63 protein-coding genes and 4 pseudogenes (2 of these 67 cut by a window edge) are annotated in these 54,430 nt (G+C 68.5%); 31 read left to right on the top strand and 36 right to left on the bottom strand.

Annotated elements, in window-relative coordinates; genetic code table 11:
• From EDD27_RS17560 to EDD27_RS17540, 5 genes are all read left to right on the top strand, one after another.
• On the top strand, window positions 1–33 hold the final stretch of the coding sequence (locus EDD27_RS17560; protein WP_127933392.1) for a cytochrome P450 family protein. The gene continues 1,242 nt to the left of window position 1, outside the view; the window shows 33 of its 1,275 coding nt (coding positions 1,243–1,275); the start codon falls outside the window, past its left edge; the stop codon is at window positions 31–33.
• Between the two features lie 194 nt (window positions 34–227).
• Window positions 228–416, top strand: a complete 189-nt coding sequence (locus EDD27_RS17555; protein WP_127933391.1) for a hypothetical protein — start codon at window positions 228–230, stop codon at window positions 414–416.
• Between the two features lie 207 nt (window positions 417–623).
• Window positions 624–1,163, top strand: a complete 540-nt coding sequence (locus EDD27_RS17550; protein ID WP_127933390.1) for a GNAT family N-acetyltransferase — start codon at window positions 624–626, stop codon at window positions 1,161–1,163.
• 142 nt (window positions 1,164–1,305) lie between these two features.
• On the top strand, window positions 1,306–1,665 hold the full coding sequence (locus EDD27_RS17545) for a DUF4158 domain-containing protein (RefSeq protein WP_127933389.1): 360 nt from the start codon (window positions 1,306–1,308) through the stop codon (window positions 1,663–1,665).
• Window positions 1,666–1,675: 10 nt separating this feature from the next.
• Window positions 1,676–2,239, top strand: coding sequence for a DUF4158 domain-containing protein (locus tag EDD27_RS17540; RefSeq protein WP_338324647.1), 564 nt, complete (start codon window positions 1,676–1,678; stop codon window positions 2,237–2,239).
• On the opposite strand, the gene EDD27_RS17535 is transcribed toward EDD27_RS17540, so the two are convergent.
• The 3 genes from EDD27_RS17535 to EDD27_RS17525 form a co-directional block, all read right to left on the bottom strand.
• Complete coding sequence (locus EDD27_RS17535) at window positions 2,221–3,531, bottom strand: FAD-binding oxidoreductase (RefSeq protein ID WP_127933387.1); 1,311 nt, start codon at window positions 3,529–3,531, stop codon at window positions 2,221–2,223. The genes EDD27_RS17540 and EDD27_RS17535 overlap by 19 nt on opposite strands.
• Before the next feature lie 73 nt (window positions 3,532–3,604).
• A complete protein-coding gene (locus tag EDD27_RS17530) occupies window positions 3,605–4,024 on the bottom strand; it encodes a DUF4267 domain-containing protein (protein WP_127933386.1) in 420 nt (139 codons plus the stop codon).
• 35 nt (window positions 4,025–4,059) lie between these two features.
• Window positions 4,060–4,698: a hemerythrin domain-containing protein gene (locus EDD27_RS17525; RefSeq protein ID WP_127933385.1), complete on the bottom strand. Its 639-nt coding sequence runs from the start codon at window positions 4,696–4,698 to the stop codon at window positions 4,060–4,062.
• Window positions 4,699–4,798: 100 nt separating this feature from the next.
• On the opposite strand from EDD27_RS17525, the gene EDD27_RS17520 reads away from it, so the two are divergent.
• Window positions 4,799–8,035 carry an ATP-binding protein gene (locus EDD27_RS17520; protein WP_127933384.1) on the top strand — a complete coding sequence of 1,079 codons (3,237 nt, stop codon included), beginning with the start codon at window positions 4,799–4,801 and terminating at the stop codon, window positions 8,033–8,035.
• Window positions 8,036–8,395: 360 nt separating this feature from the next.
• On the opposite strand, the gene EDD27_RS17515 is transcribed toward EDD27_RS17520, so the two are convergent.
• From EDD27_RS17515 to EDD27_RS17505, 4 genes are all read right to left on the bottom strand, one after another.
• Entirely contained in the window at window positions 8,396–8,632 is a 237-nt protein-coding gene (locus tag EDD27_RS17515; protein WP_127933383.1) for a hypothetical protein, read from the bottom strand.
• Between the two features lie 246 nt (window positions 8,633–8,878).
• Window positions 8,879–9,061: a hypothetical protein gene (locus tag EDD27_RS54270; RefSeq protein WP_164903657.1), complete on the bottom strand. Its 183-nt coding sequence runs from the start codon at window positions 9,059–9,061 to the stop codon at window positions 8,879–8,881.
• Window positions 9,062–9,348: 287 nt separating this feature from the next.
• Entirely contained in the window at window positions 9,349–10,395 is a 1,047-nt protein-coding gene (locus EDD27_RS54265; RefSeq protein WP_164903656.1) for a CU044_5270 family protein, read from the bottom strand.
• The gene (locus EDD27_RS17505) at window positions 10,392–10,904 is read right to left on the bottom strand and encodes an RNA polymerase sigma factor (protein ID WP_127933381.1); all 513 of its coding nucleotides are present in this window, start codon (window positions 10,902–10,904) and stop codon (window positions 10,392–10,394) included. The genes EDD27_RS54265 and EDD27_RS17505 overlap by 4 nt, the downstream gene beginning before the upstream one ends.
• Window positions 10,905–11,260: 356 nt before the next feature.
• On the opposite strand from EDD27_RS17505, the pseudogene EDD27_RS58675 reads away from it, so the two are divergent.
• Both EDD27_RS58675 and EDD27_RS57795 read left to right on the top strand, forming a co-directional pair.
• Window positions 11,261–11,849, top strand: a pseudogene (locus EDD27_RS58675) (Tn3 family transposase).
• 36 nt (window positions 11,850–11,885) lie between these two features.
• A complete protein-coding gene (locus EDD27_RS57795; RefSeq protein ID WP_277750726.1) occupies window positions 11,886–12,008 on the top strand; it encodes a hypothetical protein in 123 nt (40 codons plus the stop codon).
• A gap of 82 nt (window positions 12,009–12,090) precedes the next feature.
• Here the strand turns inward: EDD27_RS57795 and EDD27_RS17490 are convergent, their stop codons facing one another.
• Window positions 12,091–12,606, bottom strand: coding sequence for an AAA family ATPase (locus EDD27_RS17490; RefSeq protein WP_127933378.1), 516 nt, complete (start codon window positions 12,604–12,606; stop codon window positions 12,091–12,093).
• Between the two features lie 121 nt (window positions 12,607–12,727).
• On the opposite strand from EDD27_RS17490, the gene EDD27_RS17485 reads away from it, so the two are divergent.
• From EDD27_RS17485 to EDD27_RS17480, 3 genes are all read left to right on the top strand, one after another.
• On the top strand, window positions 12,728–13,780 hold the full coding sequence (locus EDD27_RS17485) for a protein kinase family protein (protein WP_164903654.1): 1,053 nt from the start codon (window positions 12,728–12,730) through the stop codon (window positions 13,778–13,780).
• A 55-nt stretch (window positions 13,781–13,835) separates the two neighbouring features.
• The gene (locus tag EDD27_RS54260) at window positions 13,836–13,985 is read left to right on the top strand and encodes a hypothetical protein (RefSeq protein ID WP_164903653.1); all 150 of its coding nucleotides are present in this window, start codon (window positions 13,836–13,838) and stop codon (window positions 13,983–13,985) included.
• Window positions 13,986–14,049: 64 nt separating this feature from the next.
• Window positions 14,050–14,229: a hypothetical protein gene (locus EDD27_RS17480; protein WP_127933376.1), complete on the top strand. Its 180-nt coding sequence runs from the start codon at window positions 14,050–14,052 to the stop codon at window positions 14,227–14,229.
• On the opposite strand, the gene EDD27_RS54255 is transcribed toward EDD27_RS17480, so the two are convergent.
• Window positions 14,192–14,506 carry a hypothetical protein gene (locus EDD27_RS54255; RefSeq protein ID WP_164903380.1) on the bottom strand — a complete coding sequence of 105 codons (315 nt, stop codon included), beginning with the start codon at window positions 14,504–14,506 and terminating at the stop codon, window positions 14,192–14,194. The two genes, EDD27_RS17480 and EDD27_RS54255, sit on opposite strands and share 38 nt — an antisense overlap.
• 155 nt (window positions 14,507–14,661) lie before the next feature.
• Between EDD27_RS54255 and EDD27_RS17475 the strand changes: the two genes are divergently transcribed.
• Window positions 14,662–15,474, top strand: a complete 813-nt coding sequence (locus EDD27_RS17475) for a hypothetical protein (protein WP_206641475.1) — start codon at window positions 14,662–14,664, stop codon at window positions 15,472–15,474.
• A gap of 241 nt (window positions 15,475–15,715) precedes the next feature.
• Here EDD27_RS17475 and EDD27_RS17470 read toward each other — a convergent pair whose 3' ends face one another.
• Window positions 15,716–17,002: an alpha/beta hydrolase family protein gene (locus EDD27_RS17470; protein ID WP_164903652.1), complete on the bottom strand. Its 1,287-nt coding sequence runs from the start codon at window positions 17,000–17,002 to the stop codon at window positions 15,716–15,718.
• 698 nt (window positions 17,003–17,700) lie between these two features.
• Between EDD27_RS17470 and EDD27_RS17465 the strand changes: the two genes are divergently transcribed.
• Together EDD27_RS17465 and EDD27_RS58670 are read left to right on the top strand one after the other, a co-directional pair.
• Window positions 17,701–18,711: a phosphotransferase enzyme family protein gene (locus EDD27_RS17465; protein WP_127933375.1), complete on the top strand. Its 1,011-nt coding sequence runs from the start codon at window positions 17,701–17,703 to the stop codon at window positions 18,709–18,711.
• A 48-nt stretch (window positions 18,712–18,759) separates the two neighbouring features.
• Entirely contained in the window at window positions 18,760–19,098 is a 339-nt protein-coding gene (locus EDD27_RS58670) for a pyridoxal-dependent decarboxylase (RefSeq protein WP_206642153.1), read from the top strand.
• Here EDD27_RS58670 and EDD27_RS17455 read toward each other — a convergent pair.
• Window positions 19,085–20,557 carry an FGGY-family carbohydrate kinase gene (locus EDD27_RS17455; protein ID WP_127940758.1) on the bottom strand — a complete coding sequence of 491 codons (1,473 nt, stop codon included), beginning with the start codon at window positions 20,555–20,557 and terminating at the stop codon, window positions 19,085–19,087. The genes EDD27_RS58670 and EDD27_RS17455 overlap by 14 nt on opposite strands.
• 16 nt (window positions 20,558–20,573) lie before the next feature.
• Window positions 20,574–20,714, bottom strand: a complete 141-nt coding sequence (locus EDD27_RS54250) for a hypothetical protein (RefSeq protein WP_164903651.1) — start codon at window positions 20,712–20,714, stop codon at window positions 20,574–20,576.
• A 385-nt stretch (window positions 20,715–21,099) separates the two neighbouring features.
• Here EDD27_RS54250 and EDD27_RS57790 point away from each other — a divergent pair, with 385 nt between their 5' ends.
• Window positions 21,100–21,231 (top strand): hypothetical protein, encoded by a 132-nt coding sequence (locus EDD27_RS57790; protein ID WP_277750725.1) that lies wholly within the window; start codon window positions 21,100–21,102, stop codon window positions 21,229–21,231.
• 28 nt (window positions 21,232–21,259) lie between these two features.
• On the opposite strand, the gene EDD27_RS17450 is transcribed toward EDD27_RS57790, so the two are convergent.
• The 11 genes from EDD27_RS17450 to EDD27_RS17400 form a co-directional block, all read right to left on the bottom strand.
• On the bottom strand, window positions 21,260–21,997 hold the full coding sequence (locus EDD27_RS17450) for an HAD family hydrolase (protein WP_127933374.1): 738 nt from the start codon (window positions 21,995–21,997) through the stop codon (window positions 21,260–21,262).
• Entirely contained in the window at window positions 21,994–22,800 is an 807-nt protein-coding gene (locus EDD27_RS17445) for a DeoR/GlpR family DNA-binding transcription regulator (RefSeq protein ID WP_127933373.1), read from the bottom strand. The genes EDD27_RS17450 and EDD27_RS17445 overlap by 4 nt, the downstream gene beginning before the upstream one ends.
• 167 nt (window positions 22,801–22,967) lie before the next feature.
• Window positions 22,968–24,002 (bottom strand): zinc-dependent alcohol dehydrogenase, encoded by a 1,035-nt coding sequence (locus EDD27_RS17440; protein ID WP_127933372.1) that lies wholly within the window; start codon window positions 24,000–24,002, stop codon window positions 22,968–22,970.
• Between the two features lie 29 nt (window positions 24,003–24,031).
• A complete protein-coding gene (locus tag EDD27_RS17435) occupies window positions 24,032–25,039 on the bottom strand; it encodes a zinc-dependent alcohol dehydrogenase family protein (protein ID WP_127933371.1) in 1,008 nt (335 codons plus the stop codon).
• Entirely contained in the window at window positions 25,036–25,920 is an 885-nt protein-coding gene (locus EDD27_RS17430; RefSeq protein ID WP_206641473.1) for a carbohydrate ABC transporter permease, read from the bottom strand. Before EDD27_RS17430 ends, EDD27_RS17435 begins: the two co-directional genes overlap by 4 nt.
• The gene (locus EDD27_RS17425; RefSeq protein ID WP_127933370.1) at window positions 25,917–26,876 is read right to left on the bottom strand and encodes a carbohydrate ABC transporter permease; all 960 of its coding nucleotides are present in this window, start codon (window positions 26,874–26,876) and stop codon (window positions 25,917–25,919) included. The genes EDD27_RS17430 and EDD27_RS17425 overlap by 4 nt, the downstream gene beginning before the upstream one ends.
• A gap of 76 nt (window positions 26,877–26,952) precedes the next feature.
• On the bottom strand, window positions 26,953–28,311 hold the full coding sequence (locus EDD27_RS17420; RefSeq protein ID WP_127933369.1) for an ABC transporter substrate-binding protein: 1,359 nt from the start codon (window positions 28,309–28,311) through the stop codon (window positions 26,953–26,955).
• 526 nt (window positions 28,312–28,837) lie between these two features.
• Complete coding sequence (locus tag EDD27_RS17415) at window positions 28,838–29,038, bottom strand: hypothetical protein (protein ID WP_127933368.1); 201 nt, start codon at window positions 29,036–29,038, stop codon at window positions 28,838–28,840.
• Between the two features lie 138 nt (window positions 29,039–29,176).
• Complete coding sequence (locus tag EDD27_RS17410; protein WP_127933367.1) at window positions 29,177–29,431, bottom strand: hypothetical protein; 255 nt, start codon at window positions 29,429–29,431, stop codon at window positions 29,177–29,179.
• A gap of 202 nt (window positions 29,432–29,633) precedes the next feature.
• Window positions 29,634–30,314 (bottom strand): SDR family NAD(P)-dependent oxidoreductase, encoded by a 681-nt coding sequence (locus EDD27_RS17405; protein ID WP_127933366.1) that lies wholly within the window; start codon window positions 30,312–30,314, stop codon window positions 29,634–29,636.
• An 81-nt stretch (window positions 30,315–30,395) separates the two neighbouring features.
• Complete coding sequence (locus EDD27_RS17400; protein ID WP_206641472.1) at window positions 30,396–30,698, bottom strand: hypothetical protein; 303 nt, start codon at window positions 30,696–30,698, stop codon at window positions 30,396–30,398.
• Window positions 30,699–30,840: 142 nt separating this feature from the next.
• Here EDD27_RS17400 and EDD27_RS17395 point away from each other — a divergent pair, with 142 nt between their 5' ends.
• Window positions 30,841–31,257, top strand: coding sequence for a winged helix-turn-helix transcriptional regulator (locus tag EDD27_RS17395; RefSeq protein ID WP_206641471.1), 417 nt, complete (start codon window positions 30,841–30,843; stop codon window positions 31,255–31,257).
• On the opposite strand, the gene EDD27_RS17390 is transcribed toward EDD27_RS17395, so the two are convergent.
• From EDD27_RS17390 to EDD27_RS17380, 3 genes are all read right to left on the bottom strand, one after another.
• Window positions 31,244–32,131: an IS5 family transposase gene (locus EDD27_RS17390; RefSeq protein WP_206642146.1), complete on the bottom strand. Its 888-nt coding sequence runs from the start codon at window positions 32,129–32,131 to the stop codon at window positions 31,244–31,246. The genes EDD27_RS17395 and EDD27_RS17390 overlap by 14 nt on opposite strands.
• 126 nt (window positions 32,132–32,257) lie before the next feature.
• A complete protein-coding gene (locus EDD27_RS17385; protein WP_127933364.1) occupies window positions 32,258–32,476 on the bottom strand; it encodes a hypothetical protein in 219 nt (72 codons plus the stop codon).
• A 325-nt stretch (window positions 32,477–32,801) separates the two neighbouring features.
• Window positions 32,802–33,485 (bottom strand): helix-turn-helix domain-containing protein, encoded by a 684-nt coding sequence (locus EDD27_RS17380; protein WP_164903650.1) that lies wholly within the window; start codon window positions 33,483–33,485, stop codon window positions 32,802–32,804.
• Window positions 33,486–33,634: 149 nt separating this feature from the next.
• On the opposite strand from EDD27_RS17380, the gene EDD27_RS17375 reads away from it, so the two are divergent.
• The 5 genes from EDD27_RS17375 to EDD27_RS17355 are packed head-to-tail and all read left to right on the top strand — an operon-like array spanning window position 33,635 to window position 37,873.
• Window positions 33,635–34,840 carry a cytochrome P450 gene (locus tag EDD27_RS17375; protein WP_127933363.1) on the top strand — a complete coding sequence of 402 codons (1,206 nt, stop codon included), beginning with the start codon at window positions 33,635–33,637 and terminating at the stop codon, window positions 34,838–34,840.
• Window positions 34,841–34,845: 5 nt separating this feature from the next.
• Entirely contained in the window at window positions 34,846–35,790 is a 945-nt protein-coding gene (locus EDD27_RS17370; protein ID WP_127933362.1) for an ATP-binding cassette domain-containing protein, read from the top strand.
• Window positions 35,787–36,545, top strand: a complete 759-nt coding sequence (locus EDD27_RS17365; protein WP_127933361.1) for an ABC transporter permease — start codon at window positions 35,787–35,789, stop codon at window positions 36,543–36,545. The genes EDD27_RS17370 and EDD27_RS17365 overlap by 4 nt, the downstream gene beginning before the upstream one ends.
• Before the next feature lie 8 nt (window positions 36,546–36,553).
• Entirely contained in the window at window positions 36,554–37,528 is a 975-nt protein-coding gene (locus EDD27_RS17360) for a hypothetical protein (RefSeq protein WP_206641470.1), read from the top strand.
• A 9-nt stretch (window positions 37,529–37,537) separates the two neighbouring features.
• Window positions 37,538–37,873 (top strand): MDR/zinc-dependent alcohol dehydrogenase-like family protein, encoded by a 336-nt coding sequence (locus tag EDD27_RS17355; protein WP_206641469.1) that lies wholly within the window; start codon window positions 37,538–37,540, stop codon window positions 37,871–37,873.
• A 448-nt stretch (window positions 37,874–38,321) separates the two neighbouring features.
• Here the strand turns inward: EDD27_RS17355 and EDD27_RS17350 are convergent, their stop codons facing one another.
• Window positions 38,322–39,644 (bottom strand): IS256 family transposase, encoded by a 1,323-nt coding sequence (locus tag EDD27_RS17350; RefSeq protein ID WP_421917293.1) that lies wholly within the window; start codon window positions 39,642–39,644, stop codon window positions 38,322–38,324.
• Window positions 39,645–40,022: 378 nt separating this feature from the next.
• On the opposite strand from EDD27_RS17350, the gene EDD27_RS17345 reads away from it, so the two are divergent.
• From EDD27_RS17345 to EDD27_RS17330, 3 genes are all read left to right on the top strand, one after another.
• Entirely contained in the window at window positions 40,023–40,550 is a 528-nt protein-coding gene (locus EDD27_RS17345) for a GNAT family N-acetyltransferase (RefSeq protein WP_127933359.1), read from the top strand.
• A gap of 149 nt (window positions 40,551–40,699) precedes the next feature.
• Window positions 40,700–40,948, top strand: coding sequence for a recombinase (locus EDD27_RS17340; RefSeq protein ID WP_206641468.1), 249 nt, complete (start codon window positions 40,700–40,702; stop codon window positions 40,946–40,948).
• A 425-nt stretch (window positions 40,949–41,373) separates the two neighbouring features.
• Entirely contained in the window at window positions 41,374–41,727 is a 354-nt protein-coding gene (locus EDD27_RS17330; RefSeq protein WP_206060996.1) for a VOC family protein, read from the top strand.
• Between the two features lie 142 nt (window positions 41,728–41,869).
• Here EDD27_RS17330 and EDD27_RS56575 read toward each other — a convergent pair.
• The 3 genes and pseudogenes from EDD27_RS56575 to EDD27_RS17315 all read right to left on the bottom strand — a co-directional run.
• Window positions 41,870–42,019: pseudogene (locus tag EDD27_RS56575) on the bottom strand (aminoglycoside phosphotransferase); the annotation flags it as partial.
• Between the two features lie 363 nt (window positions 42,020–42,382).
• Window positions 42,383–42,781 carry a beta/gamma crystallin domain-containing protein gene (locus EDD27_RS17320; RefSeq protein WP_127933357.1) on the bottom strand — a complete coding sequence of 133 codons (399 nt, stop codon included), beginning with the start codon at window positions 42,779–42,781 and terminating at the stop codon, window positions 42,383–42,385.
• 262 nt (window positions 42,782–43,043) lie between these two features.
• Window positions 43,044–43,742 (bottom strand): SDR family oxidoreductase, encoded by a 699-nt coding sequence (locus EDD27_RS17315; RefSeq protein ID WP_164903648.1) that lies wholly within the window; start codon window positions 43,740–43,742, stop codon window positions 43,044–43,046.
• Between the two features lie 248 nt (window positions 43,743–43,990).
• On the opposite strand from EDD27_RS17315, the gene EDD27_RS17310 reads away from it, so the two are divergent.
• Window positions 43,991–44,890 (top strand): helix-turn-helix transcriptional regulator, encoded by a 900-nt coding sequence (locus tag EDD27_RS17310; protein WP_127933355.1) that lies wholly within the window; start codon window positions 43,991–43,993, stop codon window positions 44,888–44,890.
• 167 nt (window positions 44,891–45,057) lie between these two features.
• Here EDD27_RS17310 and EDD27_RS17305 read toward each other — a convergent pair whose 3' ends face one another.
• Window positions 45,058–45,465 (bottom strand): M55 family metallopeptidase, encoded by a 408-nt coding sequence (locus EDD27_RS17305; protein ID WP_206641466.1) that lies wholly within the window; start codon window positions 45,463–45,465, stop codon window positions 45,058–45,060.
• Window positions 45,466–45,969: 504 nt separating this feature from the next.
• Between EDD27_RS17305 and EDD27_RS17300 the strand changes: the two genes are divergently transcribed.
• From EDD27_RS17300 to EDD27_RS58660, 4 genes and pseudogenes are all read left to right on the top strand, one after another.
• Window positions 45,970–47,649 (top strand): Mu transposase C-terminal domain-containing protein, encoded by a 1,680-nt coding sequence (locus EDD27_RS17300; protein WP_127933353.1) that lies wholly within the window; start codon window positions 45,970–45,972, stop codon window positions 47,647–47,649.
• The gene (locus tag EDD27_RS59195) at window positions 47,646–47,846 is read left to right on the top strand and encodes a TniB family NTP-binding protein (RefSeq protein WP_241564091.1); all 201 of its coding nucleotides are present in this window, start codon (window positions 47,646–47,648) and stop codon (window positions 47,844–47,846) included. The genes EDD27_RS17300 and EDD27_RS59195 overlap by 4 nt, the downstream gene beginning before the upstream one ends.
• Window positions 47,847–47,858: 12 nt before the next feature.
• A pseudogene (locus EDD27_RS59190) lies at window positions 47,859–48,311 on the top strand (TniB family NTP-binding protein); the annotation flags it as partial.
• Window positions 48,312–48,587: 276 nt separating this feature from the next.
• Window positions 48,588–49,577 carry a TniQ family protein gene (locus tag EDD27_RS58660; RefSeq protein WP_127933352.1) on the top strand — a complete coding sequence of 330 codons (990 nt, stop codon included), beginning with the start codon at window positions 48,588–48,590 and terminating at the stop codon, window positions 49,575–49,577.
• A 125-nt stretch (window positions 49,578–49,702) separates the two neighbouring features.
• On the opposite strand, the gene EDD27_RS17285 is transcribed toward EDD27_RS58660, so the two are convergent.
• A complete protein-coding gene (locus EDD27_RS17285; protein WP_127933351.1) occupies window positions 49,703–49,900 on the bottom strand; it encodes a tyrosine-type recombinase/integrase in 198 nt (65 codons plus the stop codon).
• Window positions 49,901–50,878 carry a tyrosine-type recombinase/integrase gene (locus EDD27_RS17280; RefSeq protein WP_127933350.1) on the bottom strand — a complete coding sequence of 326 codons (978 nt, stop codon included), beginning with the start codon at window positions 50,876–50,878 and terminating at the stop codon, window positions 49,901–49,903.
• A 337-nt stretch (window positions 50,879–51,215) separates the two neighbouring features.
• Here EDD27_RS17280 and EDD27_RS17275 point away from each other — a divergent pair, with 337 nt between their 5' ends.
• Window positions 51,216–51,704 (top strand): RNA polymerase sigma factor, encoded by a 489-nt coding sequence (locus tag EDD27_RS17275; protein WP_421917291.1) that lies wholly within the window; start codon window positions 51,216–51,218, stop codon window positions 51,702–51,704.
• Window positions 51,701–52,867 carry a hypothetical protein gene (locus EDD27_RS17270; RefSeq protein WP_127933349.1) on the top strand — a complete coding sequence of 389 codons (1,167 nt, stop codon included), beginning with the start codon at window positions 51,701–51,703 and terminating at the stop codon, window positions 52,865–52,867. Before EDD27_RS17275 ends, EDD27_RS17270 begins: the two co-directional genes overlap by 4 nt.
• Before the next feature lie 94 nt (window positions 52,868–52,961).
• Here EDD27_RS17270 and EDD27_RS17265 read toward each other — a convergent pair whose 3' ends face one another.
• The 3 genes and pseudogenes from EDD27_RS17265 to EDD27_RS57780 all read right to left on the bottom strand — a co-directional run.
• Complete coding sequence (locus EDD27_RS17265) at window positions 52,962–53,651, bottom strand: hypothetical protein (protein WP_127933348.1); 690 nt, start codon at window positions 53,649–53,651, stop codon at window positions 52,962–52,964.
• A gap of 150 nt (window positions 53,652–53,801) precedes the next feature.
• Complete coding sequence (locus EDD27_RS57785) at window positions 53,802–54,335, bottom strand: Tn3 family transposase (protein WP_277750724.1); 534 nt, start codon at window positions 54,333–54,335, stop codon at window positions 53,802–53,804.
• A 64-nt stretch (window positions 54,336–54,399) separates the two neighbouring features.
• Window positions 54,400–54,430: pseudogene (locus tag EDD27_RS57780) on the bottom strand (Tn3 family transposase) (its annotated part continues 659 nt past the right edge of the window); the annotation flags it as partial.

Genomic DNA, 54,430 nt, shown 5'->3' with positions numbered 1-54,430 from the left:
TGCAGCTCGGCGTCGGCCCACGATTTCACGTAGGCAGGCGGAGTGACGCGACGGGCGGCAGCGAGCAGTGTCTCCTGCCGCCTACGCCCCCCGCTCGACGTCCGCGTCCGTCCAACGGCCTGCCTCATCGGCAGGGAAGAAGGCCGCTCGGGCCAGTTCGTCTCGAAGTGGATCGGGAACTGGCAGCCTTCACGAGCCTCTACCGCTGGGCCGTCAAAACCGGGGTCATGACGCGGAACCCGGTGGCGACCAAGCAGGTGACGGGTCGCTACGGCGAGGTGCTGACGGTCGCTGAGGCCCGGGCGAAGCACGCACGGCCGAGCAACGTGCACTGGCTGACGCCGCGGACCTGGCGGCGGTGGTTGGATGTCGGGCTGCGGGGCCACACGAAGAAGGGGGTCTGGTTTTGTCGGTGATACGTGACAGCGTTTGCCGGTCTGCTGCGACAGCGATCGTTCCCGCCCGAAGGTGATGTCGCCGAGAAGCAACAGCGCCCGAGGGCTTGCGGTGGGAGCATTGATGTGCTCCGTGCTCGACACAGCGTCGAGGAAGAGCACGGCGATGAACCGCCAGGCATTGGCCCCGCTGAACGGGTCCCAGAGCAATGCCCTTACGATCGCCGCATGCTTGACCGAAGCCATCGCAGCGAAGCACTGCTGACCGCACGACTGTCGCTGCGGCGCCCGGTGCCGGATGACATCGACGCGATCTTCGCCATCCACAGTGATCCCACGACTTGCCTGCACAACCCCTCCGACGCCCTGTCCAAGCGTGAGGAGACGGTGGAGCTCTTCCAGCGTTGGGATGATCACTGGCGGCGCTTCGGCTACGGCTACTGGGTGGTGCGACGCCGCGGCTCGGACCGGACGCTGGGCTTCTGCGGGACCAAGGTCATGGACCTCAACGGCATGAGCGTGCTCAATCTCTTCTACCGCTTCGAGGCCTCATCCTGGGGCCAAGGAGTGGCCAGCGAGGCCGCGACCGCGGTGGTCGAGTGGGTGACGGAACGCGTTCCCGATCTGCCCGTCATCGCCCGCGTGCGCCCGGCCAACACCGCCTCTCAGCGCGTGGCGGTGCGCGCCGGCCTGGTACGGGCTGAACACCTCGACACCGCCGGCGAGGACGGCCCGGACTGGATCTTCGCGAAGAACCTGCTTGCCTGAGCCGCGTCGTCACGGCCTCACTGTAGACCTGGGGAAATTTCCAACGGATTTGCCTACCTGCACTGATGCGGGCCTGTTCCGATTGTTGATCACTTCCGCTACGGTTCGTACGGTCCTGACCGGTGCGGTGTCGGGGTGGTCGATGTCGACCCGGATGTTCTCCGACGATCAGCTGGAGCGGTTGCGCTCGTTCCCGGACACCGGCCGGGACGATCTGATCAGGTACTTCACCCTGACGCCCGCCGACGTCGCCTTCATCGATCCGTGCCGTGGCCGAGGCGCTGGGGATCGCCCCGGGCTTGCCGTCCAGCTCGCCACTTTGCCCTTGCTGGGGTTCGTGCCGGATAAGGTGAGCTCGGCGCCACCGGTGGCGGTGCGGCGGCTGGCCGAGCGCCTGGGCCTGGATCCGACCGTTCTCGCGGAGTACGGCCAGCGGGAGCAGACACGCAGCGATCATCTGCGGTTGTGTCCGGCTATCTGGTTGGAAGAGCGCCCCGGCTGAGAGCACGGCGATGAAGGAGCTGGAGCAGTTCCTGTTGGACCGGGCGATGGAACACGACTCGCCGACGCTGCTGTTCAACCTGGCCACCGAGTACCTGATGGCGGCCAAGACGATCCGGCCGGGCGTGACCACGCTGGCCAAGATGGTGGCCACCGCCCGGACCAGCGCCACCGCGCTGGCCTGGGAGAAGGTGGCGCACCTGCTGACCGGCCAGCTGCGCTCGGATCTGGACCGGTTGCTGGTGTCTGACGCCGGGCTGAAGATGACCCGGCTGGCCTGGCTGATCAAGGCGGCCACCGACGCCGGCTCGACCTCGGTGAAGACCTCCATCGACAAACTCACCTACCTGCGCAGCATGGACGCCCACACCCTGGGAGGTCACCGATGCGCTGGCGGATCTGCTGATCGCCACGAAGCACCGGAAACCCCTCATTGTGCGAGGCCTTCCTGTGTGGGTGTGCCCTTCACCGTGCTCGCGGCGGCATCTGTCACGCGGGTTCGGTGCGGCCCCGCCGCCCCGGTGGGCGGAGGGGCCGTGACCTGCTGGGAACCGATCTATCCGAGCACCGGGTAGTTCGCGCGGAACACGTTGTGCGGGTCACGGGCCCGCTTGATCCCCCGCAGCCGCGCGAGCACGCTGCCGGAGAAGGACTTCGCCGCCGTGTCACCGGGGGACAGCAGGGTGTACGGCTTGCGGCCGCTGATGTAGGCCTCCAGGTCGGCCACGACCTCGGCCTGCTTGGCGCGCGTCGCATCGGCCGCGTGCGGCAGGCCGAGACCCAGCAGGCCGAGCAGGTAAGGCTCAGCCACCGCGCCGCTCGCACCGGCCCCGCCGCCCGGCTCGGCGAGCGCCCCGCCCAGGTGCCTGATCTGCACGTTGATGAGCGGTTCGACCGGCTTGGCCAGCAGGAGCTCCACCGCGTCCGCGTCCAGACCGGTGAGCAGCTCCGCACGAGCGATGGACGGGGCCGGATCGGTGGGCTCGGCGGCGATGCTACCCAGGTCGGCAACCGGGACGACGCCGCGGCTGTCGGAGATCGCGCCCTCGATCTTGTCGATGCGCGCCAGCAGGTCCTCCCCCTGAGCCGCCTCACCCAGGTAGGCCAGATCCAGCGTCACCATCGGCGGCGCGCCGGGGGGCTGGAGCCGGTTGATCCAGACACTGAGTTCACGCGGCGCCTCGGCGGTGATCTCCAGGAACGCGTCGTACACCTCCCTGGTCCGGTGCTCCGGCCAGATCACGCGCCCGCCGTACAGGACTGGCGCGGGATACAGCTCGAGTTCGAGGGCGGTCACCACCGCGAAGTCCCCGCCACCACCGCGCAGCGCCCAGAACAGCTCGGGATCGGACTCGGCGGTCACCCGGCCCGGCTCGCCATCGGCGTCCACGATGTCGATAGCCCGCACGCTGTCGGAGGCGAAGCCATACTTGCGGCTGAACCAGCCGACCCCACCGCCCAGGGTGTAGCCGGTCACGCTGACCCCCGGCGCGCTGCCGGACAGGCCAGTCAGACCCAGCGGACCGGCCGCCGCCAGCACCTGCCCCCACTTCACACCCGCGCCCACCCGGACCACGCGCTCATCCGCGCGTACCTCCACCTCGTTCAGCAGGCCGGTACGCAACAGGATCAGGCCCTCCACATCACCGGAGGCGCCATGCCCGCTCGGCTGCGCGGTCACCGTCATACCCGCCCGCCCCGCGTAACGCACGAGCGCCGCCACGTCATCGGCATCCGCGGCCTCCGCCACGGCCGCCGCCGGCTGCCTGACGGTCAGATTCCACGCGGTGGCCGCCTGTTCAAAGCCGTCGTCATCGGGCAGGAGCACGCGCCCCTTGAGGACACCGCGCAGATCGTTGATCGTCATTGTCGTCTCCCTTTTTCGAGTTCTCAGAAAATGCGAAGGAATACCCCGTGCACCCCTTCGGGGCGTGCAGACGTCAGGCGGGCTGCGCGGTGGGTGCTGGGGCGGTGGCCTTGCGGGCCTTGCTGGTCTCGCGGAGGATCAGCAGGCCGGTGGCCGCGATCAGTGCCGAGGTCAGGCCGTGGATGCCGAACGCGGCGGCCATGGAGCCGTCGTGGGCCAGGACGTTGACCATGTCGCCGAACGGGGCGACGGCCACCATCAGCAGGACCCAGCCCAGAGCGAGGCGGTGACCCGTCATCAGCAGGGCGCCCATGGCCAGGCCCATCGCGATTTCGCGGCTGCCCTTCACGACAGGGAAGCCGCTGTCGCCAGAGGGCCAGTTCGGCAGGCCCGGGAAGGATGCCTCGAGGGGCAGGACGAAGGACAACCCGAGGTAGAGGGTGAACAGGACGACGGCGGTGGCCAGGACGGTGTTGAGCTTCTTCAGCGACATGGTTGTTCTCCTTTGATGTTCAGACCGGGCAGGGTTCAGCCGCGGACACGGCGGATGTGGCGGGCGTAGCGGGGGCGGCCGATGACGTGCCAGATGACGCGGACCGGGGTGGCGAGGCCGTTGAGGACGATGGCGCGCTCGGCCGGGTTCGCGTCTTCCAGGACGGCGCCGAAGAGCGTGAGCAGGGTGAGCTTGGGAGTGTTGTTCACCAGGTGGTCGCCCAGGGAGGCCCACTCCTGTTGTGTGATGTGCTTGGCCGCGAGCGGGAGGCGGGTGGCCTCCTCGTCGTCGAGGTGTTCCAGCAGGACCGCGCGGTGCTCGGAGAGGGCGGCCACGAGGGTGTCGCGTTCGTCGGCGCCCGCGGTGGCCTCCCAGGCGGGGACCGTGGCGTCCAGCCTGGTCAGGGTGGCCGCGATGCGTTCGTGCTGGGCCTGCATGCGCAGGACGATGTCGGCCTCCAGGTCCACCCGGGAAAGCAGCGGCGGCCACAGCAGCTCGTCCTCGCCCTCGTGATGGTTGTGCAGGCCCAGCCGGTAGACGCGGAAGTGGTCGGCGATCACCTTGGCGCGAGCGGTGTCACCCGGGGTGACGGCCGCGACGAGCTCCATCAGCAGCCGTGACTCACGGCGGAGCACGCGGTGGACGATCTCCATGTCCTGGGTGTTGACGCTCATCTGTCCTGCCCTCGGTCGGTTGCGATGTGTTCAGGCTGCTCCCAGGTATTTGGAGGGGGCTTGGAGCCGATTTGGAACGCCCACATACGATGTGCAGATCATGGTCTTCATCCGGGTGCTGGGCGCGTTCGCAGCGGAGGTAGACGGTGCGGCCGTTCACCTCGGCGGGCCGCGGCAGCGGGGCGTGCTGGCGTTGCTGGTGGCGGCGCGTGGGCAGGTCGTGCCGGTCGACCGGATGATCGAGGATCTGTGGCGCGGGGAGCCGCCCGCGCGGGCGCTGATGTCCCTGCAGGCGTATGTGTCCAACCTGCGTCGGTTGCTGGAGCCCGGACGTCCGCCGCGCACGCCGGCCCGGCTGCTGGTGAGCGCGGCGCCGGGTTATGCGCTGCGGCTCCCACCGGAGGCGGTGGACGCGTGGCGGTTCGAGGGCCTGCTGGGCCAAGCGCGTACGGACACCGACCTACGCGCCGCGCAGGCTCGGCTCGCCGAGGCGCTGGGGCTGTGGCAGGGACCGGCGTTCGCCGAGGTCGCCGACGAGCCGTGGGCCGCCGCCGAGACGGCCCGGCTGAACGAGCTACGCCTGGTCGCCACCGAGCTGCACATCGCGGCGGGTCTGCGCATCGGCGACCCCGCCGCGGTGGTTCCCGAGGCCGAGCGGCTCACCCGCGACGAGCCCCTGCGCGAGGAAGGCTGGCGGCTGCACGCCTTGGCACTATGGAGCAGCGGCCGCCAAGCGGACGCGCTGGCGACGCTCCGCCGCGCCCGCGGCATCCTCGCCGAGGAGCTCGGGCTCGACCCTGGCCCGGACCTGACGGCGTTGGAGGAGGCGATCCTCACCCAGCGCACGGACGTCCTGCGCGCGACCGTGCCCCCGCCCCCGCCCCCGCTGACTGCCCCGCTGCCGCAGGTGGCCCCTCTCCCGGGGACGGCTCCGATCGTCGAGGCGCCGTTCGTCGGACGCGAGGCACAGCTGTCGGCCCTGGTCACGGCCGCCACCGGGGCCGCCGCCGACGGAGCCCGTATCGCCCTTGTCACCGGCGAGGCCGGGCTCGGCAAGTCGACGCTGCTGGAACACCTCGGCAGGCGGCTCGAACGTGACGGGTGGCTGGTCGCCGTCGGCCGCTGCCCCGAGGTCGACAGTGCGCCGCCCGCGTGGGCCTGGACGGAGGCGCTGAGAGCCGTCGCCGCGACCACGTCCCCGGGCGAGTTCGCGGACGACCTCGCGCCGCTGCTCACCGACACCGGGCCGGTGAACGCCGACGCCACCGCTGGACGGTTCCGCCTGCGCCAAGCCGTGTGGAAGTGGCTCGCGGCGGTCGCCACGGAACGCCCGGTCGCCGTCGTGCTGGACGACCTGCACTGGGCGGACGCCACCACGCTGGAACTGCTCGGCGGCGGCCTCGGCATGCGGGCCCCGATCCTGGTCGTCGCCGCGTACCGCGCGGACGAGAGCGGGCACCTCACCGAAACCCTGGCCTCCCTCGCGCGCGCCACGCCCCTTCGCCTAGCGCTGCCAGGGCTGAACGACGAGGCCGTCGCGGAGCTCGTACGGGCCGAATGCGAGGCCGACGAGGAGACCATCGCAGGGATCGCCGAGCGCACCGGCGGCAACCCGTTCTACGTGCGCGAAAGCGCCCGGCTGCTGAACGGCGAAGGCGCGCTGGTCGCCCTCTCCGAGGTCCCCGAAGGCGTACGGGACGTCCTGCGCCGTCGGCTCGCGCGCCTGCCTGAGGGAGGCGTGTCCGTCCTCCGGCTCGCCGCGGTCGCAGGCCGGGAAAGCTCGGTGGACGTCCTCGTCAAGGCCGCCGACACCGACGAGGACGGCGTGATGGACGCCTTGGACGCGGGCGTCATCGCCGGGCTCCTCGACGAGCCCGGCCCAGGCCTCATCCGCTTCGTCCACGCCCTCGTCAGGGACACGCTCATCGCCGACGTCAGCAGATTGCGTGCTACCCGGATGCACGCCCGGATCGCCGCCGCTCTTGAAGGCACCGACGACATCGCGGCGCTGGCCCACCACTACGCGCGCGCCGGCTCACCGAAGGCCGTCGGCTACTGCGTCCAGGCCGCCGAGCTTGCCGAGGCCCGCTACGCCCACGACGTGGCGGCCGACCTCCTCGCCGATGCCGTCACCAACTCGACCGGACCGGACGAACGCGTCGAATTGCTCGGCAGGCTGCTGCGCGCGCAGATCCGGGCGGGGGCCGTCGCAGCCGCCCGCGAGACACGCCGTGAAGCCGTGGAGTACGCAGAGTCCCTGGGCCGCGACGACCTGATGATCGCCGCATTCACCGCGTGGACAGAGCCGACCCCCTGGCAGGCCCGTACGTACGGCACAGTGGACCGGCCCATCGTCGACCGCCTGAGCCGCCTGCTGAAGCGCGAACTGACCCCTTCGGTGCGGTCCCGGCTTCTGACGGCGTACGCGCACGAACTGGTCGGCGAAGACGACCCGACGGTTGTAGAGGCAGCGCAGGAGGCACTCGACCTCGCCACCGGACCCCGGTTGCGGGCCGCGGCACTCGAGATCCTGGCCGGAGTCCACGGCGACGCCGAGCTCTGCCGGGAGCTCGTGGAGATCGGGACCGAGCACGACCTGCCGGTCTACCGCGTCACCGGGCTGCTCAACCATGCCGCCGTCGCCGCCGCCGCCAACGACCCGGTGACCATGCACCAGGTGACCACCGAGGCCCTGGAACTCGCGCGCACCTACCGAATGCGCGAGGCGATCGCCGTCACCGAGATCACGCTGGCGAGCCTGGCGCTCATCGAAGGCCGATTCGCCGACGCCGAACTCCTCTACATCAAGGCCGACGAGGGCATGCGGCGCATCGGATCGGTGCACGCCACGGGCTTTCTCCAACTCGCCCTGGCTACGATCTGGCTGAACGACGGCACGCTCGGTGCGCACCTGGACGACGTGCGCGCCCTCCACGCCGCGCTCGGCCCCATGACCTCCGACCTGCTCGCGCTCGCCCTCCACGCCAACGGCCTGGACGCCGAAGCCCGCGAGGTCCGCGCGTCACCCAGCCCGATCCGCCCGGACTTCTTCTTCACCTTCCTCACCACGTTGCGCGCGATGGCCATCATCGCCTTGAACGACCGCGACGCCGCCGAGGAGATCTACGCGACGCTGCTTCCGCACCGCAACGGCCCCCCAGCGGGCGCCGCGAGCCTGTCGGTGGCGCTGCGCCCGGTCGCCCACACCCTCGGTGAACTGGCCGTCCTCCTAGGCCGCACCGAGGCCGCCGCCCACTTCACCCAGGCCGCCACCATCGCCGACCGGTGGAACGCACCCCACTGGGCCGCCGAGGCCCGGTCGCGAACAACCACCTAGCCCACATCTGTCACACAGAACTTGAATTATCTGTGACCCTGCCGGGGCCGCGGACGCCCAGCTCACCGCTCGAGGCCGTCGGAGCGACTCGGCAACGTTATGTGTCACATCGACGAAAGAGGCCGTCCGTGTCCGTCGTGGCCTTCCCCAGCCAGCCCGAACTCGGCCACCACCCCAGGCACGGCCGGCCCGACTCGGCACCACCCCAGGCACGGCCGGTCCGACGACCGCGGCCGCCGTCGAGCGCTGCCTCGACTCCTTGACCGCGGCTACCACCCGCGCCGGTTACACCGAGACCCTCACCCGCCTGACCGCCGTCACCGGCCCCAACCATCCGGCCGCCGCCCTGACCCCCGAGCACTACGCCGCCGTCATCGACCGCTGGCACACCGCGGCGGCCGCCACCTGGAACCGGCACCTATCCGCGCTCGCCTCCTTCACCACCTGGGCCCAGCGCCAGGAGATCTTGGCCACCAACCCCGCCCGGTGGCTGGAGCGCCGCAAATCCGCCCGCCGCGGCGACCGCTCCATCCCGCGCACCCGGCTGGAGACGTTGCCCGCGTCGTCTCCAAGGGCGGCGCCATCGAGTACGTGCACTGGGCCACCCCCACCGCCAGGCTGCTGCCCCGGCTGCTGGCCGGCCGGACGTCCGGGCCGGTGTTCCTGGCCGATCGGCGCGCCGCCACGTCCGGACGCCGATCACCGGCGGCAGCCGATATTGACCCCAGCACCAAGCGGGCCCGGCTGTCCTACCCTCGCGCCGAATACCTGTTCAAGACCGCATCCGCCGAGCTCGACCCGCACGGCCAGGGATGGACCTTGCATCAACTCCGTCATTCGGCGCTACAGCATCTGGCCCAAGCTGGTCGCACCGCGGCCGAACTGCAGGACAAGAGCCGCCACCAGCACCTGGCCAGCCTCGGCCGCTACGTACGCCTGGGGGAGGAGACCTCCGCGCGCATCACCGCCGAAGCCGACCCGCCCAGCGCCGCCGTCCCCGCTGACCTCCACCCCGCGCGCTGGCACGGATGCGAATCAGACAGCCTCCCCCACCAGCAGCACCTCATCATCGTCAGGGTCGGGCTCAACGCGATAGCCGACCTTACCCCGCCATCGCTTTTGACCTGCCTGGCAGCGGTTGTGTCCCTTCCAAGTGATGTTGTCGGAGCGGACAACCCTGACCGCCCCGTGCCGCACTGGGCGTCGCCGTCAGGCCAGCGCTCACATCACGGCCTCACCCCAGGACGGCCACAATGCGCTCCAACCGGGGCTGGCCGGCGGGCTCGCGCCGCGCCGGGCCAGCCCGGCGGCCTTCACTCGGCGGAGGGCGGGGATGGGCGGGTGTCGGTCCAGCCGGACTCCAGCACCATGTTGACCCGGTCTTTCACCTGCGGCATGCCGCCGGTGACTTCGAAGGTCAGCACCTTGGAGGTGTCGGGGTCAATGATCAGTCTGCCCTGGGTGGGTTGGCCCTGCTGGATCGGGAAGGTCAGGGCGACGCCCGGCCGCCCCTGCGGATCGGTGGTCCGGCCTTCGACCCGCACTGCGGGCAGCGTCGCCAGCGCCTGGTAGGCGGCGCTGCGCACCTGTGGGGAGGTGGGTAGCTCGTACAGGAGTGATGCCAAGGTGGGCGCCAGGCCGTCTTCCACCGAACCGGCGAAGTCCTGATCGCTACGGATCGCCTCAGCGGCCCGCTTCTTCAGCGCTTCGGGGGCGGCGGGCAGCGCCTCGATCTCCTTCAGGGTCATGGGCATGGCACTCCAGTAGAGCTTCTGCTCCCCTTTGAGCCGGGTGAGCGTGCCCTCGCCGGGCGAGGTGGAGTAGACGCCGCCGTCCTTCCCCATCTCCCATTCGGTCGGCGAGCCGTCCCGGCGCCATGCCTCCAGGTCCAGGGGGCGTGCGGCCAGCTGCCTGCGGCCGATCCAGCCTCGGCCATCCTTGGCCACCCACGTCTCCGAGAGGTATGAGATTCCCAGACGGTAGGTGTTGCCGTTCTGGCCGTACGGTCCCGCCGAGCCCACGTACAGCTCCTTGAGATGCCAGTAGGCGCCTTCTGGGGCGGCTTGGGCCTTGGCGGCGGCGGCCAGCAAGATCGAGGTGCCCGACAGGGAGGTGTTGCCGGGTGTGACCGTGGGCGAGGGCGATGCGGTGGGGGTGACCTGGCCGAGGAAGACCGCCGTCGCGGCCGCGGCCGCTGCGAGGCCGATGGCTCCGGCCTGCCACGGCAGACGCCGGACCGTCCGGTGCGGACGCGCCTGGGTCGCCATGATCGCCTCACGCAGTTCGCGCGCGCCGGGCCCCTGATCCGGCGCGTGTGGTGCCGGGTCGATGGCCCTTACCAGGTTGTCGATGTCGCTCATGCTTCCCCCATCGCGTTTGTCAAGGACGCCTGCCGCTCCAGCGCCGCCGCCATCCGTTTGCGCGCCCGATGCAGCCGGGTCCGGGCGGCAATAGCCGTACATCCCAAAACTTTGGCGATCCGCTGGCTGGTCAGGCCCTCCCAGCAGGCCAGCGCCAAGACCTCGCGGTCACGTTCGGGCAACTTGTCGAAGGCGGCGCGAACATGGTCCAGATCGACCGGTCTGACCGGCCGGTCGGCGGCCAACTCCGCACGCAGCCGTTCGGTGAGCACGGCCCTGCGCAAATCGCCGCGCTGCTGGTTGGCCAGCACGCGGCGGGCCACCCCGTACAGCCACAGCAGCGCCTCCTCACCCTCGGGCACATCGCCGATGCGCCGCCAGGCAGTGAGGAACGTCTCGGAGATGACATCGGCCGTGTCGTCGGGGGAACCGGTACGGCGGGCGGCGTACTGATGGATCGCCGGGTAGTACGCGTCATAGACCGCTTCGAAGCGATCTCGGTATGTCACAAAGTCTCCTTGCCGAAAGGTGCCGGACACCTGGTAAATGTCCGGCACCCCTCGGAATGTGGCAGCTCCCTATGAGGGGTCCCGGTAGTTATCGCGGAAAGTCCAACGGATATAGGTCTGAGTGCATGGATAGATCTTGGCTCGCCATCCAGTGATCGTGTTTCTCAAGAAGTCTCAGCAGGTCAGGCGCGCGGGTCGGCCCACCGCAGCGACGGCGTGGCGAACACGTCCCGCACCTGCAGCGCCAGAAACAGACTTTCCAGGACACAGACCACATACGCGTCGCGGTCCACCGCACCTTTCGGCAGTTCGGGGTCGTGACCGACACGGGCAGCTACAGCGACCTGGTCTATGGCATGTTCGCCATGTGCGGCTACCAGCTCGCGCCCCGGCACGCCGACATCTCCGACACCCAGCTGTGGTGGATCGACACGGCGATGCTGGAGGGCGGCCTGACCACCGGGACGCGCGCTACCACCGGGTGGGCCGCCTTCAACAGCCTGGGGCTGCCCCGGGTGTCGATTCCCGCGATCGTCCAGCACTGGGACGATATGGCCCGGGTGGCCGCATCTTCAAGTCGCTCCATCTGCTGCAGGTTCTGCATGTGGAGGACTGCCGCAGGATGATCGGGGCGCAGTTGAACGCCGGCGAGTCCCGGCACACGCTGGCCCGGCGGTGTTCTTCGGCAACCTGGGCCGGTTGGTGCGCAGTTATGAAGGTGGTATGGAGGACCAGGTGGGCGCGCTCGGCTTGGGCCTCAACGCCATCACCTGGTGGAATTCACTGTATATCGACGCGGCGGTGAAGCGTCTGGAGGCCGGTGGGCTGGGCGTCGGCCCGGAGATCCGTGCCCGGCTCTCACCTCTGCTGTTCGAGCACATCAACTTCCACGGGTTCTACCCCTTCAATCGCCCGGAGTTGGGCGGCGGGTTGCGCGCTGCGTGATCCGAACGCTGGCCCTGATGAGGAGGAGTGAGGCCGATGGGTGCGCCGCGCGAGGGCCTGGGCACGATGGCCGATCCGGCGGGACTGGCGGCGGCGCTGGTGGCCATCGGGCTGCTGAAGAGGTCCTTCACCACCGCCGAGCCGGCGGCCGAGGTGTAGGGTCCGCGTGATCTGTCGAGAGCGTTTGTCTACGCGGGAGTGTCGAATCCTCTCGTCATGCCGATCCGGCCGAGACCTTGAGTTAAGAAGGTCCGGGTTGGAGGACTCCGGTCACTTCGGTCACGCGCCGAGCCACCTCGAAGGGGGTGAGGCCGTCGGTGTCAACTACGTGATCAACCACGGTTGTTTGGGCCTGTATGTACCTGCTCCTGTAGAAGTCGGTCAGGCCCGGACGCTCAGGGTCCGACTCGAAGCGTTGGTGCCACGTCTCACGGCTGGCGTGCAGTTGAACGGAAATGGCCGGGGTACCGGATGGAAGCAGCCCGGCGACCAGTCGGTGCATCTCTGTGGACTGGAACACCCAGTTGATCACGAGGATGTCCACTTCGGCCGTTGCGGCGTGCTCGGCCACGGCACGCGGATTCGCGCGCACCATGGTCGTCATCCGCTCATTGACGCGCCAGGGCTGGTGCTGCCACAGGCTGTCGACGTCGAGCCACTGGACCAGTTGCTGCCCGGCCTGTACCAGGTCCAGGAGTCTCCTGGCCACAGTCGTCTTGCCGACGCCAGGAGCGCCGCCCAACATCACCGCTCGCACCGAGGCACTGTAGTCGCCGCGTGATCACCATCGCCACCGCTTTCCGCAGCACATCGGCAAGCAGTGCGGCAGGGTGGCCGCCAGGCAAGAGTGGCCGTCATCGGCCAGTAAAGTGATCACGATGATGGACACGCGGCTGACCACCCACTGTGACGTTTCCACGGCCATGGCCCGCTACGACGACCGGGAACTGGCCGAGCTGCTGGAGCGCGAGGCCGTGCCCCTCGGCACCGGCATCGGCGGGGCGTCCGCGCGGCTCGAGGTCGGCGGCACCTCGGTCTTCGTCAAACGCGTGCCCCTCACCGAGCTCGAACTGCGCCACCCGCACTCTACGGCCGACCTGTTCGGGCTGCCGCCTTTCTGCCAGTACGGCATCGGCTCGCCCGGCTTCGGCGCCTGGCGCGAGCTGGCCGCGCACACGATGACCACCGAGTGGGTGCTGACCGGCCAATTCCCCGGCTTCCCGCTGCTGTATCACTGGCGGGTGCTACCCAACGCCGAGCCCGCGCCGCTGTACGCAGAGCTGGCCGACATCGATCGTGCGGTCACTTTCTGGGAGGGTGCGCCCGGCGTGCGCCGCCGCCTCGAGGCGCTGGCAGGGGCTCCGGCGAGCCTGACGCTCTTCCTGGAGTATTTTCCACACAACCTGCACCAGTGGCTGGACGAGCGGGTGCGCGCGGGCGACGCCGACCGCGCTTGCGCCCTGGCGGACCAGGGGCTGCGCGAGGCCGTGTCCTTCATGAACGCGGGCGGCCTACTGCACTTCGACGCGCATTTCGAGAACATCCTCACCGACGGGCGCCGCTTCTACCTGACCGACTTCGGGCTGGCCGTGTCGACCCGGTTCGACCTGTCAGAGGAGGAACAGGTCTTTTATGGCCGGCACCTCACCTTTGACCGCACTTACACGCTGACGTTCTTGGTGAACTGGCTGGCCGGCGCCTTCCACGGCGCCGACTGGCCGCGGCGTCGCGAACTGGTGCGGGGATGGGCGGCGGGAGAGCGGCCAGCCGGCGTGCCCGGCGGGGTCGCGGCCCTGTTGTCGCGGCATAGCCCGCTGGCCACCGTGCTGAACGACTTCTACCACGATCTGCAGAGTGAGAGCAGGAAGACGCCGTACCCGCTGGAGGAGATCCGCCAGGTTGCCGGACAGCACGCCCTGCCGCTCGAGTAAAGGTCACCCACGCTTGAGGGAGGTGCACGCCGATCGGGGAGGACGCTCGGCTCGGGTGAGGCTCACTCGCCGCGATGGTCCCCGCCTCAACGTCCAGGACCTTGACCTGGCCAACCGGCGCGCTCCCATCCGCGATCGCCGGGCCCAATCGGCCGCGGGCATGAACGAGGATCGGGAGGAGGATGAGCAACGCGAGGCCGACTGAGCGTCCGTCGCACGCCAGGCTGATGTGACAGGGAAGAGACCATTCCGTGTCACATAGGAGCCCGGTGGTCCCCGAACCCGCACCAGGCCCCACCCCCGACCGGCAGCGCGCCGCGGGCGAACTCGCCCACCACCGCCTGGAGGCCGCGCTGTATGCGCAGGCGCCACTGACCGTCGCGGCGATGAACGCGCTGGCGGACGCGGAGTTCATCCTCCGCAACGCCGAGAACTTGGGATCCCCGTGACGATGGCCAGGGTCCTGCCGCTCACCGGCGGCCCGACGCTGGCCGACCCCGCCACCGCGTTCCTGGACGACGGCACCGGCCGCATCCGCCCGGAGCTGACCCCCTTGTTCGACTTGCTCGTGGCGATGGAACGGCCCGTCAGCGGGCTGGCCTGGCTGGCGATGCGGCCCAACCACCCGGGCAACGCGTCGACCTTCTGCAGCGGCTCGCTTGCGGGCAGATCCCGCTCACCCACGACGCCTTCCACGAGCTCCAGCCCTGGCGGACCATCGCTCACTTGGAAGGACTCCTTGCGGCCAGCGCGGCATCCTGCCCGCCGCCGACAAATACGTCTGCTCCTTTCAGCGCCGGCTCCCCGGCCACCTAGCCAGCATCGCCCACCTGGAGCACGTCAAGACGATCCGGCTGTTCGCGTCCTGGCGCGTTCTTCCCTTGCTTCGGGCCTGCGCCGAACGGAGTAACATCACGCCGAGCGTCCGCCGCAACGCAGCCGATCAGATCAAGTATGCGACGGCATTCCTCATCTGGCTCAATACGCGCGACCGCACCCTTGCCTCCTGCCGCCAGAGCGACATCGACGCGTGGTATGCCGAGAACCCCGTACACGCCCGTGCCCAGGTGCGGACTTTCCTCGCCTGGGCCATGCAGAGCCGTCAGGGCTCACGATCGCTGTCCCTGCCTGCGGGGAAGACTTCGCGTCAGGCTCCCATGACCGAGGAGCAGCGCCTGGCTGCCCTACGCCGCCTATTGATCGATGCCGACGTTCCCCCACTTCTACGTGTCGCCGGCATCATCGTGCTTCTCTACGCGCAACCCCTCACCCGGGTCGTCCAACTCACTGTCGACGACCTGTTCCGCGACGGAGAAGACGTCTTCCTACGCCTCGGCAATCCGCCGTCACCCGTCCCCGAGCCGGTCGCATCCCTGCTGCTGGACTACATCGCGGCTCGCGACAACATGAACACCGCCACCAACCGCGACTCTCGCTGGCTGTTCCACGGCCGCCGAGCGGGCCAGCCCTGTCGCCCCGATCATCTGTCCGCGCTCCTGAGAAAGATCGGCGTCCCCGCGGCCGCCGCCCGCGGCCGCCGCCATCCGGCAGCAGCTCCTCGAGATGCCTGCCCCCGTCGTCGCCGACGCACATGGCTACCACGATGGGACCACTGCCCGTCTCCTCAGAGAAGGCGGTGGAATGTGGAGCCGCTACGCCGCCGGGAAACACGGAAGATCACCGTGAGGGCCTAAGAGAACGACAACTCGCGATGGTTGAATAGCGATCACACGCACAGAAGCGGGTGGTGGAGTCGGATTTTTGCCTGCAGGCGGAACGACACCGGGGCCAGGTTCGTCCTGACCGCGCACCGCACTCGACGAGCAGGCGCGACTGCGGGCCGAGCGGCGCATCAGCTGCGCCGCCGGGTTGCCCACCGTGCCGCGGCGAAAGCGCCCTTCACCCGATCACATGCGGAGAAGTCCCCTTCAGCCCCTAGTCGATGAAGTCGATGTTCGGGTGCCGCGGGGATTCGCCGTCGAACAGGTGCAGGTCCCGTCCGCGAAGGTGCAGATCGAAGAACGCGCCGATGTAGTCCCGTTGCGCGGCCAGTGAACGACGGGGATCGATGGTGCCGATGACCGCCTCACGCTTCTCCGGCGCCACGCGCGCGCCGAGTTGCGGCACGATGATCTGCAGATCGCTGTAGGCCATGTGCGTGCTGCCGCCGCGCAGCAGCAGATCCCGCTTCCAGCCTTTCTGGCTGGCCCAGAAGTCCGCCCAGCTGCGGTCGAATTCGGGATGCCGGTGCGTGTGCTCGAGCGGTTTCCCGTTCTCGTCGACGCCCTCGGCGCCCATCAGGAGGAACGGCCTGTCCAGGCCGCGTTTGGTGACTTCGCCCGGCACGTATGGACTTCCCGGGGGATAGCCGACCGCGGTCGCCATCGCGCCGTCCAGGTTGATCCCGGCGTCCACACGGCGGTCGTGGACCATCGTCTCGCCCGCGGTGAACCCGCCGGAGGAGTGCCCGTAGGCGCCGACCCGGGACAGGTCGAGCGATCGGCCGAGCCCGCGGGGGAGCGGCCGCTTCCCCGTGTCGGGGTTCTCGCCTCGGGTGATCTTCGTAAGCTGGTCGAGGACGAACCGGCTGTCGGCGACCCGGGCGTCGAGCGCCTTGTTCTCGAATTCGGGGCCTTCACCCTCGGACACCGCGAGTTCGAGCCGCCCGCCAGGAAACTCGACCGCCACGCTCTCGTAGGTGTGCGAGAGCGAGACGACCACGTAGCCGCGGCTCGCCAGGTCGTCGACGATCGCCGAGTACGTCTCGCGTGGGACGCCGAAGCCAGGGGAGAAGAGCGCGACCGGCTTCGGCGCGCCGTGCGCCACGGAGACGCCGGTCTCGGCCCTTCGCTTCGCCGACGCCCAGTCGATGGAGCCGGCCGGGAGATCGAGGTAGTCCTCGCCCGCCAGCGCCTGGTCGATGACGGTGCTCATGCCGGGCGTGAGCCACGGTGCCCGCGGGCCCTTGGCGAACCGGTCCGCCGGGTAGGTGACGGTGACCATGAGTTCCCGGCGCCGTTCCGGTTTCCACGGATCGGGGCGGGACGGGTCGACGAGGTGGAGGTCGATGGTGCCGACGTCGTACTGGCCGGTGAGGGTCGGCGCGGTGAGCCTGGCCTGCTCCGCCGCCACGGCGGGAGCGGTTGCGGTGAGCCCGCACGCGAGCGCGAGGCCCGCGATCAGCGCCGAACCCCGCACCACCCTGGTGTGTCTCGATAACACTGCTGGAGTCCTTCCGGATCGGGCGGCCCAGCGGCCGCCTGCTTTCGACCCTGGCAGCGCCCCGGTACTATGCGCATCCTCCCTTCGGAGGGAGCCGTGCTCATCCGTGAAGGGGACAGTAGGCCGACGCGGCTCGGGGTGCAGCGCCTCCTTGCCCGTGCCGATCAGTGTCCGGACGTCGAGGAACTGCGTCCCCACCGCAGGCGCCAGCACGAGATCGGTGGCGTGGCCGACCAGGACGCGCCACGGCGGCCGCGACGTCGTCGGGCAGGGGTGTCGCAGCCAATCGACACACTCGCCCCCGCTTCCTGAAGGAGGTCGCGAAACTCCTCAACCAGCCCGCTTTTGAGGCCAAGTTCAAGGACCGTCTAAGCGAATGGATAAGAAACCTCGCCACCCACGCCTCATCTTCGGGTTCGCCCGAGACAACAGGAATTCCGACCATGAGCGGGGCTTGAATTCTCTGACCTGCGAAAATATGAGCTACCGAGCTCCGTCGCGGGGCTCACGCCAGCCGTACTTCCTAGATTACGAACATGATCGACTGATGGCCGCTTCTGGTCATACCTTGACTCGACCCGAGTAGGAAAGCGCGGCCCCGGCTGGTTGACCAGAATTAGAACCCTTTGCCGACTCTTGCTCTGAGGGCGCCTATAACCGGTTGCGCGCCGGCCTGGGCATGCCGCCAGAATTGGCGCGTGACCACGCCCACCGACCTGGAGTTCCTGGCCCGGCTGCCGGCAGCGTGGGGTTTCCCCCCGGGCACGACGATCATCCCAGCCGAGCAGGGGACCAACAACCAGACGTTCATGCTCCGCCAGGGGGGCCTCCGATTCGTGCTCCGGGTCAGCCAGACCCTGTCCGCCGCGCAGGTCGGCGCCGAGCACCGGATCCTGCGGTGGCTACGGCAGGCCGGACTTCCCTTCCAGGTGCCCGAACCAGTCGCCGCGCCCAGCGGAGACACGGTGATCGAGACCGCGGCCGGGCCCGCCACGGTCTGCCGGTGGATCCCCGGCGTGCGGCCCGACCTCACGGGCCAGACGGCACTCGAGCGCTTCGGCCGGGCGGCCGGGCTGCTCGGCGAGGCGATGCGGGGCGTGCCACCAGAAGACGGGCTGGGGGACTGGCGCGGTGACCCTCTCCTGGCGCACCCCGCCGTGCCGCACGTCGGCGCCCTTTGCCGTCAGCTGCGCGCCGCCGGGATCAGTGCGGAGCGGGCCGCCCGTCTCGACGCCGTGGCACGCCGCGTCGGGCAGGAGTGGTCTGCGGGCGGCGGCGCGCTGCCGACCCAGGTCATCCACGGTGACCTCGCGGCCTGGAACGTGCTGGTCGACGAGGACACCGGGGAGGTGAGCGGGCTGCTTGACTTCGAGTTCGCCGGGGTCGGGTTCCTGGTTCAAGACGTGATGGCGGCGCTGTTCTACAGCGGGGCTCTGGAGACGCGCGACTGGCAGCTCCGCACGGCGGCCTTCCTCCGGGGGTACGCCTCGGTCCGCCCGCTGGACGCCGCCGAAGCCGACGCGCTTCCCCGGCTGCTCCTCGCCCGGGCGGTCGGCAGCGTCCTGTGGCGGGCGGGCCGCTGGCTGAACGGGGAGGCACAGCTCGGCGAGGTCGCCGACCGGATCCGCAAGCTGGAGGACACGACCCGCTGGCTCGATGCCAACGGCGGAAAGCTCCGGTCACTCGCGGCCGCCGGCAGGTACGGGTGAGTCGGAAGTACGGCTGGCGCGAGCCCCGCGACGGAAGCCGACTCGTTCATCGTCGACCCGCACAAGTGGCTGTTCGGCCCGTTCGACTGCTGCGCCCTTCTCTGTCGCGATCCAACGCAGGCACGCGAGGCCCACACCCAGCATGCCGCATACGTCGAGACCGTCACGGTCAAGGGCGAGTGGAATCCGTCCGACTACGCCATCCATCTCACCCGACGCGCCCGCGGACTGCCGTTCTGGTTCTCGCTGGCAGTCAACGGCACAGATGCCTACCGCGACGCTGTCGAGCAGGACGCTGGCCGCCGCGCGCGCCGGCGCCGAGCTGATCCGGCGTGCCGACCACGTCGACCTGCTGGTGCTGGAACGGTGTCGGTCAACGGAGAGTGAGCAGCGCCTTGATGACGCTTTGGTAGCGCTCATAGGTCACGCTCAAGCGATCTGTCATAACCGGGTCGGGGTCGTGGCGATGCACCACCCGGACAGTCCGGGCGATTCCTTCGGACAGGTCGGCGTAAACGCCGATGCCGACCCCCGCCAGGACCGACGCTCCCCGCGCACCGGCCTCCCCGGCATCGGATAGCTCGACGGCCAGTCCAAGGACATCGGCCATCAGCCGGCTCCACATGAGGCTGCGTGCCCCGCCACCGCACAGCCGGGCCGGAGCGTCGATGGGGAAACGCTCACGCAGGGCGTCGACATGGTGACGGTGATTGAAGGCCACACCCTGCAGGACCGCGCGGATGACGCTTCCGCGATCGTGCCATCCGCGCAGGCCGACCAGTGCGGCGTCGATGTCGTCGCCGTGCGGCGAGCCGTACAGGAAGGGCAGATAGACCGGGACGGCTTCGGGGTCGGAGCGTGCTGCCTCGGCAAGAGCGGCCGCGTGGTCGGGGCTCCCGTCGGGCCTGTGTGGGCCGAACCGGTCCAGGGCCCATTCGAGGTTCGCCGCGCCGGAGGGCGAGGTGTACATGTGCAGCCACTGCCGAGGGCGCACGAAGGCTCTGGCCTGCCAGCGCACGTCGCAGACCGGGGCGGTGGCGACGATCTGATTGATGCTGAACGTCCCCATCACCAGACTGAGCCGGCCAGGGTCGGCGGCGCCGACGCCTATCGCCGCGGCGTCCACGTCGTGGGCGCCGGTGACCACGGCAGTTCCGGCGGCCAGGCCGGTCGCCTCGGCGCCGTCGGCGGAAACCTCGCCGACGACCTCGGCGCTGGCGTGGATGGGCGGCAGCAGACCGGCCACCTCAGGTAGGCCGTACAGTTCGAGCGCCCGACTGCTCCACTCCTGGTTGTGAACATCGGTGAAGGAGGCGCTCGCCTCAGTGGGGTCCGTGGCAACGCCGCCGGTCAGCCGCAACCGGATCCAGTCCTTGCAGAAGAGCGCCCACCGGGCGCGCGCCAGGCGGTCCGGCTCGTGGTCGCGCAGCCACGCCAGGAGCGAGGCGGGCGAGGCCGCGAAGGGCACCTGGCCGGTGAGCGCCAGCGCCTGCCCGGCCGAGCCGGAACGGCTCACGGTCTCGGCATAGAAATGCGCGCGCGAGTCTGTGGCCAGGATGGCCGGCCGTACCGGCCGCAGCGCCTCGTCGACGAGATACGCCCCGTCGCCGTGGCCGGCCAACCCCACCGCGGCGACCTGCGCGGGCCTGACGCCCGCCCGTCCTAGGCAGTCGCGTACCGCCGCCGCGCATTCTCGCCACAGCCCCTCCATGTCGCGTTCCTGCCAGCGTGGGCGCGGCGCCTCGATTCGCGCGGCGACGCGGGATGATGCGATCTCGCGGCCGTCCGGATCGAAGAGTGCGGCCTTCGTGGCGGTCTGGCCCGCGTCGATCCCCAGGAGGAACATACCGGTCACGTCCTCTTCATCCAGCCAGCACGTCGGTCTTCAAGGCCTCCAGATCCTCCGCGGTGGCCGGTGCACGCGCCACCCGGAAATCCTTCACCACCGCCGGCGCCAACTCCGGCCACCTTGCCATCACCATCAGAGCAAGACGAACGATCAAGACGATAGACCTTCTGGTCACGTCGATGACGAATGGATCTGGTTTTAAGTCCGTGAATGCTGACTTTCGGTGACATTATCAGCTGGCGGGACTGGTCTACCTGTTCGGAGGACGAAAAGACCGGCTCGGCGGTTGATGTGATTGAGGCCGCCGATCCCGTGCCCAGCCGGCCTTTGCTCCCCTTCGACCACGAGCCGCAGGGGTCGTTCCCACCGGCTCCGGTGCTGAATGATCCACAGACCCTCCGGCATGTCCCATGAGCCGCTCACGATGTGCTACCAGACAACGATGCCCCGCCGGCCAAAGCCGGCGCGGCCCGGACAATGTCAAGCCCCCCACCAAGGGCTGCCCGGCTCCGACTCACCGCCGCGGTGAAGATACGGAGGTGAAGAAGCCGGCGGCATGGGCGACCGAACGAGAACCGACACAGCAGCGCATCCACACCGTCATCCGCACCCCGAGCGGCAACGCCCACAGCGTGGACCTGCTCCGGCTCCACCTGGAGAACGACCACTGAGACACTCGCGCCGGTCTGAGGGTGGAGGTCAGGTCACGAGCCGGAGAACGTCAGCCAGGCCGCGGTCGCCGGTGCGGTTCTCGGCCGGCAAGATATACGTTCGCAGCCCGCAGGCGGCGGCACCGCCGTCGCGGATCGGGTTGTCGCCGACCATGAGCGTGGCACGAGCGTCCACGCCGAGGTCGGCGCAGGCTTTGAGGAACAGGTGGGGATCAGGTTTTTCGCGGTCCTGCTCACAGGAGATGACGCAGCCGTGGATCAGGTCGTCCAGCCTGTGGTGGGCGAGATGGGTACGCAGGTCCCATGCGAAGTCGCTCACGATGCCGATGCGCAGTCCGTGATCGAGCAGTGCCTGCAGGGTGGGCTTGGTGTCGGGGTAGGGGACCCAGGCGTCCGGCGCCGTGAGCTCCCTGTAGGCCGCGTCCTCCACACCTCGCAGGAAGTCGACGTGCCCCCACCATCCCCACATGGCGCGGCGGTGTCGCTCGGACGATCGATCCCGGCCTTCCTGAAGGGCGACGACGGAGGGCAGCCGGAAGGCCTCACGCAGCTGCCGGGAGATCTCGGCCACGGCGCCGGGCTCGTCCAGCGAAGCGAGGCGACCGGTGGCCTCTCCGATCCGGTGCAGCCACGTCTCCAGATCGATCATCTGGAAGATCGTGTTGCTGAAGTCGAACAGCACGGCTTCGACCCGTGGCAGGGGAGCGGCCGTCTCGGCGGCGGTGAGGCGATATGCGCTGGGGGTTTCGAACAGAGTCTGTATCACGGTGCAGGGGTTTCAGGGTCGACTGCGTGTACGGGGACTCCGAAGCCGCGGATGGCCGCGATCTCCGCGTCGGAGGTACTGGTGTCAGTGATGACCGCGTGGTAGTCGGCCACGGTGCCGTACCCGTAGGTGGCGGTCTTGCCGAATTTCGAATGATCCACGAGGAGCAGAGCCTGCTCGGCGGAGGCGAGCATGCTCAGCTTCACCTCGATGTACTCGCTCAAGGGGTGGAAGAGCCGGCCAGAAAGGACCGCGGTGGCGGACAACAGGGCGAGATCGGCGCGGATGTGGGACAGGGCGCGGGTGACAGCGGGTCCCGTGCAAGAGCTGAAGTCGCCGTGATAGCGCCCGCCGAGCAGGGTGACGTCCACGCCGGGAACGGATCCCAGGCGCTGCGCCAGGCCGACCGAGTTGGTGACGACGGTGACCTGGTCGAGCCGGGCGAGGGCAGGGGCCAGGGGAAAAAGGGTGGTGGAGTCGTCCATGAGCACTGTGCTGCCCGGCTTGATACGGTCGACGGCGGCCGCGCACAGCGCCGCCTTGACCGGGACGCCAACGCTCTCACGGAATCGGGTGGCGGTCTCCATGGTGAGGGCGGGGAAGGCGACGGCTCGGCCGCGTTCCTTGCGCAGCAGGGAACGCTTGGCGAGGTCGTCGAGGTCGCGGTGCATCGTCATCAGGCTGACCTCGAAGCGGTCGGCGAGGTCGTCGATGCGGGTCTCGCCGTGTTCGACGACGTATCGCAGGACGGCCTGACGCCGCTCCTCGACAGCGGCCTGCGACAGCCGTGTCCTGGCGGGCACTGCGGCTCTCCTTCCTTTCCGGGTCCTGTGTCTGTCGTGCGACCGCTGGCGGGCCGTGCCGGACGATTCCGGCTCTGAAGTTTCGCACAAGGGCGTCGGGGGCTGCGGGCCAGCCTCCCCGGCCCCAGAAGACCGGCCCAAAAGATCGGCTCGACGCCTGTGCACTGCTACGGACCTTCCAGGGTGACCAGGACCTTGACGTGTTGCGGGTCGAGGGATGCGGCGAAGGCATCGCCTGCATCCTCCAACGCATACGTGGCGGTGACGATTTCGCTGGTGTCAACGGCGCCCAACGTAATGAGGGAAATGGCGGCGCGGTAGTCCTCGGCGGTGTACATGAGGGTGCCTTCCACACGGATCTCCCGGTCCTGGACGAGGTCCAGGCGTATGGGGGTGGAGCCGGCGGCTCCGACACCGACGACGATGATCCGCCCGCCCTTGGTCACCAGGTCGGTGGCCTGAGCCATGGACTGTTCCCGGGCCACGCAGTCGAAGACGACGTCGACGGGCCCGCCGAGTACGGCATGGGCCCGGGTGACCAGATCGGGGTCGTCGGCGGGCAGGGCCACGTCGGCACCGAGGCGCAGCGCCCGGTTGAGTTTGTCGGCCATCAGGTCCGTGACCATGATCCGGCCGGCGCCCGCGTGCCGGGCGGCGATGAGGGTGAGCAGGCCGATGGGCCCGGCGCCGAGGACGACGACGCTGCGGCCGGTGAGATCACCGGCTTTCGCCACAGCGTGCACCGGGGTGGCCAGCGGCTCGATGAGAGCGGCCGCCACATCGGTCATGCCTTCGGGAATGCGGTGAACGCGGTCGGAGGGAACGGTGAACTGGTCCGCCATGGCGCCAGGTGTCTGGCAGCCGAAGACCTGCAACTCCTGGCAGATGTTGTAGCGGCCGGAGCGGCACTGGGGGCACTGGCCGCAGGAGATGTTGGGCTCGATGACCACCCGGTCGCCGGCTGCGAAGCCCTCGACGTTCTCTCCCGCGGCGATCACCACGCCGACCGCTTCGTGCCCAGGGTGGTAGGGCAGGTCGATGAAGGGGTGGTGGCCGAGGGCGGCGTGAGTGTCGGAGCCGCACACGCCGACGAGGGTTGTGCGGACGAGGAGTTCGCCGTCGCCGGGCACGGGGGCTGGCACCCGTTCGATCCGGATGTCGTCGATCGATCGTACGAGTACGCGGCGGATCTGCTGATTCATGGTGACGGGGTTCCGTTCGGCTCAGGCGTTCACGCGGTGGCGAGGCCGGGCTGGATCTGGATCTTGCGGCCTATACCTGTCCGGAAGCGGCTGATCGCGTCCGGGAACGCCGCCAGGGGGAGGCGGTCGCTGATGAAGATCTCCGGGTCGATGACGCCGGTGGCGAAGAGGTCCGCGGCGCGTTCGAAGCTGTGCAGGACGGCCATGGAGCCGGTGATGGTGATCTCTTGGTTGTAGATCTTGTACGGTTCGATGGTCGCGCGAGCGGCGTAGTCGGCGACGCCGAACTGCAGGTACGTGCCGCCCTTGCCGACCCGGCCGAGGGCGTCCTGAATTGCCCTGGCGTTGCCCGTGGCGTCGATGACGAGGTCCCAGCCGTGGCGTGGCCGGTCCAGTTCGTCGGCGGACGCGGCGGCGGCCGAGCAGCCCAACTGTCCGGCGGTGGACAGCCGCTCGGCGTTGATGTCGACGACGTCGACCCGGGCGGCGCCGGTGGCCTTGGCGAGCTGAAGCATCATCAGGCCCATGGTCCCGGCGCCGTAGATCAGGACGCGGGAGGCGAGGCGGGCGCGCAGGATGTCGTAGCCGCGCACCGCGCAGGACAGCGGTTCGATCAGAGCCGCGTCCTCGGTCCGTACGGTCTCGGGCAGGACCGTGCAGTTGGCGACGGGAACGGCCACGAACTCGGCGGCTCCGCCTGGGTCGGTGACCCCGATCGCGGCCCATCGTTCGCACAGGTTGTTGCGGCCGATGCGGCAGTAGTGGCACTCGAAGCAGTACAGCGACGGGTCCACCGCGACCCGCGCTCCGACGGGGAGTTCGGTGACGGCGGTGCCGGCGGCGACGACCTCCCCGGCGAACTCGTGGCCGGGGATGATGGGCAGCTTGGGCGCGAACTCCCCTTGCAGGATGTGCAGGTCGGTGCCGCACAGCCCGCACGCGGACACCTTGACGACGACCTGACGCGGACCGGGGGCCGGGTCGTCGACGGTGGCGATCTCGACGGCGCCAGGCCGCGTGATGACGGCTGCTCTCATTTCACAGCCCCCAGGGAGAGGCCGCGGACGAGTTTGTCCTGGGCGGCGAAGCCCGCGATGAGCACGGGCAGGGACACCAGCATGGCGGCGGCGCACAGCCGGGCGAGGAACAGGCCCTCGTTGGTGATGAAGCCCACCAGGAACACCGGCGCGGTAGACGCCCTGGTCGCGGTGAGGTTGACGGCGAACATGAACTCGTTCCAGCTGAAGATGAAGCAGATCAGCGAGGTGGCCGCGATTCCGGGCATCGCGACCGGCGCGACGACCCGCAAGAGCACGGTGGGCAGGCGGGCGCCGTCGACCTCTCCCGCCTCCAGGATCTCCCTGGGCACCTCGGCGAGGAACGAGCGCATCAACCACACCGCGATCGGAAGGTTCATGGCGGTGTAGAGGACGACGAGCGTCCACACGTTGTCCAGCATCCCGATGTCCTTGACGATCAGGTACACCGGCAGCAGCGCCGCGATGGCCGGGAGGAACTTCGTCGACAGGAAGAAGAACATCACGTCGGTCCACTTCTCGACCGGCTTGATGGACAGCGCGTAGGCCGTCGGCACCGCGAGGAGCAGGACGAGCAGCGTCGAGACGATGCTGGCGGTGGCCGAATTGATGAGGAACGGAGTGACGTCCCGGCCGAGCAGCAGCGAGTACTGGTCCAGGGTGAGGGGCGCGAGGAGGCTGGGCGGGTTGGTCGCCGCGTCTGCTTCCTGGTGGAAGGAGGTGAGCGCCATCCAGGCGACGGGGGCGAAGAAGGCCAGTGTGGCGAGCCAGGCCACGAAGGTCCACATCGGCGACAGCCGCAGCTCTTTCCCGTGGTCGGCGGGGTGCCGGCGGGCCCGGAATCTCTGGATGACGGTGCCGGTCGCTCCCTGATCGCTCATCGCGACGCCTCCTCGCGGAACAGCGATGCGATGGTGCGCAGGGCGAAGGTCGCGATGATGATCGAGCCGATCACCACGACGACTCCGGCAGCGGCCGCCTCGCCGTACTCGTACTTGCGGAACATGGTCAGGTAGATCTCGTAGGGCAGGTTCGTCGTCTCGGAGCCGGGACCGCCCTGGGTGATGGTGAAGACCGCGTCGAAGGTCTGCACGACGTAGATGGTGCCGAGCAGGATGCCCAGCTCGATGTAGCGCCGCAGGTGCGGCAGCGTGATGAAGCGGAAGGTCTCCAGCGGCGTCGCCCCGTCCACCCCGGCGGCCTCCAGCACGTCATGGGGCTGCGCCTGCAGGCCTGCCAGCAGAATCAGCATCATGAACGGGGTCCACTGCCACACCAGCGACAGCACGACGGCCGGCATGGGGAAGGAGGAGACCCAGTCGACCGTGGGACCGTTGGCGGCTCCGAAGAACCGGTAGACGGCGTTGAGCGTACCGTTCAGCAGGCCGTAGTCGGGGTTGTAGATGGCGTGTTTCCACAGCAGCGCCGATGCGACCGGCATGACCAGGAACGGAGCGATGAGCAGGGTGCGCGCCAGTCCCCGGCCGGCGAACCGGCGGTCGAGCAGCAGCGCCAGACCGAGTCCGAGGAGCACGCTGATGAGCACCACCGACGCGGTGAGCACGATGGTGTTGAGCACCGCCGCGCGCAGCCGCTCGTCGGTGAAGACGAACGCGTAGTTGGACAGGCCGGTGAAGTGCCGCTCTCCCGGCTGCAGGATGTTCCATTGGAAGGTGGAGATGGCGAGCGTGGCCACGAACGGCAGCTGCGTGACGGCGATGGTGAAGATCAGCGCCGGCAGCAGCGGAACGCGACGCCGCCACTTTTCGATGCCGGCGGATGTCCGCGGGCGGGCGGGCGGCGGCGCTGGCTTGGGTGTATCGATGAGCGTGGTCATGGACTTCCTCCGCCGGTGACGGCCGGGTCGTGGTCGGTGCCCGGCCGGCGCCGAGGCCGGCCGGGGCACGTCCGGGTCACTGCTGCTTCTTCGCGACTTCCTCGGCGAGCTTCTGGCCGTTGTTCAGCGCCTCGTCCACGCTGGTCTTGCCGGCGATGGCCGCGGAGATCTCCTGCGTCACCTTGGTCCCGAGATCCTGGAATTCGGGGATTGCCACGAACTGGATGCCTACCGTGGGCCTGGGCTGCACGCCCGGATTGGCCGGGTCGGCCTCCTCGATGGACTTCAGGGTGATGTCACCGAACGCCGCGGAGGCCTTCTTGTACTCCGGGATCTCGTAGGTGCTGGCCCGCTTTCCTGCGGGCACCCTCGCCCAGCCCAGCTTCTCGCCGACCAGCTTCTCGTACTCCTTGCCGGACGCCCAGAGCATGAACTTCGAGGCGGCATCGGCCTTCTTCGTGGTCTTGGGCATCGCCCACGCCCAGGCCCACAGCCAGCCGCTGCTCTTGGTCTCCATCACAGGTGCGTACGCGTAGCCGACCTTGCCGGCGACCTTGCTGACGCTGGGGTCCTCCAGCGACCCGGCCGCACTGGTCGCGTCGTACCACATTGCGACCTTGCCCTGGCTCATCGCGTTCAGGCACTCGGTGAACCCCGCCTGCGGGGCGCCTGCCTCACCGTGCTTCTTGACCAGGTCGACGTAGAAGTTGGTCGCCTTCTTGAACGCCGGGCTGTTGACCTGCGCCTGCCAGTCCTTGGTGAACCAGGTGCCGCCGAAGGTGTTGACCACGGACGTCAGCGGCGCGCCGAGCTCGCCCCAGCCGGGCAGGCCGCGCAGGCAGATGCCCTTCATCCCCGGGCGGGCACCGTCGACCTTGGCGGCGATGTCGGCGACCTCATCCCAGGTCGGACGCTCGGGCACCGTGACGCCCTTCTCCGCCATGATTTCCTTGTTGTACATGAGGAAGGACGACTCACCGTAGAACGGGAGGGCGTAGAGCTTGCCGTCCGATCCGGACAGCGACTGCACCATCGGCTTGAGCAGGTCGGCTGTGTCGAAGCCTGGGTCCTTGCCGGCGTAGGTGCCCAGCTCGTGCAGCCAGCCGTTCTCATTCCAGATGGGTACCTCGTAGGCGCCGATGGTGGCGACGTCGTACTGGCCGGCCTGGGTGGCGATGTCCTGCGTCACTTTGTCGCGCAGTTCGTTCTCGGGAAGGATCGTGAAGTTCACCGTGATCCCGGTGTCCTTCGTGAACGTGTCCTTCGTCAGCTTCGCGATGTCTTCCATCTGCGGGTTGCCGACCATCAGGACGTTGATGCTCGCGCCCTCGCCGCCGTCGCCGGATGTGCTGCCGCCTCCGGCGCCGGCACATCCGGTGACGAGGACGGCTATGCCGGCTATGCCGGCGATGAGGGCATGTCTGGTCGATGGCATGACGAGGGGTCCTTCCCTGGCGGGGTTCTGGTGGGGGTGTCGACGAAGGGCGGGAGCTCCCGGATTCCGCGGCGTCATGACCTACGGAATCCATACTCCGGAGAGGGAGGGGTTGAGCTGGTAAGGAGTATTGTTACCAGAAATCACCGCAGAAGTTAACACATCTTGCGAGATATTTTACTTAAACCTATCGTTGGACCACCCCCCGACGGAGGCAAGGCATCGCGATCAATCCGCGCGCGACGAAGTCGCCGCGGAAACCCAGGTGATGACTGCTGCCGGAAGGGACCTCGTCTGGTCAGCCGCTTGAAGGTCTGTAAATCACGTAAGGCAAGGAGGCAGCCCGCGGCTGCTTGCGTGGTCATTGTTGAGCGGAGGGTTCGTCCCGATCTGTCGCAGTCGCGGCTCCGTCACCGGCGGCCTGTGGGGCTAGGGCGAAAGACCGGTGGAAGCGCCAAGATCCCAGCAACGTGATGGTTACCGGGATCTTGATGTGCAGAGCTTGGGTGGTGGATCCCTCTCCGCTTCACTGAGCCGAATCTTGTCCTGCCATGTGCTCACCCATGCCCATCATCCGGTGGCAGTCGGCCATCATGCGGTCATGTTCGCCGGTTCTCGGCGGGTCGGCGGGCATCTGGGCGAGTGTCCAGGCTGCGGATGGAACACCAGTCAGAACACCCACGACTGCTCCGATGATGAGCCCGGCGGCGGTGCTGCGAAGCTGCATGCAGACCATCCCCCTCACTGCCCATGCTAGGAGACCCTCGGCGCTGCGGGCCGGGCGCAGCGGACTCGCGGGAAGCTCGCGCGCCGCCGGACCCAGGAGTGTGCGCTGTCGGTCAGGACGCTTTGAGCAGCGATGCCCTCAGACCAGGAGACCCAGGGTTTCGGGCGTTTCCCAGGCCGTCAGATGCCGCTCAGGGTCGGTTTCCTCCTGCGCGCACTGGTTGATCAGCTCGGCGAGTGCCCGCCGGTCCTGCTCGGACAGGCTCTGCAAGAGGGCGATCACCGGCTCCAGCAGCTGCATCGAGACCTCGGCGAGGGCGTCGTCCTCGCCGAGGTCCAGCCTGATGACGATCTCCGTGAGCGCTTTGGCGAGGGTGCGTTCGAGCGTGGTCATGATCGGGGCTCCTGGCCGGTTTGGGGGTGCGGCGCGGTCCGGGGACGGCCGCCATGACGCCAAGGCCGTCCTGGTCAGCCTGCTGCCGGCTCGGCGAGCCGGGCCTCCAGATCGGCGATCATCTGGGACAGCAAGCTGGTGTTCTCCTGCCGGACTGCCTGCGGGCGAATGACCCCTCGCCGGAGCGGGCCGGGCCGGCTGGTCAGGCGTTGAAGACGGCCTCGGAGCGGTCGCGGTTCTCGTACAGGTCCCAGTACAGGGGAGCGATCTGCTCGGGCGTGGCCGCCGGAAATCCCGCCTGGCCGCCCTCGCCGATCCAGACGTTGATCGCCACGTGGGCGGCGTGCACGCCGCTGCCCGCCAGTTCCTTGTTCAGGTTGAGCACCCAGTTGCGCAGAGCTGCCTGGGCCGGGTTGGCGTTGCCGAACATCGGTACCGGGTCCACGGAACCGCCGCCGGTGGTGAACAGCAGGGTCCCGGCGTCCGCCTCGCGCATCGCGGGCAGCACCGTCTGGGCCGCCGTGATGGCGCCATAGAAGGCGTACTCGATCATCGGCTGCAGATTGTCCACCGTGACCTCCGAGGGAGCGGCCAGAGTGAGGCCGGGCACCCGGGCGTGCGGGGCAGGGGAGTACTCCAGTACCTCGATGCCGCCGAAGCGGGCCTTGGCCGCGTCCAGGGCATCGGTCAGTGAGGCGCGGTCGAGGACGTCGGCGGGGAACGCGGCGGCCGTGATGCCTTCCTGGCCGAGCTGGTCGACCAGCGTTTCCAGCTTCTCCTTGGTGCGGGCGATCAGGGCGACGTCGAAGCCGCGGCTACCGAAGGTGCGGGCGATGGCCAGGCCCATGCCGGGGCCGGCGCCGACGATGGCGAGAGTGGGCACAGTGAGATCTCTTTCGTGTTGTGACCGCCGGGGACATGCGGAGATCGGATGCCCGGCAGGCGTGTGGATCAGGTGTGTACATCAGGCGTGGTCGGCGGGAACCGCGCAGCCGTCCGGGCCGCAGATCGCCGCGTCGTTGTCGGCAACGAGAACGGTTGGGTGGGTCTCGTTCCAGACCTGGCTGAGCACGCGCCGGGTCTTCTCGCGCTCCAGGCCGATCTCGTCGGCCAGGCCGTACTTTCGCAACGTGACCTCGCGGACGCTGATCGTGCTGCCGACGGTGAAACCGTCGCTCAGCGGGAACGAGCGGTGGATTACTTCCACCTCGTCGCCGTGCTCGAACCGCTCCACGGCGCGGTCCAGACGGTGGCGCCCAGGCCGCACCAGGGCCAGGTGATCTCGGACCAGATCTCGACTCTCACAGCTAACTCCAATTCCTACTGTTTGTGCGCAGCGCCATGATGGACCAGTACGGAAGGCCGTACAAAAGGCACATCGATGTGCGTGCCGGAAGGGAATGTGCGCCATGGACACCGCAGACCGACCTGATGCCGCCGCAGGCCGGGGGCCGTGCGCCGGCATCCCCGCCGAGCAGATGGACTTCGTCCGGCAGATACTGGACCGGGTCGGCGACAAGTGGAGCCTGCTGGTGATCGCCGTACTGGAGGCCGGCCCCCTGCGCTACACCGACCTGCAGCGCGAAGTCCCTGGCATCTCCCAGCGGATGCTCACCCTCACCGTGCGCCAGCTCCAGCAGGACGGCCTGGTGACCCGGACCGCCTACGCGGAGGTGCCACCGCGTGTGGAGTACGCACTCACCCCCCTGGGCCGCAGCCTCCACCACATCGTCACGTCCCTGATCACCTGGGTCGCCGACCACCACGGCCAGATCCGCGAACACCGGGACCACACCGCCACTAGGCCGTGTTTCATAAGGCATTGAGCCACTCGTTGATCGCGGCGATGGTGAGTGTGGCCTCGAAACGGACAGCGAGCTTGTCGTACCGGGTGGCCATGGCGCGGTTGCGTTTGAGCTGGTTAATGCCGCATTCCACAGCGTGCCGCTGACGGTAAAGAGCGGGATCGAAGGCAGGAGGTCGCCCGCCCCTGGAACCCTTGGCGCGCCGGCTGGCGTCCTGGTCGGCCTTACTCGGGATGCACGCCTTGATCCCACGCCGGCGCAGATGGCCGCGGTTGGCCTTGCTGGTGTAGGCCTTGTCGGCCAGGACTCGATCGGGGCGGGTCCGGGGCCGGCCGCCGCCAAGACGAGCGACCCGGATCTTGCTCAGCACGGGGATGAACTGCGGGCTGTCACCGCGCTGACCGGCCGTCACCAGCAGGGCCAGGGGTTTGCGGCCCTGCTCGCAGGCCAGGTGCGTCTTGGTGGTCAGCCCACCGCGTGAGCGGCCCAGCGCATGATCGTCCGGTTCGCTCTGCACCCCGCCAGGCGGTTCCTTCTGCAGGTGACTGTCCCGGCGTGCCCCGGCGGCGTGCTGATGGGCGCGGCTGATGGTGGAGTCCACGCTCACCGTCCAGCCGATCTTTCCGGCGGCGTCCGCGTGCGCCTGCATCGCGGCCAGGATCTTGGCCCAGGTGCCATCACGCTGCCAGCGGCGGAACCGGCCGTACACCGTTGACCAGGGCGCGTACACCTCGGGGACGTCCCGCCACGGCGCGCCGGTCCGGATCCGCCACCGGATCCCGTCGATCAACTGCCGCCTGCTCCACTTCGGCGGACGACCGCGGCCCGAGGCGGCGGGTAACAGCGGCTCCAGCGCTGCCCACTGCCCATCGGTCAGGTCATGCCGCCTCGTCACCGCTACGCTGGCCACGAGGTCTCCGGTACTTGGCTCTTCTTGGTCGTTGAACCAACTACCGGAGACCTCGTCGTTTATCGATGACCGCCACGCCGCAAGCCCTCAAAGACCCTTTTGAAACACGGCCTAGGCCCTGATGCCCGACCCGTTTCGGGGACGCGACGGCGGCTTGAGCGAGACAGCCGCAAGAAGGTGTTGAACCCCGGCCCGCCCCCGCAGCCCTGCCAGGTACGCGCACGCCTCGACCTGCAGCTCCAGGTCCTCATCGACCACCACCCACGACACCGACTCATCGGCGGCCACTGCCCGCTCAGGCCGGTAGAACCGAGGCAGTCCACCTGACATGGCTGACATGCCGGAAGACCCCCGAAGTCACTCGTGAGGCAAGACGCGATCACGCTACATGCCACACATGTCTGACTACCAAGAGTCACCCAAGATCACTTCACGTCCCCTGACGTGACCTACTTGCCTGACAACCCCAGATAATCCGTCAGGCAAGTTCACAGAAGGCCACTTGCCTTACTTGCCCGACGGTTCAGACGGACCCGAGATAAGCGCGGCGCTGGGTGCGGGAGTTTCGTTACGGGGTCGAACAGGGCCTCGTGGGCGTTGAGGGGGCGATTTGACCACAGCACGTGAAATCCGGGGCACAATCCCAGCGATCTGATCACGGCGGGAGGTCGCGCCAGCGTTCGGCCGACGCCAGAGCGTCCAGGCTGATCCGCTCCAGGAACGCACCGCCCCTGGCCAGGCGGCGTCCCACGGGCGTGTCGAGCCCGAGCGTCTGCCCCGCCGCCTTCGCGATCTCAGCCGCCGCGAGCGTCTGCCGCGCGCTGATCACCGTCGAGTGGTACCAGGCGTCGTCGTCGACCACGTAGATGTCGCGCCGCCGCTGCGGATCACGTTCGCGCCTGATCAGCCCCTGCTGGGTCAGATAGCCCACCGCCATGGAGATCGAGGCGGGACTGACTTTCAGCCCGCGCGAAAGCTCGGCCGCAGTGAGCCTGCCGTCCTCGCTCAGCCACAGGCCGATGAGCACGCGCGCCACCATTTTCGGCAGGCCCATCCCGACCGCCATCTCGACGGCTCCCTCTTCCACCTCGAATACCTTGCGATCCTGAGGTTCGGCCTCGGGCGAACGTGCCGGGGTGCCGCGCCGCGCCCGCCGCGCTGCCGCCTGGTGCGCCCGCTCGGGGCGGTAGTCGCCGGGGCCGCCGTTGCGGCCGACCTCACGGCTGATCGTCGAGGTCGGCCGGTCCAGCCGCCTGGCGATCTCGGCGTAGGAGCGGCCTTCGGCGAGGCCGGTCGCGATGCGCTGGCGGTCCTGCAGGGTCAACCTTCCTTCTGGCATGACACCACTATTGCGTTCGGCGCCACACAATGCAACGTTTCATTGCATTTAGCTTCAGCGTCAACGCATCAATTTATCGGCTTTGACCTGTACTTATGTGTATTGATTGATTGACAGAATTTCTGAAAGCAACGTAGCTTTCAATTGTGATGAACACGTTCTATCGCGACGAGCCGGTCACTCCGTCCTTCGACCGCTCACCCGCCTGTCCCTTCGATCCCGCCCCTTCGCTCACCGCCCTGCGCGCAGAGCAGCCAATCGCCCGCGTGGCCGCGCCCGAGGGCGCCCCCGGCGTCTGGATGATCACCGCATACGACCTGGTCCGCCAGATCCTCGCCGACCCGCGCTTCAGCTCCCGCTACGAAACCCACTACCACCCCCTGGCGGGCGGGCACCTGCCGCCCGCCCCCGTCGGCGACCTGACCGGCATGGACGCACCCCAGCACACCCGCTTCCGCAAGCTGCTGGCGGGCAAGTTCACCGTCCGCAGGATGAACCTGCTCACCGAGCGGGTCACCGAGATCACCCGTGAGCGGCTCGACGCGATGGAGCGACAAGGGCCGCCCGCCGACCTCGTCGAGGTCTTCACGCAGCCGGTTCCAGCGCTGATGATCTGTGAGCTGCTCGGCGTGCCGTACGAGGACCGCGACCAGTTCCACAGCTCCACCCGGGCCCTGCCGGACGCCGGGACCGCTGAGGCGCAGTACGCCGCCTTCGCCGAGCTCGGCACCTACCTGCGGGAGCTGGCGCTCGCCAAGCGGGCCAAGCCGACCGACGACCTGCTCAGCGACCTGGCCACCGGCGGCGACCTGACCGACGAGGAACTCGGCGGCGTGGCCGCGTTCCTGCTCGGCGCCGGGCTCGACACCACCGCCAACATGCTCGCACTCGGCACCTTCGCCCTGCTGCGCAACCCGGCCCAGCTCACCGCCCTGCGCGGCGACCCCGACCTAGCCGTCGGCGCCGTGGAGGAGCTGCTGCGTTACCTGTCCGTCGCCGCCACCGGTATGCGCGGCGTGCTGGAGGACGTGGAGCTCGGCGGCAGGCAGCTCAAGGCGGGCGACACGGTCGTCATCGCGATCAACGCCGCCAACAGGGACCCGGCCAGGTTCTCCGACCCCGACGTGCTCGATCTGCGCCGCTCGGCCGCCGGGCATCTGGCCTTCGGCCACGGCGTCCATCAGTGCCTCGGTCAGCAGCTTGCCCGCATCGAGATGCGCGTCGCGTTTCCCGCGCTGCTCATCCGCTTCCCGACGCTGCGGCTCGCCGTACCGGCTGAAGAGCTGTCGCTGCGCACCGACCCCTCGCAGGTCTACGGCCTGCACAGCCTGCCCGTCACCTGGGATCGGAGGTGAACGCGATGCGAACCTTCGTCTCGGTGACGGGGCTGCGCAAGTCCTACGGCGCCCACCGCGTCCTGGACGGCATCGACCTCACCATCCCGCAGGGCACCGTCTTCTCGCTGCTCGGCCCCAACGGCGCGGGCAAGACCACCACAGTGCAGATCCTGTCCACCCTGATCAAGGCCGACGCGGGCGAGATCTGGGTGGCCGGGCACGACCTGGCCAAGGAACCCGACAAGGTGCGTGCCGCGATCGGCGTCACCGGCCAGTTCTCCGCGGTCGACAGCTTCCTCACCGGCGAGGAGAACCTGCGACTCATGGCCGACCTGCTCCACCTCGGCCGCGCCAAGGGCCGCAGGCGCGCCCGCGAACTGCTGGAGCGCTTCGACCTCACCGACGCCGCGCGCAAGCCCGCGGTCACCTACTCGGGCGGCATGCGCCGCCGGCTCGACCTTGCCATGACCATGGTCGGCACACCCAGCCTCATCTTCCTCGACGAACCGACCACAGGCCTGGACCCGCGCAGCCGCCGCACCATGTGGCAGATCGTCCGGGACCTCGTCCAGCAGGACGGCGTGACCATCTTCCTGACCACCCAATACCTGGAGGAGGCCGACGAACTCGCCGACCGCATCGCCCTGCTCAGCCAGGGCCGCCTGGTGGCCGAAGGCACCCCTGAGGAGCTCAAGCGAATGGTCCCCGGCGGCCACATCGTCGTGCGCTTCGCCGACCCCGACGGGTACCGCAGGGCGGCCGGCCACGTCGGCGCCACCTCCAGCAACGACGCGGCGCTCACCGTCCAGATCCCCGACTCCGGCGGAGTCAGGACGCTGAGGAAGCTCCTGGAGTGGCTGGACACGCAGGCCATCGACGTCGCCGAACTGTCGGTGCACACCCCCGACCTGGACGACGTCTTCCTCACCCTGACGCAGGAGCCCTCGACCAAGGAGCCCTCCCGATGAGAGCGATCACCGACTCGGCGACGATGCTGCGGCGCCAGGTCAAACACATCTGGCGCTACCCCACGCTGATCCTCACGTTCGCGTCCGTGCCCGTGGTGTTCCTGCTGCTGTTCGTCTACGTCTTCGGCGGCACCATCGGTGCGGGCATCGGCGCCGACCGCGCCGCCTACGTCGGTTACCTCACCCCCGGCATCATGATCACGACGATCGTCGGGGCCGCGCAGGGGACCGCGATCTCGGTGGCGACCGACATGACCGAGGGCATCATCGCCAGGTTCAAGACCATGGCCATCGCCCGCGTCTCGGTGCTCACCGGGCACGTACTCGGGGCGATGGTGCAGACGTTCCTCGCGATTGCCATGGTGACCGTGGTGGCGTTGCTGATCGGGTTCCGCCCGTCCGCCTCGGTGCTGGACTGGCTCGGCGTGGTCGGTGTGCTGGCCATGTTCACCTTCGCGATCACCTGGCTGTCGGTCGCGCTCGCCATGGTCACCAAGAACGTGGCCACGGCCAGCAACCTGCCGATGCCGCTGATGCTGCTGCCGTTCCTCGGCAGCGGCTTCGTCCCGACCGAGTCGATGCCGGCCGGTTTGCGCTGGTTCGCCGAGCACCAGCCGGCCACCCCTGTCATCGAGACGCTGCGCGCGCTGCTGGCCGGGCGTCCGGCCGGGTCCAGCTTCCTGGAGGCGGCTGTGTGGAGTGCGGGCATCGCCCTGGTCAGTTATCTGTCGGCACGCAGGCTCTACAACCGGTGAGGGTAGACGTGTTCAAACGCCTTCTTCCAGCACTTGGCCTGCTGGTTCTCGCGCCGCTGGTCGGTGAGTATCTGCTGGGCAACATCGCCATCAACGCCCTACCGATGATCATCGGGCTGATTCCGCTCTATGGCGGTGGCGCGCTGCTGATCCGTGAGGTCGCCCGCCGGTGGCAGCTGGGGTGGCCGGGGATCACCCTGCTCGGGCTCGCCTATGCCGTGATCGAGGAGGGCCTGCTCACCCGGTCGCTGTTCAATCCCGACTATGTCGGGCTGCGGTTGCTCGACTATGGGTTCATTCCGGCACTGGGCATCGGCGCCTACTGGACCGTGTTCGTTCTGGCCATCCATGGGGTGTGGAGCATCGCGGTGCCGATCTCGATGGTAGAGGCGGGCTCACGCCAGCCGGACACGCCCTGGCTCGGCAAGGTCGGCCTCACCGTGTCAGCCGTCCTGTTCCTGTTAGGCGGCGCGGTGCCCATCGCCCTGGCAGGTCCGGCCATCTACCCGTTGTCGGCCGCTCAGGTCACCTGGACGCTGATCACGGCCGTCGCCCTGATCATCGCCGCGTTCCTGTCCGTTCGATTCCGCCGCCCCCTCCTCCCGGCCACGCCGGCCGGCCCGTGGACCGTCTTCGCGATCACCATCGCGGCCGGGCTGGCGTTCTGGCTCCCCACCATGGCGGGCAAGCTGCAGTCCATCGTGCCCGCGTGGATCACGGTCGGCTTCTACCTCGCGCTCTACGCCACGATGACGCTGCTCATCCTGCGCTGGTCCCGGCGCATGGGCTGGGGACCCTGGCACAGGTTCGCCCTGGGCGCTGCCGGCCTGGTCACCTACGCCTGGCACGGCTTCCCTCAGCCGCCGAGTTTCCCAGCGCCCGCGAATGTGGACCTCATCGGCAACGCGGTCTTCGCTCTGGCCGCCCTCGGGCTGCTCGCCTTTGCGGTGGTACGGCTCCGCCGCACCGCTCCGCCAACTTGATCTTTAACCTTGGGCGCTTGCGCCGACCGGCCCGAACTGCCGTTCTGGCCCCTGCTGTTCGCCAACGTGAAAGTGCGCCTGCTCGGCAGCGACGACTTTCCCCTCCAGGCCAAACAGCACGCCGCCTGCGACCTGGCGGCCGCGGCCGCCGTCGGCGCCCTGAAGGTGCCCATCGGCGACCGCTTCCCGCTGGAGGAGATCGCCAAATCCCGTGAACGGGTCGACGTGGGTGGCCGCGGCCGCGTCCTTGTCACCATCCCGGAGTGGACCCCGCCCCGCTGTAGCACGGCGATCTTCCCCGAACGTACCCACAACCGTCAACGAGCCATGGCCCACGGAGAGTGAGGGTCCGTCGAACCCCCGCCCCACGCGCTGGTGCTCAAACCTCCCCGGCAACGACGAGTTCGTCGGCCTGGCGACCGATCTTATCGGCGGCACGTCATAGCCCGCCCGGCCACCGGGCGAGCCCACCCCCGAAGAGCAGGCGGAACTCGGCGCCCCGGCGGTGAAGTCGCGCCTGACCAGATCGGAGATCGGTCCGGCCGCTGGCAGCCGGCTCCCGCGGCCTCCTCGAACACCTCTCACTGCTGACCGGCATTTCCTGGATCATCGCCGTGGGTGTTCATCTGCTGCGCAGGCACGTTCCTGGGGACGGCAACACATCTGCGGGCACCGAGGGCTCGGGACCTACCCGTTCTCCAGCGACCTGAGGCTCAGCAGCGATCAGGGGGAGCTTGTCACCTTAAGTGTGTAAAACCTTACTCTGAGTAATGAAGAGTGTTCTTTGCCTGGTTTACTTGATCCTTCCCGGGTAGGCGATCTCGAGCTCGTTGAGCGCTTCACGCCAGCCGAAGGTGCGCTGCCCCTCGGTGAGACGGGCGGGCTGATCGTTGCGCTTGCCCTCTTTGGCGCGGTTGGCGAGCCGTTGGCGGGCGCGTTTGTCCTCGATGTTGATGATGGCGAGCCACAGGAGCTTGACCACGGCGTCGTCGCCGGGGAAGTGGCCGCGGGCCTTGGTGACCTTGCGCAGCTGGTAGTTCAGGCTTTCAATGCTGTTGGTGGTGTAGAGCAGCTTGCGCACCGCCGGGCTGAAGGCGAAGAACGGGATGAAGGTGTCCCAGACGTTGTCGAACACCTTGGCCGCCTGCGGATACTTCGCGCCCCAGGGTGAGGCGGCGAAGTCGGCCAGGGCGTCGAAGGCGGCCTCGGCCGTGGGCGCGGTGTAGATCTTCTTCAGTTCGGCCGCCACCGCGGTGCGGTCGCGGCGGGCCACCGGCCGCAGGGCGTTCCTGATCAGGTGCACGACGCAGCGCTGGAGGGTGGTGTGCGGGAATGCCGCGTGCACGGCGTCTTCGAAGCCGGGCAGGCCGTCGGTGCAGGCGATGACGATGTCGCGCACGCCGCGGTTTTTCAGGTCGGTCATCACGCTCGCCCAGAACCGGGCCGATTCGCCGGCGGCCGCCGCATCGAGCGGGGTCTTGGCCAGCCAGATGCCCAGCACGTGCTTGTCGCCGTCGGTGTCGATGCCGATCGCCAGATAGGCGGACTTGGCCTGCACGACGTGGTTGTCTCTGACCTTGACCACGATCGCGTCCAGGAACACCACCGGGTAGATCGGGTCCAGCGGCCGGCTCTGCCAGGCGCGGGCCTCTTCCAGGGCGGCGTCGGTGATGTTGGAGATGGCCTCGTGCGACAGTTCGACCTCGTAGATCTGGCGCAGGTGGTGCTGGATGTCGCGCACGCTCATGCCGTGCGCGTACAGGCTGATGATCATGTCGTCCAGGCCGCCGGAGACGCGCCCGGCCCGTTTGGGCACCAGCACCGGCTCGAACGTGCCGGCCCGGTCACGGGGCACCGCCAGGCGGACCGGGCCGACCCCGGTCTGCACCGTCTTGGCGATCTTCCCGTTACGGGAGTTGCCCGAGCCGTTGCCGGACTGATCGTGCTTGCCATAGCCCAGATGCGCGGTCAGCTCGGCCTCCAGCCCGCGCTCCAGCACCGCCTTGACCAACTGTCCGAGCATCGAGCCCTCACCGGTCAGCCGCAGCCCGCCCTTGCCGTCCCGCGAGCCGGCCAGCAGCAGGTCCAGCACCTCATCGCCGAGCAACTCCCGCAGCGGAACCTCCACCGCCTCGGACGGGGGGTTCTGCCCGCCATGATGAGAGGCAGCGGCCACTCCGAGCCTGTGGTCGCCCTCCTGAGCCGACCCGCGCGTAGAGGCCAGAGCAGCGGTTCCCCGTGTGATAGACATGATCCACATTCCCCGAATGTCGCGTGGTTGATCTTTACCTTCGATCATCTACCCAGAGTGATCGTTTCCACACTTAGGGTGATACCCCCGCGTGGTCGATCCGTCGTACCTGGCCATACTGCGGACTGTCTTATCGATTTGGGGCATCTACATGGATGCCTCAGCGCCTGCGTCTGAACTGATCCCCATAAGGGAGAGTGAATCCAGTTGATTGTCCGGATCGCACGCTGGTAGAACTCGGCGATGCTGACTGGAAAGCTTGTCCGCCTACGTGCCGTCGAACCCACGGATTTCGAGAGCATATGGCGCTGGAGTCACGACCCCGAGGTGATGCGCTGGATGAGCAGCGGCTATCCCGAGTCGTTCGTGCAGGCGCAGGAGCGGCTGGCAGCGGCGCCGCGCAACAGCTACGAGAACTGCCGATTCATCATCGAGTCGCTCCACGATCAGCGTGCCGTCGGGTTCGTCCGGCTCAGGGACGCCAAGCCGGAGGTCGGGAATGCTGAGCTGGATATCCAGCTTGGCGAAAAGGATGTCTGGGGTCGTGGCTACGCCACTGAGGCGATGCGCCTGATGTGTAGGTACGGCTTCAATGAAATGCGCCTGCACCGGATCACTCTGGACTTCGCAGCAGACAACACTGCCGCGCGCCGCGTTTACGAGAAGGTGGGCTTCGTCGAGGAGGGCCGCGTCCGCGAGTGCTTCCGTCGTGATGGCAAGTGGCACGACATGATCCTTATGGGCCTCCTTGAAGGCGAACTCCGCGACTGATCGGTGGGATGCCTCATGATCGATGAGACTGCCTCAAGTCAGGTGAGACAGGACACCAGGCACCCCCGCCGTCGGCCTAGCCCGTTCCGCCACGCACGCCGACGAAGAGTTAGTTCGGTCAACGGGACGTTCGATGCCCGGTACTGATCGTGGGGCCAGGCGAGCGGCCCCGCCTGGAAGAGATCCGTGAGAACCTCCATGCCAGGATCGCCGAAGCCGAACGGGAAGGATGGCTAGGCGACGTCGAGCAACTAACCGTCAGCCTCGCCGCCACCGATGACAAGATCAGCCAGATTGACGCCAGGGAGCGACGAAAGGACTCGCCGGTGTTCATCGGCATGCCACCGATCGGCCAGCTCGTAGTTCGGGAAGCTGAGAACCGGGACAAGACGGGCTGACTGCATCAAACGCCCTTCAGAACACGATCAAGTGCCGCCCGGCCTGCAGGTCCCCAGTTCGGCTTGCCGCCGGGAAGGCCCCGATCTCCGTTCTGCCCCATGAGCATCAGGAAGAGGCTCTTCATCGGGTCGAGCCGAGATAACGGGAATTCCGGCCATGGATGGATCTTGAGCGCTCTGACCTGCTGCAACGTCGAGGGGGTTCGAGCTCCGCCGTACGACTCGGGGCCAGCCGTACTTCCGAGATGAGCCAATCTCGGAAGTGGATTCCAGGCCGTACTTCCGAGATTCCGCACTCCAGAACTCCGAAACTCGCCCAGTCCACTTCCGAGATCACGAACATGATCGACCGTTGGCCGCTTCCGCTCGTATCTCGGCTCGACCCCTCCGGGGCCGGGCCGCCGGTCCTGTCTATGCTCAAGCCCATGGCACTGGAATGGGAACAGATCATCGTCGACTCCGCCGACCCTGTCGCTCTCGGGCGCTGGTGGGCCGAGGCTCTCGGCTGGGTTGTGGTCGACGAATCTGAGGAGATCATCGAGATCCGGCCTGAGCCGGACCGGATGCCGGGGCTGCTCTTCGTGCCTGTCGCCGAGGGCAAGACGTCGAAGAACCGGCTCCACCCCGACTTCCGCCCCGACGACCAGGAGGCCGAGGTCGCCCGGCTGCTCTCCCTCGGTGCCCGGCGCGTCGACACCGTGCAGGACGAGCAGCACTGGGTGACCCTCCTCGACCCGGAGGGCAACGAGTTCTGCGTCCTGGGTGAGCGGAAGAGCTGAGCGGAAGCACTGGCGGAAGCGCTGAGCGGAGGCCGGCAGTTATTCGGGGCCCTGAGTCGTACGGCGGAGCTCGAACCCCCTCGACGTTGCAGCAGGTCAGAGCGCTCAAGATCCATCCATGGCCGGAATTCCCGTTATCTCGGCTCGACCCGTTCATAGCGGCCAGCCCGCGGGCGCGCCGGATCGCCGCCTCGTCCGCGTGCCCGTACGCGTCGAAGAACCGTGCGGCCGCGCCCGCGGGGAGCAGCACCCACGCGGCGGCGAGGTCCCACGCCGGATCGCCGGCGAACAAGGCAAGTCGACCGGGTTCATCGCCCGCCGCAACGCCGCCGTCGATCTGGGCATGCCCACCTATCGCGACCTGGCCCAGACCTCACCTCCTCTCAGGAGAGCTCCGCTTCGGGACGTGCAGGCAACGGCCTGACAACCAGCAGCATTCATGATCGTTTAGTAGTTCAGAGAAGGCATGTAAGGCAAGCGGGCTTTCGACGAACGTGCCTGACAAGTTATCTAGGGTTGTCAGGCACGTTGGTCACCTGCAGATCTCAAGGATCTCGCTTATGCCCGGCCGCAAAGACCAGCAGTTCGCACACAAAGCAAGCAGTCCTCGTCAGCTTGGTTGACGAGGACTGCTTGCAGATCTAACTAAAGATTTCTATATTGCAATTCGAGTGATCATATGGATGTGGGTCACCATTTCGGGCCAAACGTGAAACCCCAGGTCTGGCCTGGTGATGGGAGGGATGAGTTGGCCCTCCACTGGGCCACCGGCATTTCTGATGTAGTAAACCGTGACCCATCGATCTCTTGAGGACACAAGCCCTATGTTGTAGATGGCCACGTCAAGTACGCCGGTACCTCTAAAGCAGAGATTATGTCCGTCTTTTGTTTTGACCCAGGCGTGGATTTGACCGTCACAAGGCACTCTCCCGACGGCGGCGTGCGCAGGCGCGGCGGTGATTAAGGTCAGCGTGGCCGCCGACAGCGCTACTGCTGCGCCTGCGGTGAGGGTCTTGCGGACGACCTGCAACGTCCGCTTGAGTGTCTGGTTCATACCTGTTCCCTTGTTCGGTGGTTGAGTAGTGCGGTAGGGCATTATCAATAGGGCGGCTGGCACGATCGCCGATCTCGTGCTCGGTGACACTTCACGGGCACGGGCCGCTCACGCTTTTGCCGTATGGGCGGGCATGGAGCCGGACTATCCGCGCGGACTTGGCCAGGAGGTCTCTGGCCACCTGCCGGGGTGGCTGTCTCGCTTCCCATAGGAACACCACGGCTCACGACAGGATGCGACGCCACAGGGTGTCAGAGCTGCCTCAGGCGGGCTGGCCGATCGGCCGGATGGTCAGGGTGTTGAGGTCGACGCCGGCCGGCTGGCCGAGGGCGAAGCAGATGGCCTCGGCGACGGGCTCGGGGGACAGGGCGAAGGGCGGGACGCCGCCTTGCCAGAAGGCGGTGTCGGTCATGCCGGGGTTGACGAGGGTGACGCCGACGCCGCGGCTGGTGGCGTACATCCGCAGGTTCTCCGCCATGCCGGTGACGGCCCACTTGGTGGCGGAGTAGAGGTTGGCGGGGCTGTTCTTCAGGCCGGCGACGCTGCCGATGAGCACCAGCCGCCCGCCCGTGGTCTCGAGGTGGGGCAGGGCGGCGTTGGCCAGCAGGGCGGGGCCGAGGACGTTGGTGAGGACCATGGGCGCCCACAGTTCCGGGTCGCCGTCGGCGATGGTGCGCGGGTGGTCGGCGGGGATGAAGCCGGCGTTGGCCACCGCGGCATGCAGGGCGCCGAAGTGTGCCACGGTGCGGGTCACGGCGGATTGGGTGGCCTGCCAGTCGGCGGCGTCGGCGATGATGCCGAGCAGCCGGTCGGGGTGGCCGGTCTCGTCGAGGAAGGACTTGAGTTTGCTCTCGTCGCGGCCGGTGACGGCCACGCGGTGGCCGCGCTCGAGGAGCAACCGTGCGGTGTGGGCGCCGATGCCACTGGTCGCGCCGGTGATCAGTACGGTCTTGCCGGTCATGGTCATAATCCCGGGTGCTGGAGGTCCTGGTGGTGCATCACAGGAGGGCTTCGACGGTGATGGGCGGGCCGATCACCGCTACAAGAGCTGGTCGGACAGGGTCCATCTCCGTGTCGCAGGTCGCGTTCGATTTGCTGATCCCAGGAAACCCGCCTGGCCGGGCGCGAGGCAGAGCGCGTTTATAGGGGGGATAAGTTCAACCCCCTTACCGCCAGCGCCTGCGCGAACCCTGCGGTTACCGTGGGGGCATGGACGACCGGCCCGACCACCGTGCCCAGATCCGGGATTTCCTCGCCACCCGGCGCGCGAAGCTGACCCCGGAGCAGGTCGGGCTGCCCACCAGCGGCCGGCGCCGGGTCCCCGGGCTGCGCCGCGAGGAGGTCGCGGTGCTGGCCGGTGTGAGCACCGAGTGGTACACCCGGCTGGAGAAGGGCCACATCAGCGGCGTATCGGAAGAGGTGCTCGACGCGGTGGCCCAGGCCCTGCGCCTGGATCAGGACGAACGCACCTACCTGTTCGATCTGGCCCACGCCGCCCGGCCCGCCGGTCGCGCGCCTTCGCGCCGCAAGGACGTCCAGGTCCCGCCGCCGGTCCAGTGGCTGCTGGACTCGATGACGATGTCGGCGGCGTTCATACGCAACGGCCGCCAGGACCTCGTCGCCCACAACGCGCTGGCCCGGGCCCTGCTCGCGCCGGTCTTCGACAGCCCTGCCACCACACGGAACGGCCGCGCCAACCTCGCCCGCTACGTCTTCCTCGACCCGGGCTCCCAGCGGTTCTTCGTCGACTGGGACGCGGCCACCGCCGTCAGCGCCGCGCTGCTGCGCGCCGAGGCCGGACGCGAGCCCCACGACCGGGCGCTACGCGACCTCGTCGGCGAGCTGTCCACGCTCAGCACCGCGTTCCGCAGCCAGTGGGCTGCCCACGACGTGCGCATCCGCCACGCTGGCAGCAAGCGGCTGTGGCACCCGCAGGTCGGCGACCTGGAGCTGACCTACCAGTCCCTCGACCTGCCCGTGTCCAGCCGGACGGTGTACGACCTCACCATCTACACCGCCGAACCGGGCAGCACCTCAGAAGAGCGGCTGAAGCTCCTGGCCAGCCTGGCAGCCACCCAGCCGGCATACCCCACCAGCCAGCCGGGTTGAAGCGCCGACCTGCTCACGGCCTGCAGCTCGGGCATCTATAGCTACGGCGAGCCGCCACCCTGACCGGGCCCAGCGGGCATGCATTGAACGGACATCACCACGACCGGAACACCTGAACACCTGAACACGCGTTCACCCCAGCATGCCAGCACACCAGCCAACGTGCCTTACGTGCCTGACAAGATCACATCTCCCTGACCTGCGAGAAGATGCGAACAACCCCAGATAACGATGGCCGCGTCGTCGCCGCTGGCCAGCACGACGGGCACACCGTAGGAGCCGGCCAGCAGGGTGTTGATGCCGATCTCGCCGTGTGAAGCGCCGTTGATGCGCACGTCCAGGACGGCCTCGGCCATGGTGTGGGCGAGCACCGCGCCGCCGACGCCGGCGCGGGCGTGGTAGCCCACGAACATCGCCGCGTGGGCGCCGGCCTGCAGGCCCGCGAGGATGCCGAGTTCTCGGGGTTTGCCGCGGATCAGCCGGGCCCGCCGGTCCAGGTCCTCGGGCAGGATGTTGCGGTAGGGGCCGTGGGCGTCGGCCACCAGCACCTCGGCCGCCGGTTCGGCCTCCAGCACGCCCGCCGCTCGACGTCGTCGCGCTGTGGCACGCCCGCGGTCATCTCTCGCACCCAGGCGATCAGCCCACGCAGCCCAGCCGGGCGCTTGGGTGCTGCTGCCGGCCACGACTCGGGCAGCGGCTTCCACAGCAACCGCACCAGCATGCAAGCACCGTAACGCGCCTCGGAGTTCCTGCCGTGGGATCTGCCGGGTTGGTCTGACTGCGTCCAGTTCCCCCCGTTGGTGATGAGCTTGTCGAGATCACTGCAGACGGCTACACGGCGGACCGACAAGAAAGGCGGACGCTTCAGAAAACCTTCGTTTTTTGAAGATCTTGAAAACGGGCCGACGAAGGCCTCCCAAGCCTTCAAAAACTCCTGTCACTTTTCGAAGTCGTGTGCACGGCTGTCCTGGGCCTTCCGGGATCTGTGCAGAGGACTACGAACATCCGGTGCGTCCATAGTCCTGTGCGCTACTGTGCGTTTTGTTCCGTACTCGTGTGCGCGACGGTGAGGTCCTGGCATGGACAGCGGGCGGGCGCAGATCGTCGAGCGGGGCGTGCTGACCGCCCCGGATGAGACGTGGGACGTGGCGGTACGCCGGGCCGAGGTGATCGGCCGGCTGGCCGCCGGGCCGCGGGTGGGATGGGCGGCCGCGGACGCGGCGGCGGCCGAGTTGGGCCTTTCGCGGCGTCAGGTGTACGTGCTGCTGGGGTGGTGGCGTGCGGGTGAGGGCGTCGTCTCAGATCTGCTGCCCCGGCGCTCCAGCGGTGGCCGGAGGCTCGGCCGGGTGCCGGCGGCGGTCGAGACGGTGATGGTCGAGGTGATCCGTTCGCGGTATCTGAACCGGCAGCGGCGCTCGGTGGCGGCGGTCTACCGGGAGGTCGTACGCCGGTGCCGGGCCGGCGGGCTGCCGGTCCCGGCGCGCAACACCCTGGCACGGAGGATCGAGGTGCTGGATCCGGCGGCGGCCGCCGCGGCGCGGGAGGGCGCAGACGGGGCGCGCCGTCTGCGTTCGGCGGGCGGGGAACCGCCGAGCATCGAGGGTCTGCTGCAGCAGGTGCAGATCGACCACACGCCGGTCGATCTGGAGGTGGTCGATGAGTGGCATCGGCTGCCGATCGGCCGCCCGTACGTCACCGCGGCGATCGATGTGGCCAGCCGCTGCGTGGTTGGCCTGGTGGTCACGCTGGAGGCGCCCTCGGCGCTGTCGGCCGGGCTGTGCCTGGCGCACACGGTGTGTGACAAGCGGCTGTGGCTGGAGCGGCTCGGGATGGAGGCGGTGGCCTGGCCGATGAGCGGCAAGCCGCAGGAGATCTACGTGGACAACGCCGCCGAGTTCCGCAGCGAGGCGCTGCGCCGGGGCTGCGCTCAGCATGGGATCACGCTGGCGTACCGGCCGAAGGGCATGCCGCACTTCGGCGGCGTCATCGAGCGGCTGATCGGCACGATGATGCAGATGGTGCACGAACTGCCCGGCACCACCTTCTCCAACGCGGCCGAGCGCGGCAGCTACGACAGCCAGGCCAGCGCGGTGCTGACCGTCGCCGAGCTGAACCGGTGGCTGGCCCTGGCAGTGGCCGCCTACCACGGCCAGGTGCACGCCACGCTGGGGCAGACCCCGGCCGGGCGGTGGGCGGAGGGCGTCGCGGCTGGCGGCCGCCCCGCGACGGTGACCAGCGAGACGGCGTTCCTGGTCGACTTCTTGCCGGTGATCCGGCGGGCGCTGAGGAGGACCGGCTTCACGGTCGATCACGTGCAGTACTACAGCGACGTGCTCAAGCCCTGGATCGCCCGCCGGGATCGGCTGGAGAAGTTCGTGCTGCGCCGTGACCCGCGCGACATCTCCCGGATCTGTGTGCTGGACCCTGACGGGCACGCCTACCTGGCGGTGCCGTACCGGACGCTGTCGCGCCCGCCGATCAGCGTGTGGGAACAGCGCGCCGCGATCGCCCGGCTGCGCCAGGACGGCCGCGCCCAGGTCGATGAGAACGCCCTTTTCGCCATGGTGGAGCAGATGCGGCAGATCACCGAGACCGCGGCGGCCAAGACCCGCCGGGCCCGCCGGGAGGTCGAGCGCCGCTCGGCGCCCCCCGCGCCGCGAGCAGCTTCGCCGGCGCCTCCTCCGCCGACCTCGCCGCCGGCCGAGGGTTGCGCGGACGATGAGCCCGTGCGGCCGTTCGAGGTGATCGAGCAGTGGTGAACAGCGAACCGAAGACCGGGCCGGAGATCGAGCTGGAGCCGGGGCCGGCAGAGGACCTGTCGCACCTGCATGAAAGCGCCCGGCCGGTGGCCCGGCTGCCCGCCGCCGAACGGCTGGCCCGGGTGCGAGCGGATCGGTGGATCGGCTACACCCGCGCCACGCAGGCACTGGACCAGCTGAACACGTTGCTGGGCTGACCGGCCAAGCAACGGATGCCGAACCTGCTGGTGATCGGGCCGACCAACAACGGCAAGTCGATGATCCTGGAGAAGTTCCGGCGCCTGCACCCGCCGACCTCGCACTCGGACCGGGAGGAGATCCCGGTGCTGATGGTGCAGATGCCCTCCGACCCGCACGTGGCCCGCTTCTACACCGCGCTGCTGACCGCGCTCGGCGCGCCGCTGCGCCCCCGCCAGCGGCTGGCCGAACTGGAGCAGATCGCGGTGCGGCTGCTGCGCCAGGCCGGCGCGCGCATGCTGATGATCGACGAACTGCACAACGTGCTGGCCGGACGCGGCGAGGCGCGCCGCGAGTTCCTCAACCTGCTGCGCTTCCTGGGCAACGAACTGAAGATCCCGCTGGTCGGCGTCGGCACCCGAGACGCCTACCTGGAGATCCGCTCCGACGACCAACTGGAGAACCGCTTCGCCCCCTTCGTCCTGCCGCGCTGGCAGCCCGACCGGGAGGCGAGCACCCTGCTGGCCAGCTTCGCCGCCGCCTTCCCGCTGCGCCGCCCCTCCCACCTGGCCACCCCCGGAGATGACCGACTACCTGCTGACCCGCAGCGAGGGCACCATCGGGGAGCTGGCCGCGCTGCTCACCGAGGCCGCCGTCGCGGCGATCGAGTCCGGCGAGGAGGCCATCAACCAGCGCACCCTGCTCATGGCCTCCTACGCCGGCCCGACCGAGCGGCGCCGCAAGTTCGAACGCGAGCTGGTGTGAGGTCCGCGCCTGTGCCGAATGGTGTGCGCCGCTGGCCCGTTCACCCCGAGCCCGGCCCCGGCGAGGCGCTCACCTCCTGGCTGGGCCGTCTGGCCGGGCTGTACCGCCTGTCGGTCGAGCAGCTGCTGACCCATAACCTCGGCCCGGCGTCAGCGCAGCTCGACGTCGTGCGCCTACGCGATGCGGACCTTGACTACCAGGTGCCCGCTGCCGTCTTGCGCGCGCTCGCCGCGCGGACCGGCGTCGCGGTAGGCCGGCTGCGCCGGATGACGATCTCCGGGTGTGTGCCGTGGCTGGCCGACACCCTGAATCCCGCCGACGGCTGGCAGGCCTTCTCTGCCTACGTCCGGCAGGACTCGGTGCTACTGGCACCCGGCCGGGCCGGTTACCACGTCGTCAACCGCTGGGTGCCCTGGCTGCCAGCGCGGAGCCGCCCGTGGCGGACGGCACGACGGGTCTGCCCCACCTGCCCAGCCGACCGCGGCATCCTCCTGCTCGCCGCGCTCCCCCTCATGATCAGCTGCGCGGAACACGGATGCCGTCTGGAAAGAGTCCACGAGGTTCGCCGGGCCCACCGCCACGGCGAGCCGATGACCCCCGGCCCGGTCCCGGACGCCGTTGCCGCGCTGGATCGGCTCACCTTCGAGGGCATCGCCACCGGGAGCGTCACGCTGCCCTCGCGCACGGTGCACGTTGGGGAGTGGCTGCGTCTGCTGCGTACGCTGCTGGACGAGGTCAGCATGGTCGCCTCCCGGGCCGGCCCCGGCTCGGCCGCCATGCTGCACCAGGTCTGGGACGCCGTGGACTTGCCGTTCCGGGCGGGCCTGAACCTCTGGCGGCCGTACGAGCGGCTGAGCCCGTCGCGTCAGGAAGCGATGCTGCAGGCGGCGGCCACCGCAGTGCAACTGGCCGCGGACGGGAGGATCATTCCCGGGGTTCATGTAGTCCCGGGGAAATTTTGGTCGAATTTCGCTGACCTGCACTGATGCCGTCAGGCTCCGTTTGTCGATCACTTCCGCTACGGTTCGTACGGTCCTGGCTGTGACGTGCCGCAGTTAGCGTCGCTATTCCTGCCACGCTTTCGTCGTGTTGGGGTGTCCAGGTCTCGCGGTCATAGGTCTTCGACGTAGTCGGCGGCGATGTCGTCGGGTGGGTTGGTGTACAGGCGCAGGTAGCGGTCGTTGGCGTGGCCGAGGCGGCGCTCGAGTTCGGCGCGGTTGTGGCCGGAGGCCTGCGACAGACCGTAGGCGAAGGTGTGGCGGGCGTCGTGCGGGCGGAGGGTGCCGAGCTTGCGGTCGGGGTCGGGCATCTAGGCGTCGTGCAGGCGGCCGATCTCGCCGACGATGGCGTTGATGGAGCGGGCCGAGAGGCGGCCGTCGGGGTGGCGGGCGGCGATGGAGGCGGCGGACAGCAGCAGCGCGGCCGAGCCGGTGCTGGCGGCGGCGTCGCCGGGCCGCTCCTGGTCAAGGTAGTCGGCCAGGGCCTGGCGGGCGTCGCGGCCAAGGAAGACGGTGCGGCTGGTGCGGCCCTTGCCGCGCACGCCAACGAGGCGCGCCTTCTTGACCTTGCGCAGCCGCTCGGGTTCGGCCGGCTTCAGTTGGTCCAGGTTCAGGCCGACCAGCTCCGCGCGGCGCAGCCCAGTGCCGAACAGCAGGTAGATGATGGCCCGGTCGCGCAGCGGGCGGGCGTGGGCGTGCACCCGGGGCGTGGCGGCGCCGCGGTGACGGGGGCCCTTGAGCTCGTGGAAGGTCTCGATCCGGTCCACGACGTTCTTGACGGTGCGCACCTGAGCGGCGGCCAGCGCTCGCGGCTGCGGGGCGGGCAGCGGCAATGGGGCGACTTTCTTGGTCGGGTCGCCGTTGCGCAGCAGCCCTTCGGGGGCGTGCGCGGTGATCCAGGTGAACAGCGCTGACAGGTGCGCGAGGTGGTTGTTGACAGTCGCTGGCGCCATCGGCGCGGGCGACTTGTCGCGGCCGCGGTTGCCGGCGGTGGCCAGGTGATCGCGCCAGGCGGTGATCTCGCGCGGGGTGACGGTCGAAAGCCGGTCATGCCCGAGGCCGCCCGTGATCCAGGCACCGAAGCGCTCCAGATGCCGGGAGATCTTGGCGGTGACCTCAGCTGAGCGGACTCCACGCACGGCGAGATCGAGGTAGTGCTCCGTCCAGACTGGGAGGCTGTCGTCGGCCGGATCGAGGCGTTCGGGAAGCCCGACCACCTTTCGTGAAGTGATTTCGGCGCGATCCGGCCTGGCGGGCGGGGTAGCCGAGCTGGGGTTGGGGGACGGCATGCGGCCAGATTACTTCACGGAAGGGCCATTTCCTGAAGAGAATCGGCCCGGCGAAAGGTCGTCAGGCCCAGGCTGCATGAGTCGTCGGACGCCCTGCCAACGCTGCTCCGCTATCACCTGCCCGAAGGGCCAACTACTCGACCATTTTTCCGCGGCCGTGGGGCGATGCCGCCGGGCGATCCTGAGTTTTGCTGGACCAGCTTTTCGGCAAATGTGACTTCCGTCTCACAAGGCAACCTGGACAGCGAGTATGCATGGAAGAGGTATGCGATTCGCGATTCAACGAGCGGTGGAAGAACCAGCGCCACCGCCGCAGGGAGCGCCGCCTGCTGCGGCCATGGATGAGGCTGTCGTGGCCGAACTGTTCTTGACTCACCGGCTACACCTGGTCCGGTTGGCGTTCCTGCTGGTGGGCGATCAGGAAACAGCCGAGGACGTCGTCCAGGACGCCTTCACAGCACTGCACCGCCGATGGAGCCGGTTGACCCACCATGATCGAGCACTGCCCTACCTTCGGGCGAGTGTGGTGAACGGATGCCGCATGGTTCACCGGCGCCGGTCCATCATGAGCAGGTTCACCGGCGAGCGGCAGACGCCATTTCGGTCGGCGGAGGCCGCCACGCTGCTCGGCGAGACGCGCCGGGAGGTATCGGAGGCAGTACGCGCCTTACCCCGCCGCCAGCGAGAAGCTGTGGTGTTGCGCTACTACCTCGACCTGTCCGAGGCAGAAATCGCCGAAGCCATGGGAATCAGCCGTGGCACGGTGAAATCGACCGTCTTTCGAGCCCTGAAGGCACTCACCGTCAAACTGGAGGGAAAGCGATGACGTCATGGCTCGAAGATCAGCTCCGGAATGCCCTCACCGCCGACGCCGAGCAGATCCGCCCGGAAACCTTGCGCCCTGCCAAACAGGCGGCGCGAACAAAGACCGTCGTTCCCACGCGCCGGTTCGCCCTGGCGATTCCGCTCGCGGCCGCGCTCGTCGTCGTGGTCATCGGCGCAGGCGCCGCCCTGGTGGCCGGAACAAGCGGAACGACCCCGACCGGGCCTGCAACGCAAACCCTTGGTGGTCCGCGGTTCCTGCTGATCGCCGGCAATGACGGCGTGACGGTCCACGACGCCCGCAACGGGAAGGTGGCGAGTCGACTCGGTCTGCCCCCGACCCCGGAGGGAAGCTTCCGGGAGCCCGGCGGATACCTGCTCGCGGGCGCCGGAGATGGTGAGACCTTCTATGTCGCCCAGAGCGTGCGGTCCCGCGAAACTCAGGTAAGCAGCACGAGGTTCTACCGGGCTCGGGTCGATGAACAAGGCAAACCAGTCGAGTTGGTTCGGGACGTGATCCCTGAGGTGTTCGGTACGACAGCGAGCTCCCTTGCCGTTACCAGTGACGGCACTCGACTTGCCTACAGCCTCGATGGCAAGGTGTGCGGTCAAGGGAAAACGTTGCGCTTCTGCCCCGGGGCCCAGCTCACGGTCGTCGATCTGCCCGCGGGAACGACACGAACATGGACGACCAACGCAGAGCAGATCCAGAGCCTTTCCTGGGCGGCCGATCGTCGCACGCTCGGTCTGGTGGTCAAATCTGAGGCTCGGGTTCTGGACACGACCGCCTCCGGCACCACCCTCGCGACCAGTCAGGTCATAGCTCCAGGAAACGATGCCACCGCCTCGACGATCCACCCGGACGGACGCAGCATGCTGATCGGCCACATCCAACTGGCCGACGGCCGGCAACCGCATCGCTACACCATAGACGAGTACTCCGTCCCGGACGGACGCAAGATCCGCACTCTGGTGAGCAGAAGCCACGACGGCAACAGCATCGCGCGCTGGAACCTGATCCGTTACGACGGCACCGGGAACCATCTGCTGCTCGCGGGGAACTTCGCTCCACTGAGCAGGGTCGACGACGGACGGGTCACGTCCTTGATCCCCCTCGGATCTCCTGATGCCCTGGGATTCCTACCAGAGATCCATGCGGCCTGGTAACCAGCCCTTGACGGGTGGGGGTCGGGGACAATGCCTTGGTTCGGTCCTCGCCCCCGCCTGTGAGATGAGCGACAAGGAATAGTGCGCATAAGCCTTACGGCGACTCCGCAGCTGCCAGAGAGCGCCGACGTCGCTCCACGAGGAGGAAAAAGACGACGATTGAGCCGATACTCGCGGTAGCCGCTGTCCATACGATCGTCCTCCCTATGGTCTCGACCACCTCGTTCCTGCCAGGCGGGAGCACGACCATCTGTACGGCGGCGCCGACCGGCACGGTCAATCGTGCGAGCAAACCGATCGCTCCCGATCGCTTGACGCACGCGCCAACAGCACCCAAGGGGGCTCCGAAGACAACACTGGCGAACAACCAGGGCCATTCGAACTCGTACCAAGGCAGCAGCCCACCGCTACGGATGGTGTCCACGATGCTGTAGGCGACCGTGGCGGCAAGCAGGACCAGTGCGCCAGCGGTAGCACCGCCCAGCGCTAGCGCTGCAGGGCTGCTCTCTCTGGCGCGTGTGACCAGCCACCCCACTGCGACCGCCAAACCCGCCCACGCCCAGCCGGAGTCGAGCAGCACGCTCATGATTTCCGCGATTGACCACCCGGTGGTGGTATAGGCATGGTTTTCAAGGTCGGCGTAGCTGTGGGAGAGGGCGTTCACGAGGGAGGTTGCCACGCCGAATCCCGCTCCGACCACCAGGGAGCTCACCAGGATCTCTACGGGACGCGTCACACGTGGGCGGTCCTGCCATCGACTGCCACGCTGCTGATCGTCAGTCACGATGCCTTCCTACCGTAAATCACGACGCCGTAGGCACGGGGCCACGGCGCCGCTGCTCCTCCCACGCTCCTTCACCTCCCGGCATGCACCTCGCGCCTCCCTGTGCGGGCAGCCCGTCGGCTCCGCGAAAGGGCCGCACGGAAGCGGAGGTCACATCCGATCCAGGTCCGCCACCGCCGGGCGCAGCGGTCTCCAGCCGCCGCCGTCCAGTTTGGCCAGCTCCGCCTCGACGTCCACGGTGATCAGGCCGAAGAAGTTGATGTTCTCGCTGTGCGCCGGGGAGATGTGGGCCAGCAGTTCGTCAGGGACGTCCCGGCCGGCTGCCCGTAGTTGCCGCACGGCGAGCGAGTAGTACTCGGTCGTCCAGGTGATGACAGAGTTGGTCAATACGGTCAAACACCATGCCTGGTCGGTCTGGTCGGCCAGGGCCGGTTTCGTGATGGCGCCCTGTTGGGCGTAGTGCAGGTCGCGGCGCAGCGCGTGCAGGCTCTCGCCTTTGTTGAGCTGGCGGGCGATCTTGCGCCGGTAGGCCGGGTCCGACAGGTACTTCGCCGCGTGCAGGGTGCGGCGCAGCATGCCCCATTCCTTGAGCGCTGCGGTCAGGGTGTTCTGCCGGGAGGCGGCCGACCATTTGCCCACCACCAGCGAGGCGGTGGCCTGGCCGTACTTCAGCGATCCGGCCATGCGTAGCAGGTCGGGCCAGCACTCGGTGATGAGGCCTTCGTTCCAGCGGGCTGCTCAGCAGCGGTCCGGCGTGTGGATATCGCTTGACTGTCTCG

It is taken from the genome of Nonomuraea polychroma (assembly GCF_004011505.1).
GTDB classification, from domain to species: Bacteria; Actinomycetota; Actinomycetes; order Streptosporangiales; family Streptosporangiaceae; genus Nonomuraea; species Nonomuraea polychroma.
Note: the sequence above shows the minus strand (reverse complement) of the source record. Positions and strands in the feature narration are given on the sequence as shown.

What these genes read in the sequence shown, in the direction of transcription:
- EDD27_RS17455 (WP_127940758.1), bottom strand. Translation starts at nt 20,557, where the DNA reads ATGTTCCTCCTGGGGATCGACGCGGGCCAGACCGCCACGAAGGCCGCA.
- EDD27_RS17410 (WP_127933367.1), bottom strand. Translation starts at nt 29,431, where the DNA reads ATGACCACGCTCGAACGCACCCTCGCCAAAGCGCTCACGGAGATCGTC.
- EDD27_RS17540 (WP_338324647.1), top strand. Translation starts at nt 1,676, where the DNA reads ATGAAGGAGCTGGAGCAGTTCCTGTTGGACCGGGCGATGGAACACGAC.
- EDD27_RS17545 (WP_127933389.1), top strand. Translation starts at nt 1,306, where the DNA reads ATGTCGACCCGGATGTTCTCCGACGATCAGCTGGAGCGGTTGCGCTCG.
- EDD27_RS17320 (WP_127933357.1), bottom strand. Translation starts at nt 42,781, where the DNA reads ATGAACCAGACACTCAAGCGGACGTTGCAGGTCGTCCGCAAGACCCTC.
- EDD27_RS17485 (WP_164903654.1), top strand. Translation starts at nt 12,728, where the DNA reads ATGATGGACACGCGGCTGACCACCCACTGTGACGTTTCCACGGCCATG.
- EDD27_RS17530 (WP_127933386.1), bottom strand. Translation starts at nt 4,024, where the DNA reads ATGTCGCTGAAGAAGCTCAACACCGTCCTGGCCACCGCCGTCGTCCTG.
- EDD27_RS17285 (WP_127933351.1), bottom strand. Translation starts at nt 49,900, where the DNA reads ATGCCCGACCCCGACCGCAAGCTCGGCACCCTCCGCCCGCACGACGCC.
- EDD27_RS17525 (WP_127933385.1), bottom strand. Translation starts at nt 4,698, where the DNA reads ATGAGCGTCAACACCCAGGACATGGAGATCGTCCACCGCGTGCTCCGC.
- EDD27_RS17415 (WP_127933368.1), bottom strand. Translation starts at nt 29,038, where the DNA reads ATGCAGCTTCGCAGCACCGCCGCCGGGCTCATCATCGGAGCAGTCGTG.
- EDD27_RS17440 (WP_127933372.1), bottom strand. Translation starts at nt 24,002, where the DNA reads ATGAATCAGCAGATCCGCCGCGTACTCGTACGATCGATCGACGACATC.
- EDD27_RS17535 (WP_127933387.1), bottom strand. Translation starts at nt 3,531, where the DNA reads ATGACGATCAACGATCTGCGCGGTGTCCTCAAGGGGCGCGTGCTCCTG.
- EDD27_RS17330 (WP_206060996.1), top strand. Translation starts at nt 41,374, where the DNA reads ATGGCACTGGAATGGGAACAGATCATCGTCGACTCCGCCGACCCTGTC.
- EDD27_RS57795 (WP_277750726.1), top strand. Translation starts at nt 11,886, where the DNA reads ATGGGTGCGCCGCGCGAGGGCCTGGGCACGATGGCCGATCCGGCGGGA.
- EDD27_RS17275 (WP_421917291.1), top strand. Translation starts at nt 51,216, where the DNA reads ATGGATGAGGCTGTCGTGGCCGAACTGTTCTTGACTCACCGGCTACAC.
- EDD27_RS17425 (WP_127933370.1), bottom strand. Translation starts at nt 26,876, where the DNA reads ATGACCACGCTCATCGATACACCCAAGCCAGCGCCGCCGCCCGCCCGC.
- EDD27_RS17550 (WP_127933390.1), top strand. Translation starts at nt 624, where the DNA reads ATGCTTGACCGAAGCCATCGCAGCGAAGCACTGCTGACCGCACGACTG.
- EDD27_RS17430 (WP_206641473.1), bottom strand. Translation starts at nt 25,920, where the DNA reads ATGAGCGATCAGGGAGCGACCGGCACCGTCATCCAGAGATTCCGGGCC.
- EDD27_RS17420 (WP_127933369.1), bottom strand. Translation starts at nt 28,311, where the DNA reads ATGCCATCGACCAGACATGCCCTCATCGCCGGCATAGCCGGCATAGCC.
- EDD27_RS17555 (WP_127933391.1), top strand. Translation starts at nt 228, where the DNA reads ATGACGCGGAACCCGGTGGCGACCAAGCAGGTGACGGGTCGCTACGGC.
- EDD27_RS17270 (WP_127933349.1), top strand. Translation starts at nt 51,701, where the DNA reads ATGACGTCATGGCTCGAAGATCAGCTCCGGAATGCCCTCACCGCCGAC.
- EDD27_RS17310 (WP_127933355.1), top strand. Translation starts at nt 43,991, where the DNA reads ATGGACGACCGGCCCGACCACCGTGCCCAGATCCGGGATTTCCTCGCC.
- EDD27_RS17375 (WP_127933363.1), top strand. Translation starts at nt 33,635, where the DNA reads ATGAACACGTTCTATCGCGACGAGCCGGTCACTCCGTCCTTCGACCGC.
- EDD27_RS17385 (WP_127933364.1), bottom strand. Translation starts at nt 32,476, where the DNA reads ATGTCAGGTGGACTGCCTCGGTTCTACCGGCCTGAGCGGGCAGTGGCC.
- EDD27_RS17395 (WP_206641471.1), top strand. Translation starts at nt 30,841, where the DNA reads ATGGACACCGCAGACCGACCTGATGCCGCCGCAGGCCGGGGGCCGTGC.
- EDD27_RS17345 (WP_127933359.1), top strand. Translation starts at nt 40,023, where the DNA reads ATGCTGACTGGAAAGCTTGTCCGCCTACGTGCCGTCGAACCCACGGAT.
- EDD27_RS17300 (WP_127933353.1), top strand. Translation starts at nt 45,970, where the DNA reads ATGGACAGCGGGCGGGCGCAGATCGTCGAGCGGGGCGTGCTGACCGCC.
- EDD27_RS57785 (WP_277750724.1), bottom strand. Translation starts at nt 54,335, where the DNA reads ATGGCCGGATCGCTGAAGTACGGCCAGGCCACCGCCTCGCTGGTGGTG.
- EDD27_RS17520 (WP_127933384.1), top strand. Translation starts at nt 4,799, where the DNA reads ATGGTCTTCATCCGGGTGCTGGGCGCGTTCGCAGCGGAGGTAGACGGT.
- EDD27_RS17365 (WP_127933361.1), top strand. Translation starts at nt 35,787, where the DNA reads ATGAGAGCGATCACCGACTCGGCGACGATGCTGCGGCGCCAGGTCAAA.
- EDD27_RS17315 (WP_164903648.1), bottom strand. Translation starts at nt 43,742, where the DNA reads ATGACCGGCAAGACCGTACTGATCACCGGCGCGACCAGTGGCATCGGC.
- EDD27_RS17370 (WP_127933362.1), top strand. Translation starts at nt 34,846, where the DNA reads ATGCGAACCTTCGTCTCGGTGACGGGGCTGCGCAAGTCCTACGGCGCC.
- EDD27_RS17435 (WP_127933371.1), bottom strand. Translation starts at nt 25,039, where the DNA reads ATGAGAGCAGCCGTCATCACGCGGCCTGGCGCCGTCGAGATCGCCACC.
- EDD27_RS17280 (WP_127933350.1), bottom strand. Translation starts at nt 50,878, where the DNA reads ATGCCGTCCCCCAACCCCAGCTCGGCTACCCCGCCCGCCAGGCCGGAT.
- EDD27_RS54265 (WP_164903656.1), bottom strand. Translation starts at nt 10,395, where the DNA reads ATGAGCGACATCGACAACCTGGTAAGGGCCATCGACCCGGCACCACAC.
- EDD27_RS17380 (WP_164903650.1), bottom strand. Translation starts at nt 33,485, where the DNA reads ATGCCAGAAGGAAGGTTGACCCTGCAGGACCGCCAGCGCATCGCGACC.